Below are 56564 nucleotides of genomic sequence, written 5' to 3'. Positions count from 1 at the left end.
ATCGAGCTGACCGTTCAACATTGGTTTGAAAAAAACGATGTGGCCAATCATCCGAATGGCAAACATTGTTTCACACCACGTGCAGGGTTGGCCCGTTTCCTATCTGTTGAAGAAGGAGACGATAGTAAGAAGTCATATAAACGGCTTCACCGCTGGCGTTATTCACCAACTGCCGCCTACGGAAACAATGAGGTTCATTTGCACCCTTATGAAGCTCGAAGAATATCCGTCGCAGAGGCGCTTGCCATTCAGTCCTTGCCGGCGTCATTCGAGTTGCCATCGAACATGACGTTATCCAATATGTTCAAGACTGTTGGTAATGGCGTACCCTACCTTGCTGGCCGAGGGTTAGCTCAATCAATTTTGACACATCTAGGATTTGAATATGAGAGTAACCGCTGCGAACTTGATCCACGCGATCGGCAAGTTGCCGCGTGAAATTCATTATCAGTATGCGGACACCAGCACTCCAACAAGGCTGATTATTGAACGAATTGATTATCCCGAAGGCCCAGTGATCGTAAGACGTTATGGCACAAAGAAGAATCCGGATGCTGCCAACGCCCAATCAGTAAGCCTTTCATCCTCTATGATTTGGAGGCTGGCCAATGCGATAGTCCCTGGAAAACCCATAAATTTAGAACGCGTTTTTGGAAGTAGTTATAACAGTCGCTCAGCCTTGGAAGCACTTCTTCTACATACACCGGAGTTTTACACTACTAAATTAGATCGGCTGGAGCAGAAAGGTACAACAAAAAAGGTAAGATCAGGGCACAAACACCTTCTCTATTTACCTGACGAACCGCACGAAAATGGCGTAATGGGCCGCAAAGAATTAGACATGCAGGTGTCTGAGGTTTCCTTTGACGTGATCTATGAAGGCGTTACGCTTGAGACGACTCGAGCGATTACAGGGGTGAATATCGAGCAAGAGCGGCGACACGCCCAAATCCAAATAGCTTTAGTTCTCATTGGTCAGCAACTTGGGTTTCGAACATGGGTTGCCGCAAACGATAGGTCGATTGAATATGCTGGACGGCGCATAGCCGAGATGGAAAGTGTAATTGATCAACTTGACGCTGAAAAAGTGTTGAGTGCGTATCCTGAAGCGTCGAATGCCGCTCGCTTAATTGATTGTATTTGGTTCAGGAATGGCAGACTTATGCCCGCAGTAATGGAAATTGAACACAGCACTGGTGTGACTTCTGGGTTGACACGTATGAAAGGTTTCTATGACTTGGGACCCGCCTTACGCGATATCCGTTGGACCATCGTTGCACCAGACGAATTGCGGAAGAAAGTCTTCGATCAAGCCAATTTGGAACAGTTTAAACCAATGGATGTTCGTTTTTTTCCTTATTCGGCGGTAGATGAACTCTACTCTCTTTGCCAAAGGCGTAAACCAGTCGGTATAACTGACGAGTTTTTAGATTGCTTTATGGAACGTTGTCTCGCCGCATAACTAGCCTTCACCGATAGACACTCGATCAAAAAAATCTAACGACGTCGAACCCCATAGTTAATCCGGGATTTTACTCCCCGCCGCTCTATCTCTGCTTTGGAATTGGCGCGATCTGATCTGAGCCCCTAATACCCTTGATCCAGAGTTTATAACACCTAAGAAATGCGGCTATTAATCAAGCTAAAGGCAAATTCTGTTATGGCCGCCCGGCAGACCTCGGAACCGTCAAAATGTTGTGGTGCACTGACACATCAACTAGTCGGCTTCTTTCCCCAAACTCAAAACAACCCAGCCACGGCCTTCCAATTCGAGATAATCAACTCCGCCGCTTTCCCGTCCGTCCCTTTCTGCGAGATGGTATATTTCAGCCGCACCTCATCGATATAGAACCCATCAAACCAATCGCGGATTTCCGGCTTGTCGTTTATCGACAGCAGGAACTTGCCTTTAATCTTGCCCAAAGTCTCGGCCATGGTTTTGTACTGCTGCCGATCGAACATATCTCTCCCGTAGTCTTTCTCACCGCCAAAATACGGCGGATCAAGATAGAACAATGTACTAGGCGTGTCATAACGCTCGACCACGTCTTTCCAATCCAGGCTTTCAAAGACAACACCGGCCAGACGCTCATGGGCTTCTTCTAAGATCGGCCCGAGACGAGTGAGATCGAAGCGCGAACTGCGCGCAGCGGCCACACCAAACACCCCCCTCACCTGCCCGCCAAAGGCTTGCCGTTGCAAATAGAGGAACCGCGCCGCGCGCTCGAGGTCGGTTAGGGTTGCTGGATCGATCGAGCGCAGCCGTTCAAATTCACGACGGGAGGATATCTGGAATTTCAAACAATCCATGAACTGTGGATAATGCCGCTGAAGGATCCGGAACAGGTTGATGATTTCGCCGTTGAAGTCGTTGATGACTTCGCTTTCCGGGCGATAGGCACGGCGCAGAAATACACCGCCCATGCCCACAAAGGGCTCGACATAGGATTTGTGTTCTACACCTTCGATGCGCTCGATCAGGGTTTTGGCTAGAGCTTTCTTGCCGCCAAGCCACGGGGCGACGGGCGCAGCTGCGCCAACATAAGTGGTTGTCATTGATTATGGACTCACAATAGAGAGGCCCGGCTCACGTGGGCTCGGGCGACGATTCTAAGTCTTGCTTAGTCGGTGCAGCTGTTGTGAAAAGTGGCTGCATGGTAGGTGGCGTTGGTGCGCCACCTGCCCCCGGTATAAAACCGCGGGCAAGGTCGTTTGTTTTGTATTTTTTTTGTGGAACTGATAGGATCCGGCGTCAGGGTCCGCTCAGCAGGATAAAGTTGACGTTGGATGAACCAACCGACTAACCTTGCAGATACATCTTCTCACTGGAACCTAGTGCCAGTGAGGTTTGGTAAGGAGGAACGTCCTATGTCATTTCAACTTTCTGGAAGCGCACCAGAAATCTATGAAAATACAATGGTGCCGCTATGGTTCGGACGTTGGGCCGAAGCCCTTCTGACCCTCGTTTCTTTGGAAATCGGTGAATCGGTTCTGGATGTCGCTTGCGGTACTGGTGTCACCACCAGGATAGCTAAGCAGGATGTCGGCAGCGACGGACGTGTGACTGGATTGGATATTAATGCAGGCATGCTAACGAAGGCACGTGAATTGGCCGCCGACATAGACATCATCTGGATGGAAAGCGATGTCCTTGGGACAGGATTGCCAGAAAACAGTTTCAATGCCGTCATATCCCAGCATGGCTATCACTATTTTCCCGACCAACCCGCTGCTTTGAAAGAGTTCTATCGTGTTCTTGCCCCGTCAGGACGCATCGCGATGTCTATATGGGATGGCCACAGTGCCTACACAAAAGCCATCTGCTCTGCGGTCGAAAAGTTCATCTCTCCTGATGTTGCGAAGAAGCAACGGAGCCAGAGGGAAACACCATCAGCAAATAGTTTGATCGCGAGTGCTTCTGAAGCTGGATTTCGTAATGTTGCAATAACCCGCCAAGAATTGTCGATTAATGTCCCTTTGGCCGCAGAGTTCGTCCCACTGCACCTCGGATCAATGCCTATTGCCAACGCTTTTCACAGCCTTCCCGACGCAGAAAAAGAAGCACTTGTCGCTGACGTTGCACACGCAATGAGGGACTATGTCGTCGATGGTCAGATTATTTATCCGGATGCAGTTAATGTCGTGACAGGAAAAAAATAGACAGAATTTGGACTTTCCGGGCGAGCGTTTTCGGTCGATTTAGGCTCACAGCCGACATTAACACCGCCCCAACCTCACCTCCTACCGGCCAGCGCCGCAATCACCTGCTTATGGTTTTCGCGCATTTCCTCGCGCAGATCTCTGACGTTGCCGTCGAGCCGCTGGATATGCCCATCCAGATCATCCCGCCGGACGTAGTTGTCTTTGACGTTATCAATCCGCTTGTGCAGATCGCGATCGCCATTTGAGACCCGCCCTGCCAGATTGCGGAACGACGCAATCAAAGCCGTCGCAAAGGTCACGCCCAGACTGATCGCCAGACCAATCACCCATTTCAGATCGGATTCCATCGGATACTCCTTAGTCCACGCAGCCAAAGCGCGCGCATTTCTTCGCTGTTTCTGCGATCCACTCTGCAAGCGGCCGCGCGTTTTTCACCAGATAGGTGGCTGTGGCTTCACTCACGACTGGGGGCTTGCGCTGGATGTCGGCAAAACTAGCACTCTGCCCCGCGCAGGCAGGTAATAAGAGCATTGTCAGTAGCGCTGCGTGTTTCATATTCAATGGTCCTTGCATCTTGGATCTGCTCAAGCCGATCGACGGTTTGTCCGGCTTGATAATCGCGCACCGCGTCCCACCGCAGCCAGAGCCCGAAGGCCAGAACTGCGACGGCGGCCGCGCCGTAGAGGTAACGTTTTGGAAGGCTGCGGATCACTTGAACAGCCCCGCCAGCGCCTTGCGCGAGGTGCTCCAAAGGTACCAGGCCAATGCGCCCCCTGCGATCAGCAGAGAGGCCACCAGATCCACAACTGCGGGATCATGAGCCATGGCTTTGGCAAGGTCTGGCGGGATCACCCCGCCTTGCTGCACCATCCCCGCCAGGAACAGGAGCAGATAGCGCACAAAAGGGGTCAGTTCGGCTGCGGTTTTCATAGGAATAGTCCTTTCAGGAATGTTGTGAGGTGGGACCAGAGGCCTTTGGGTGGGCCGTCCAGGTCGTTTGGGGCGCGGGTGCTGTCGATATGGACGAAGGGGGCCTCTGCGCCCCAGTCGCCCGCTGTGAGGGCTTGCTCAAATGTCCGGGCGTAGCCGGCGATCAAAGCGCCAACACTTGTGCGCGATCCTTTGTCGAACTTGGCTTTGTCGCCGTTTACAATGTCCCGCGCGCGGGTGTGATCAAAACCGTCGGGCCGGTCATAGTCCGAGAGCTTGCGTGTCGTGAACAGGCCCTGCCGCATGCCCTCAACAGCAATCCGGGCGCTGATGGCAGGGATCAGCGCTTTGGACGGATCCGCCACCAGATCAACGCCCAGAACCGATGACAGCTTGGCGTAATTCTCAACATGGGTGATCTGGATCTGGCCGCGCCCGAACAGGCCGCCCCGCCAATAGGGCGTGCTCACCCAGCGCAACCGCCCTTTGGCAAAAGCTGCATTGAGCCGCGCAATCACCGCGGCGTCCGAGGGATCCTGATCCTTGTGACTGCGATAGACGGTCTCTTTCACAGGATACATGCCGCCACCGGTTTCTCGAAAGACTTGGGCGAGCACATTGGCCATATGGGGCAGCGGCAGGCCCTGCCCTGCATCGAGCAAGGCTTCGATCCCAACCACCTGGTGCAGGGACAGTGCCCCGCCAAACAGCCCGCTGTTGCTGTTGCGCAGGCTGCCAAAGAACAGTTCTTTCTTCATGTGATTTCCTCAAAAAAAAGACCCGCACAAAGGCAGGTCGTTAAACGGTCAGGGATTGGGTAAAGCTGTGAACCGCCTAAGGCGGGGCAAAGCCCTGGAGGGTTGTTTCAAAACCGGCGAGGATGCCATCGATCGCCGCGCGAGTGTCCGCAGCGGCAATGGCCACATTTGCCCCCACCCGTGCAGCCTCGATCAGCGGGCCGATCTCGCGCCAGAGATCTGACTGGAACAGGATGATTTGCGCCAGCTCCTGCGCGGAATAGCCCGTGGCCACCGCCTCGGCCTTCATGAAGGGAAAGGCATCAAGATTGGCAGGTTCAGGATCCGCCGCAAGATAGGCTTTCGCCTCGCTCTCTTTTTCCAGATAGATCATCTCCTGCCCGGGCAGCGCCGTGATGAACTCTTCCCGTTTGGCCCCGATCGCAGCATTCACAAGGCGGGTCGCAGCCGCCTTTGCCTGGTCCAGCTCTCTTTTCTTACTGGCGGCCGTTCTGTTTAAAACCAAGGTCATGGCAGGATCACCCTCAATTCAGAGTCAATAAATGGAAACGGCTGGGCCGCCTCGATGACGTAGACGCCGGCATCGGGCAGATCCACCACCAGAGCGACCTCCCCCTCTTCGACCGCGTGGTCCAACAGAACCTCCCCCCCGGTTTGATCTGAGATCGTGATCACCGTGCCGGCAGGATAAGACGGGAAGGTCAGCACCGTGCCGAGGAGCGCGGGCTTGGGCGTAACAGGCCGCGGCACCAAAACACCCTCAAAAAGATAAGAGGTCGCCAGCGCTGGCACAGACAAAGGAACCCCAGCCAGAACTTCCCCTTCAGTGGGTGTCCCAGCCCCAATAACCTGCAAATACCCCTCTGTGGCGATACGGTTGACCGCGGTGCTGTCCACCGCCCCCGTGCTCGAGAGTTTGACAAAATACCCCATCCCTATCTCCTCACAGAATAGGCCGAGATGCCAATTCTTCTAAAGTTGTTCTGGAAGCTGTAAGCCCCGCTTGGGCTGTTGATGTCCGGATGGGCCGTCAGGCGGAACTCCACATAATCCGCCTTAAAGGAGAAGGACTCGATGTAGTAATAATCGGCCCAGGTGTCATTCAACGCGGGCGCAGAGGTGTGAACATCCACCCAAGCCCCCGTCGCGCCACCCACCGTCAAACGATATTGAACCCTGCCTCGAACCGGGATCTTAGTTCCATTGCTGTTGTTGGAACCGTAGCAGCGCATCTGCCAATAGGCGGCGATGTCAAACACCCTGTTGGGCTGGACAGACTTATCCCCCTCCTGCCCCTCAAAGGTGACATCCACCACGGTGGCATCATAGTTATACTGCCCCGCGCCCCCCACATAATCTTCGCTTCCATCGGAGACAGCATCCACTGTCAAAGAGCTTCTGACGATCAGATCATTAAACTCGGCATCCCCGTTTTTCTTAATCCGCCAACCCGCAGATCCTGTGGCAAAATCATCCGACTGCAGTGGACCCGAGAAGACCCCCATACCGCTTGTGATTGCGCCCGTTGCGATATGGCCCGCCACAATGGCATCCGCCGTGATATGCTGGGCCGCCACAGAACCTGTCGCCAGCTCGGACGCCGTCACCGCCCCCGCCTTTATCTCCGCCGCCGTGATCGTATTGGCCGCAATATCATCCGCAACAATGGACCCTGCCGCGATCTTGCCCGCCGTAATCGCCCCCGCCGTAATATGCTGGGCAAAAACCGCGTTTACGGCCAGTTCGGAAGCGGTAACCGCGCCCGCCTTTATCTCCGCCGCTGTAATCGTGTTGGCCGCAATATCATCCGCAACAATGGACCCCGAAGCGATTTTACCCGCCGTAATCGCTTCGGCTTGGATTTTTGCAGCCGTGATCGCATTGGAAGCGATCTTATCCGCAACAACAGCGCCCGCCGCCAGCTTGGCCGTTGTGACTGCCGAGGACGCAATGGCATCAGCCTGAATCGCGCCTGTCAGTATTTCGGAGCCGGTGATGAAGGTTGCACCACTTACGGCATAAGGCGTCGGCTCTGTCGCTGCAGCATGGGTTTTGGCAATCATCGGCTTGTGCATAAAGAGATAACTCGTCGTGCCCGATGTTGTGCCTGACTTGTAAACGATGATCGACACCATAGCCGTGTTCGCAGGCGCTTGCCCCTTAACCCAAAGCCGCGCCCAGCCGTCAGGGTTATCAGAGCCGCCAGAGTTGACCACATTGCCGGATTGCACAAAACCAAGCCACCCGCCGCTCGCGTTGCGGAACGTAACCGCAATAGTGGCATCACACCGCAGAGCATAAAGATACATGCTCGCCTCATACCACTCCCCCGCAACAGCAGGAAACCCATCCGAAATGCCCCCATTAAGCGCATGAAAGTAAATGGACTGCGTGCCCGCCGACACACCATTTTGAAACGCATGGGCCGTTTTATAGCTTGTTCCCGCGTAGTTCGAACCGGCAGAACGGATACTTAACGAGTGCTCGCCTTTGATATCCGAAGACCCGAGCACAAAACTGGAAACACCGGCAATCCAATTGGAATTTTCCAAAAGATTGCCCCCGCCGCCGATAGCGAGTTTCGTTGTCGCAACCGAACCCGCCGCAATCTTATCTGCAACCACCGCGCCCGCAGCCAGCTTTGCGGTTTCAATTGCGCCCGCCTGGACCTTAACTGCCGTGACTGCGTTGGAAGCGATCTTATCCGCAATGACTGCGCCCGCTGCCAACTTGGCTGTGTCAACCGCACCCGACGCAATTTTTTCAGCGATGATAGACCCGTCTACGATCAATTCGCCCCGCGACTTGCGCCGCACTTGAATGTCACCAATGAAACAGTCTGTCGTCCCGTCGTTCCCCTTAATCATGCGAATACGACCGTAACGATACCCTGATGGTATAACGACCTTATCAGCTAAACGGGTCAAAGTTGTGGCGGTTACAGAACCGATACCCGCAAACGTGAAGTCCACACCATTCGTCCCTGTGAAGTCTGGGTTCTTCGATAGTTGCAGATCAACGTAGACCCTACCCGTTCCAGAAATCACCCGTGCTCGATAGGAAAGCCATAATTCCTCACCCTCAATATCGAGCGTGAAGATGTTTTTAGATGTTATAACAGTGTAAGCGTCGAAGTATCCGGACAACCTTGCGATATTGGGAGAACCCCAGTTCCCGCCGCCTATCTGCCAAACCAAATTTGAATTGGCACCCCAAGCCGCGTGATCCGTGAAGTCAGGGTCAAGGTTGAGGTTTTCAAGATACCCGACTGTCAGCTTACTTGCTGTCACTGCACCCGCTGCGATCTTGTCGGCCACCACAGCGTCAGCAGCGATTTTATCCGCGACAACAGCGCCGGCCGCAAGTTTTGCAGTTTCGATTGCACCCGCTTGCACCTTGGCAGCTGTGACAGCATTGGCACCGATCTTGTCAGCAATGACTGCACCTGCCGCCAGCTTTGCTGTGTCAATCGCACCCGCCGCAACCTTTGCAGTGCTGATTGCCCCGTCTGTGATCTGGGTTCCTGTGATTGCGCCCGTGATCTTGGCCGCAGCCAGATCGGCGATCTGGGCATTGCTCATCTGCCCTGTGACCTTGGCGGCCGCAACAGAGGCAATCCGCGCCTCATTGACCGTTCCCGTCAGCTTGGAGGCATTCAGGCTTGCCAAACGTGCTTCAACCACAGTCCCGGACAGCTTTGCCGCATCCAGTCCGCCAATCTGAGCGTTGCTCATTTGCCCTGTGATCTTGGAGGCCGCCAGAGAAGCCACGCGGGCCTCTGGCAGTGTTCCCGTCAGCTTTGCAGCGTCCAGGCCCGCGATCTGTGCACTTGTCATTTGGCCCGTGACTTTTGCAGCTGCAATATCTGCTATCTGCGCATTGGTGAGCTGCCCGGCGATCTTGGCCGCAGACAGGTCTGCAATTTGTGCATCTGTAAGCTGCCCCGTGACCTTGCCGGCAGAGACCTCGGAAAGGCGCGCATCAACTACAGTCCCCGTTAGTTTTGCCGCATCGATCTCAGCCAGCTGGGCGTTTGTGAGCTGCCCCGTCACATCCACAGCCGCAACCTCCGCCGTCCACACCCCGGCGTGGAAGCGGTAGAGTTTGCCATCCACTGTATACACCACCAGCCGGCCCTCATAGTTTCCCACAGTTGGCAAGGCCGAGACAATCTCGGGCGGGCGGATACTGCTGGCAAAATCTTCAGACACCAGCCGGATGTCTTGGGTGGAGACCGCCACCCAAGCCGTCCAGGACACAGGCCGCGCGGTACCGGTGATATATTTCGCGCGGCATTCATAGGCCGTGGCGGCCACCAGTCCGGCTTCAACCAGCAACTCGCCTTCCTCAAAATCACGGCTCTGCGCGCGGCTCACAATGGATGTCTGTCCTGCAATGCGGATCTGGAACTTGATCCCGATGATATCTTCCACCGTGCCATTCCAGGTCATCACCAGTGCCGCGCGCCGCTGCTGCCCCGCACTATCCTGCACCGCAGCCGCCTGCGCCTGGAAGCCCACCACGCCCTGCGCGCTCGGGCGCACCGGAAGCAGAGGCACCGGCACAACCGGCACATAATCCGAGGCATGGTCCCAAGAGCCGTGATCCGCCGGATCCACCTCGGTGAGATCCACAATCACATCACAATTGGGCAGATCGATCAGACCATCGACGCGGAACTGTTTGGCATCATAGCCATTGCGCACACTGCTCCAGGTCACCACATCGCCGGGCTCAATCAGCCGGAACCGCGCCGGCAAAGAATGGGTGTGCCGGCGCGCGCGGCGCGCAGCCGCCAATTCCCCTGTGAGCAACCGCTGGGCCTGGGCTGGAAACGGTACAAAAGACAGCTGCACATCGGTCAGCAACCGACGGCCGCCATCCTCGAGTTCATAATTCGGGTTATAAAGCGGCGGGGTCGAGCGCATCACATAGCCCTCTTCGGGCGAAGGATAAGTCGCAACCACGCCGTTGACCGTATCCGACAGACCAAAGAATGGCGTGAAGCTTTGCGGCGCAAGGCTCAAAATATCCGCATCGGTAAAATGCGCGATCGGCGCATCCGGTGCCCCCACATAGATCTTAAAGATCCCGCCCACTTCGCTCATCCGTCCCGCACAAGCGGTCAGGATCGCTTCAAAAGCCGAACCGATCTCGGAGTTCACCGTGACTTCCCCGGCACAGCGGTAGATCGGCTCAGGCCCGTCTTCTCCTGCGATCGGTGTACGGCATTTCTCAATCTGGGCAATCCAATGGGCCGCCGGCAGGCGCGCTGTGCTCAGCCCCTGCAACCCATAAAACCACTGTGGGACAATCGTATCAAAGGCTTGATCCGCCGTATAAACCACATAGCCAGCCCCCGCATCCGTGGCCCCCGCACCGATGACAATTTCCAGCTGCGGATCAGTGAGGCTGGTCAGATCATAGTCCGTGATCTCCACAAAACCACCCGCACCGCCGCCTTTGATTTCCGGCTGGACCTCGCCGCCGCCCTCGCCGGCCGCAAAGATCCTCTCCTGACCCTCCGCGCCATTGCCATGGGGCGCAAAGCCCGAGGCAACACCGACGTGATCATCGGACGCCCGCGCAATCCCGCCCGCCGCCGTCCAGGTTGCGATCACCGTTGCCCCGTCTTTCAGGGTCACCGTGGTGGCAGCCCCATCGGCATTGGTCAGACCGCCGCCTCCACCGCCCACCAGCTTCAGGGACATGTTCGATTTATCCGCCCCCAGCGCAACGGTGGTGTTTTCGTCAGTGCCCCCCGCAGCGCCCGGATCGCGGTAATAAAACCCGCGCGCCAGATTATAGGCCTGTACCGCAGGCAAAGCATCGCCGTCCCCGCCCCAGCTCTGCGGAGCGTCCCAGCGCTGGGGACCTGATCCGCCCTGGCTGCTGTCCTTGCTGATGTCGTAAAGTTTCACCCCATTGAGGACGAACTTCGATGTGGGAAAGCCGGTGAAGATTTCTGCATTCACCCGGAAGGTTACCACCGCATAAGCAATGCCGCGCCCCACCCGTGTGGCCTCATAGATCCGGGGCGCACCCGAGTTCACCGTGCCCGTCAAAAATTCATCGGCAAAGAGCTGGGTGCCATCATGAAAGCGGATCCAGGCATGATCTTTCTCGCCCTCACGGTACTCCACAGCCGCCAGACCCCGCTCATCGCCGGTGTCTTCCAATGTGACCGCGCGCCCCTCGATAAACCAGCGGTTCAGACCCGCCACCGGCAGATCCGAGAGCGCAATCACCTGGGTGTAATAAGCATTGGGCGTGCCGCCCGCTTCACCCCATTCCGAATGCCAGACCAGCGAGCCCGCCGAGAGACCGGGCCCCAAGACAAAAGAGCGCGGCACACTGCCCCCGGTGCGCACCGAGCCCTGGATCGAAAAGGGTGTCGATCCGCTTTTCTTGGAGAAGGCCATGGCCAGAGCGGATACGCCGAGTTGCACCGCGGCCCGCAGTAAAAAATTGCCGATCGCAAAGGTGCCCAAAGCGCCAAGACTGACCGTCCAAGCGGAGATCGCCGAGATGGTCGCGGCAATAGCGGTAAAAACAGCCATGATCTTAATCCAGTCTTTTGAGAGATTTCTGCTCACAGAGCGCAAAACCGGCGCCCGCGAAGAACCGCGCCACACGCGGGTCGTTCAAATTGGACAGCCCGGCGGCCGCGCAGCCCTCTGCCCGCGCCCAAGCCTCATAAGCACTGAGCAGGCCCCGTGATCCGCGCCCCCGATGCTGCGGATCCACCCAGAACACCAGTTCCTGGGCAATGCGCATTGGCGCCAGCGGCGAGATCGAGGTCGCGGCCGCCAGAACACCGCGCAGCGCGCCGTCGACCTCAAGCACCAGGCACAGCTTGCGCGGATCCTCGATGTAATCCTGCACGCTGCGCGCCGCATGGGCCGCATCAAAAGCAAAGGGAATGCCGGAGGCTGCATGGAAAGCGCGGCAGAGACCCAGAACCGCAAAACGCTCATCGCCCCGCGCGGCGCGGATTACACCCTGCCCCATCAACTGTCCGCCGCATCGCGCACCGTGCCGCGCCGTCCCCAAAAGATCACCAGATCGCCGCAGCTGGTCACATCGCGGTAAAACTCATCGCCCGCAGCCCGCGCGATCTGGCTTTCATGGCTGCGCAGATCCGGATTGCCCCGCGTCAGCTCCTGCGCGCTCGACACACATTTGATCGCGATACTGCCCTCGCCGCCTTCAGCAGGCGTTTCCACCGGCGCGCCGTCAATAAAGCCCACAAAGCGCGAGGTCGCCGGCTCCACCATCTGCATGGTCTCGGGATCAAATTCCCCGCGGTAGATTTCCACCTTGGCCTGGCGGATGTCATAGACCCGCAGCAATTCGTTGATCCGATCGTCCAACTGGGAGAAGGTCACCTCGATCTCTTGCACTGTCAGGTTCGAGACCATCGGAATCGGATCCACCGCAATCAAAGAGCCCACCCCTTTGAAGTCATAAGAGACCACCAGACCCGTATCCGCATCGATCACTTGGGCCGAGACATCGCCCAGATCAGACCAGAACCCTTCGGTGATCGGTGCACCCGTGGCGCGCACCCGCCCCGTGATCCGCATAAAATCGCGCACCACAAGGGTTTGCGCCTCAAGCAAAGCCTGAGTGCTGACAGGAATACTCCGCATGGAAGTCCCTCCTAATGTTAGAGTTTTACAAGATTTGGATGGCCGTGAAGCTGAGCGACGAGGTGCGCCCCTCCGCCAGGGACGGCGCGCCCTGACCAGGCTCGAGGATCATCTCACAGGCGGCGCGATTAACGGTGACCGCAGCGCCAATTTCCGCGCCCGGGCGCAACGCAGGGCGCAGTTTGAACTTTTTAGAGGCCCCGGGCGTCACGATCTTGCCCGCCTCCACTATCATATGCAGCGCGCGGCTTGGGCGCGGCCCATACTCAAACCCGATGTAATCCCCCGGGCGCAGATCCAACCCGCCATCAGCTGCGGTCAGCTGGATGCTGAAGGCATCTTCAGAATAGAGATTTGAGATCGACAGAGCACCGCCATAGCCCCCCGGATGGGCGATCGGAAACGGCCGGCGCAGATCATGGGCCAAGAATGAACGTGCCGATCCGTTGAGCGAGATCAACGCCGCCTCGATCGCAGCTGCATCCGCAATGCGCGCCGGTGCCGTGGTATAGCTGGCCCGCCACAGGGCCGAGCCCAGATCTTTGGCTTGCGTCACCCCGCCCGCCGTGCGGCTCAATTCCTGACGGAACAACGGCCAGAAGGTGGTGGTCTTAATGGTGCAGAGATCAAACAGATCAGACCGCGGATCCGCCATTACAACTTCCTTCCCGATTGTGCCTTCAGGACCGCCTGTTGCACCTTGCCGTTAAACTGCGCCGCATCCGCCCGCATCCGTTGATCCAACTCTTGCACCGCCTGCACCGAAGCCCCCCGCGCATCAATATTGGGCGCATAGCTAAAGCGCATACCGCCCCCGCCCATGCTGCCGATCTTATTGTTGGGAATGACCTGCGCCCCCATCGGCAGGTTGACTAATTCGGGGCCCCGCTCCCCCACCCAAGACAGACCACCGCGCCAATTGTCTGTGCCAAGGGCGTTGTTCCCGATCAGACTGCCGGAGAACCAGTCATCCCCCCCTAAGATCTTGGAAATCCCACGCACGGCGAGGATTTTGACAATCTCCAGACCAAAGCCCACCAAGGCGTCCCGCCCGGTCTCGATCTGGCTGATCAGGTTGCCAAAGGCCCCATTGAGATCCTCCGCCATGGTACTGCCGGCTTTGCCCGCATCGTCCAGCGTGTCTTTGACGGATTTCACGCCAGCGGCGGCCGCACCCGCCAGCTTGGGCGTTTCCCCAAAGGCCTCATTGATCTGTTTGGCGCGCAGAATGTACTCCTCATCCGTAATCACGCCTTCCTGCTTGGCTTTGGTCAACAACTGCATCGCCGCTGCCAGCTGCTTGGCTTTGGAGGCCGCCGGATCAATGGTAGCAATCAACTTTTGCAAATCCGTGTTTAATTTGGAAACGCCAAGCGGATCATCCCCGCCACCGCCACTGCCACCGCCATTATCAGCCCCCGCCGGGCGCGTGCCGCGTGCGGGATATTGGCTCATTTCAAAACCCTGCATCACCTTTTGCAGCCGTTCAAGATCAGCTTGCCGATCCGCAATCATCTGACTGTACACCTCAGCAGCAAGCGCCGCATCATCCTCCGCCTGCGCAACCTCATCATCCGCAAAGAGGTTGCCGGGCATCGCCTCGCGCCGCATTTTGGCTTGCTGCACCGCGCGATCCGTCTCAGCGCGCGCAAGTTCATATTCAGCCTGAGCCGCCGTGATCGCCGCGCGCGCTTGTGAGATATGAGTTGCGATCAATTCGCGCCCGGATGCCACAGCATCGCCGTTGGCAGTGTCGACAGTTTCCAATGCTGCAAGCAATTCCTTTTCAGCCGTTGTTGCCTCATCCGCCGCCGTGGCATTCTCCCCCAGCCGCGTGGACAAAAGAAATACGCCGCCCGCGACGGCCGCCACCGCCAACCCAATAGGCCCGTTGAAGAACGCCATGGCTGCCCCGAGCGCAATCATTGCCGCCCCCGCAATCTCCGCATGATCAATCAACGCCACCAGCCCCCGAGACAGGGCCGCAACACCCCGCGCAATGGTTGTGCCAAACACCGCCGCCGCCTCGATAAAGGCCGGGTCCAGAATAGCCCTGGCCAATTCCCCAAAAGCCTCCACCAGCATGGACACCGCCGCTTGCAACGGACCGCCCGCCACACTGGCGGCCTGGAAGTTCACCGCCAACTCCCGCAACACCGGCGCCAGCCCCACCGCCAGCTGGTTGCGCATCCCTTCAAAGACAAAACTCACCCGAGACAGCGCATCATTGGCCGCCTCAACCCCCGCCGCCATGTCGCCGGACATGCTAAGCCCGTATTTCTGCACCTCTGTGCGCGCCGCGCGAATGGCCCCCGAGCCTTGCAGCAAGGCCAGCGAGACCTCATTGGAGCGCACGCCAAATTCCCGCATCACCCCCGCCGCATCTTGGGCACTCATGCCCATGTCATTGATCCGATCGGCAATCGCCCCAAAGCGCGCATCCACATCCATATCCATCAAGGTGCGCGCATCGAGCCCGAGCATTTTCAAAGCCTTGGCCGCAGGCCCCGTGCCTTTGGTCGCGGCTTCCGCCAGGCGTTTGCCCATCATCTGCACCGCCCCGTTCATTTCCCCCACAGCGACACCCGCATCCGAGCCTGCAATCTGCAAGGCCCGCAGCCCGTCAATGGTGCCATCCACCGAGCGCGCCATTTTGGCCTGCGCATCCACCGCAGACAGCCCGCCTTTGGTCATCGCCACCATACCCGCCGACGCCGCCGCAAAAGCCGCCCCCGCCGCAACGCCGCTCACTTTGGCCGCCCGCGACAGGCTGCCCATCAAAGCCTTGGCCCGCCCGATCCCGCGCGCCAGATCCGACGTATCCGCCCCGATCGAGACGCCAAGTTTTCCGATGTTCTGATTTGCCATCAGGTCTCTTCCCTTAATTTACGCACATCCGCGAGTTGCGCGGGATCCCCGCCCCAGGCCAGAAACAACTGGTCCAGACCGATCTCTTGGTCTTGCAAGGATTGGGTTGGCTTTTTGCTGTGGGCTTGCAGCAGGCTCGCCAGATCCGGCAGCTTGCTTTGACGCGACAATGCCGCCACATGCCAGGCCAGCCAGACCCGCCCGTCCTGTTCGCTCAACAAGCGACGGCGCGCCCCTTCAAGGCGCACCACCAACTCGCGCGGGGTGAGGCGCCAGAACCCTTCGGGATCGAGCCCGAAGGCCACATAGACCCGCTGCAACTCCAGCCAGTCCCAGCCTTTGGACGCGCCCTCTACTTTCCCGGCGCGTCTGCCCCCGCATCACCGTCTGTCCTGTCGCCACCGTCCCCGTCCTCTTCCGGAAAGGCCGCCACAATGGCATCCGTCATGATCCGCTGGTGATCCCCGCGCAGCCCGTCAATCAGTCTGCCCGCGTCCTTAAGTGTGGCTTTGGGGCGCTCTTCCAGCATCAAAGCCCAGAAGATCAGGCGCAGATCTTTCATCCGCACCGTGTCCACCTCCTCAAAGCGCTCGAGAAACACATGGATTTGTTGATCCACAACCGCCTCCAACTCGCAGATGGCATTTGTGGACAGGGTCAGATTGATCTTTTCACCGTCAAATTCGGTCGTGATCTGACCGCGCAATTTGTTTCCCATGAGAGGGCCTTTCGAAGCTGTTTTGGGGATAAGTCGGAAGCGCTGCGCCCGATTAAGAGGCCGCCGTCAGGGTTGGAATGCCGGAGGGTTTCACCGTGAACTCGCCCGCCATTGTGGTGGTCGAGGGATCGCCGGGTTTCCAGCTTTGCGCAATACCGGAAAAATCCATCTTTACCCCATTCGGGAAAGTAATTCGGAAGTCGCCTTTGCCCGCAAGCATCGCCGCATACAGCGCATCCGTGGCCGACGCGTTATAGTTAAACGCAATGGTCGCAGGATCCGTATCGAGAAGGCCCGCGATGTACTCGCGCGCATCATCTTCGCTGTCCAGATGGGTCACATCGATGGTCTCCCGGGTCATCCCCGGCGAGGTAATCGTGGTGATTTCAAAACCGACTTTGGTGTAAGTGGTGGATCCCCCATCCACACCGTCGCCGATGGAAAAGGTCGCTTTCATGCCAATTGTGGCGCTTGTTACGGGCATAGCCGAACTCCAGTTTTAAAGGTTAAAGAGAAGGATCATTCGGCGTCACGCCGTAAGTGATCTCGTATTTCATCAAGCGGGTGCCAATCATCAACGCCCCCTGATTTTGGGCGATCTCTACCGACACCAGCCGCAGACTGCGGGCAAGACCAAACCCGCCCGCAGCACTCAGTATCTGCTCCACAGCCAGCTGCAGATCATCCAGCCCGTCCATCGGATCGCCGCCGCCCCGCGCCATCAGCACCACATCCAGGAAAAGCTGACGTGTGACCTCGCTGAGCGCGTCATGAGACAGAGCCTCGCCCGAGGCGAAGACATAAAGTGCGGGCAGTTTGTCCTCGGGAACCACCCAGCCAGTTGGGGCTGTCTCCAGCACCGTGACCGGCACAGACTCCACCGCGATGTCGGCCGCGCTCAACGCCACTTTGAAGCGATGCCGGATCTCTTTGGCTACCAAAGTGTCACTCATACAAGGACACCTCTTCCAGCTGGGCTGTCACCAGTGCATCCGAAGCCGGGCTGGCGCTCTCCTCACAAAACAAAAAGCGATAGATCTGCCCGTCTTGAGGATCGATCAGATCGCCCTCATTGAGATCCGCCAGCACCGAGCGTGGCGCGCGCAACACCGGCACAAGGGTTTCAATCTCAACCCCGTTGTGCCCATCGACGCGGCGCGGCACCTGGCGGAAGACCGCCACCACATCGCGCGCCTCTGCTGTGTCCGGATGCAAAGTCACGGTGCCGCCAAATGCGCGGGCCAGCGCAGCGGCGACACCAAGGAAAGGGCCTTGCATGGCTTAGCGCGCCGCCCCGTCCAGCAGGACAATGCCGGTGGCAGAGGGATCGGCCGCCGATTGCACCGCCACGCCGATCAGCTTGTTGGTGGAGACCACAGTCGTGCAAGCGCTGCCGTCAAAATAGATCTTGGCACCCACCGTCCAGGCTTGCGCCGACGTTTTGGGCAGCTCGAACACGCCCGTGCGCACCAGGGTAACGGTCTCGCCAATAGCCGCGTCACTTGTGGCAACGCCAAAGAGCGAACCCATCAGCACAGGATCACCTGCATCAGCGGCGGCCGCCGCAATGACGGAGATATTCGCGCCGGTTTGAATGAAGTTTTTCATAAGAGAAGTCCTTGTGTTCAGGTTGAAGGAAGGGAAGAACGCAAAAAGGCGCCCGATTGGGACGCCTCTTTGCAGGTTTAGGGTTTCGGCCTCAGCTGGCCGTCAGGCTTAACCGCGGCGATACGCGCCGCGGAACTCAACAGGCGTGGCCGCAAAGATATGGCGCGCCACCATGTTCACACCGTCGGGGTTCATCCCCTCTTTGGTCATCACAGTCGGGGCTTCATAGCCATCGAGGAAGGCATGCTCGAGCACCGGCATATCCGAGGCAAAGAGATACCAGCGGCTGTCCGACCCCCCCGCCGCCGCAGACAAGGACGCTTCCACAACCGGGCGCATGGTGCCGTTAAACGGATTGGTATCCGCCATTTTGGTGGGCGTGGATTGCGCCACAAACTGCCCTGCAACAGTTTCCAGCGCAGGGGGCACAAACAACAGATCCGGTGTCACAGAGATGAAGTCATCGGCATCTTTCGAGCCCGCAGGCCGCTGGTGATACATGGCCGCGCGCCCGTCCCCGACGGTGGTCACCGCAATGGCACCCGCGGCCCCGAGGTTTTTATGATCCGCATGGAACAACGCGATGCCATCCCCGACTTTGGCGTTGTCACGGATCGCGCCCCAGGCGATTTTGCTCTCCAGCACCCCCGCCGCGCGGGCAAAATCCCCCGGCAGACGTTCAAACACGCCCATGTCATCATTGATGATCGCCTCAAAGGTCAGGTTGATGTTGCGCCCGTATTTGGCCAGCCGCAGGCCCTGCCCCTCATCGGTGATGCTGGATTGCAGATATTCGCCGTTTTCACCCACAGGCTTCAGTTGGAAATCCCCGCCCGCCGCAATGGAATGCAATTCGCGGAAGTCCGTCGCCGTGCGCATGCGCGAGATCATCTGCCAGGTGGCCGCGCGGTGCTCATAAGCTGCGCGCAGGGTCCGGTTCATCACTTCCGTGGTGATATAGGCAAAATCCGACACGCCCAGGGCCCCCGACATCAGGGACGTGCCCCGCAGACCGGCGCGGACTGTCTCAATGTCATTAAAGCCGCGTCCCCCCGCCGCCAGATGCATGGCAAGGGATTTCACCCGCAGGCCTTTGAAGGCTTCCGCCGGACCTTCCAGAGCATGCATGCGCGGATTGGCGCGGTGCATCAGCGCCCCGATCATCCCTTCCACTTTTGTGTCAGTCTCATCGCGCAGGATATCCACCCGCGTGGTGCGCGGCTGTGCGGCCGCCGCTGCATTCATGATCACCTGATTGGCCTCGGCCACACTGGTGCCCTCGTCACACATACGATCGATCTCGGCTTCGCTGATGTGCGCGCTGAAGGGCTTGGCGTTCATCCGGATGGTTTTGATCCGCAGACGATCGGCCGCAACCGCATCGGCCTGCATGACAGGCTCGGCGACTGGTGCGGGCACAGCCGCAGGTGCAGGGGTTTGAACAGGCGCGGCCGCAACAACTGGGGTCGCAACAACAGGCGGGGTTACATTTTTATTTGGCATGGGATCTCCATTGGTTTCATTGGCCTCTTGGCCGGTTGTTTGGCTTTCACCAGCTTCGAGGCGTGGGTCATCTGCCGCCTCAAATTTCATCTGCGCTTCTCGAGCGCGGCTCATGGCAACGGTGATCGCCGCCAAAGCAGCCGTCCGATCGCCGGGAGATTGGGCTTTTTGCATTTCAGGCAAGCGGGTCACCGCATCGGCAAAGCCAGCTTCAACCGCCGCCTCCGCGCCCAGCATGGTTTCCGCCTTCATGATCGCGCGGGCCTCTTCCAAGCTGATGCCAGCACGGGCCGCGTAAACCGTGGCATAGGCATCGGCCATCACATCCAGTTCAGCGGCCGCCGCCGTCAACTCGGCTGCGTTGCCGCTGGCATAGACCGAAGGATCATGGATCAGCATCAAAGAGCCCGCAGACATTTCAATATGATCCGCTGACATGATCATCAGCGAGGCCGCCGAATGGGCATTGCCGGTGACTTTCACAGTGACTCTGCCAGGATGCGCCTCAAGGGCCGCGCGGATCGCTTCCCCTTCCGAGGGCATCCCGCCATCCGAGTTCACATAAAGCGTCACATCGCCGGGCGTCTCTGCCAGCGCGTCCAGCACCATTTGCGCAGAAAAAAAGCCCGTATCCTCGGGCCAAATATACTCGTCTTTTACAATTGTGCCGAACAGCCGAAGCTCTCCGGCTTTAAGTCTTAGGCTCATCAGGAACCTCCTTTGGAGTGGGTTTCGGTGGGGTTTCTTCGGGCGCAGGATCCCCCGCAACCGGTTCTTCCGGTTCAGGATAGCGCAGCTCATCTTCCGCCCGCTCGCGGGCAATCACATCCGGATCCAGCCCAAGGCGACGTTGTTCCCGCTGCAGACTGGTCAGCTTGCCGTCAATCCGTTTGATGATGCTTGGGATTTCTTTGTTGGGATCCACCAGCGCACGAGCTTGCGCCGTCCAATCGATCCCAACGGCTGCAACTGCCCGACTGTTTGTGAGCCGAAAGGCATCCAAAACCCAGCGCCCCACCCCTCTGCAGAACTGCGAGATCAGGACCTGCTGCTGCCAGGTCTCGATGTTCTTATCCATTTCCAACCGCCCCGCGCGGAACGAGGTAAAGTTGGTCCCCCGCAAATCCCCGGACAGGCTTTCATAGGTGATCCCGATGCCCATGGCGACCGCACTCAGCCCCAGGCGCATCACCCCGTCATAATCATTGACCGCAGGCGGATCCGTGAAGGTGACCTTCTGCCCCGCCTCTGTGTAAACAAACGCCCCGGGTGCGAGCTGATCGAGGCCCGATTGATCTTTGGGCACCCCATCGTCTCCCGCCTCAACCACGCCAGCTAACAAGGCTGATATCTTTTGCTTGAGGATCTGCGCCTCTTGATAGTCGCGCATTTCCCCAAGGGTCAGCATCACCGGGGCCAACCAGGGCACGCCGCGCATTTGGCCGGGGCGATCAATCCGCCGGATATGCAGCACATCGGCCGCCGGCACACGGGTGGTTTTGCGGGTGATCCGCCGCGTGGCCGCGCCCGGGTGCTGCGCATAAATGTGATAGGCCACCGCAATGCCCTGCTCATTCACTTCAATCCCGTCGCGCACCTCATTGGAGCCACAAGTTAGAACCGTGGTGTTGAGATGATCGATCTCCAGCAATTCGATCGCCAGTGGCACGGCACGCCCATCGCCCGGGGACAAGGTGCGGCGCAACACCAGCACTTCCCCGCTTTCAAACACACTGTTGCAGACCACCGTTTGCATCGCCGCCAGATCGAGCGCCCGCTGCGCATCAAAATCCGTTGATTGTAGATAGGGCAGGATCACCGCTTCCGCCGCGGCTTTGGCCTTTTTGCTTTTGGCCGTGATCGAAGGAGCAATGCCCGAGCCCACCACATTGTTGGTGACCACCGATTGGGCCCGTTTGGCAAACGGCGCATTGCGGATCATATCCCGCGCCCGTTGGCGGATGGTCCCCCGCAGACCGCTCGCCGCGTCCGCATCCGTGCCAGGCTTCAGCCAGCTTTTCAGCCGGCGGCCATTGCCGCCCGCGTCATAGTTCATCAGGATATTGGCTTTGGCCCGCGCTTCAATCCGGTTGAGACCCCGAAGCGGCGAGACCGCCAGAACCGCGCGGTCAAACATCGTGGCATTGGTGAAGTGTTTCATAAGTTACAGCCCCCGATCCGTGGCCGCATAGCGCACCGGAAAGGCAGGCTTTTTCGCTGTGGCCAAATCCGCCTCGATCAACCGCTGGATTTTCTGCAGTTCCGCCAGAGTGCGGTATTGCACCATCTCGCCCGCAATCATCGCTTGGGTTAAGCCGCCCGCAATCATTGCTTTGATCGCCCTAAGATCCGCATCCGTGTAAGTCGCCATAAGTCTCAATCCAAATAGGTTATCCGCCGCGGCGGTTTGCGCGGTCGCTCGGTTGCGTGAACGGGTGCTGCGGGTGGGATCTCGGAGCCAGACGGATCCGTGAGCGCCACCGCATAGGTGTTTTCCAGACCGCCGAGAGCCCAGGGTTTGGGATTGGTGGGGTCCAGTTTCAAAAGGCCTTTGTGCTCGGCCAGGGCTTGAGCATATCCGCTCAAATCGATGCTTTCATTGCGCGGCATATTGGGCCGTTTCACCCAACCTTTGTCGCTGCGCATCTCGGAGGTGAACTCTTTCAACTGATCATCCGACATCCACTGCCCGAGGATCAGCGCCCCCGCCCCGCCATCGGGACGCGACAGGCTGGCAAAGGTCGTATCCTTGTGTTTGTCGGTGGCAATATTCAGCAGCTTGATATCCCGCGCCGGCTTGCCATCACTGGCCCGCACCGGCGCGCGGTACCATTGCCGCCCTTCCACTTTGAAGCCGCCGTGCCCCCGTACAAAGAACCACTTCGAGGTCTCGCCCAGCTTGCGCCGTTTCTGCCAGAAGGCCGTGGCGCGATCAGATACCCCGGGCTTGCCGTGGAAGTCGCAGGCCAATGCCATCACCCGCAGCCCGTAGTCTTGGCCCTGAACCGGATGGACCGCGTCCAGGATTGGCAAGAGCGCATCCCAATCCTCAATATAGGTATGGGGCTCCAGCAACCGCCCCGCGGCCCCCGGTGCGCTTTCCGGGGCATCTTTGATCGGATAACGATCGATAATCGCGCGCCGGCCATCCAGACCAAAGGCCGTGATCTGCACCTCAAAATAATGCGCCTGCACATCCACCGAAGCGATCAGGAACCTTGCCCAGTCCGGTGCAATCTTCTGGGCAAGCGGCTGGCACAAAGCCCGCAGCCCCTCCACTGTCAGCGCCCCTTCATCGCTCATGGCGCGGGGCAAATAGGGCATCCCCTGATCTGTGTTGATCGTCACCTGCAGCGGGCTTTCATCGCCGCCGTTTTTGTAAGACTGGAGCGCGGTTTCATATTTGCTGACCAGACGGGCCCAGGAGGCGAAGCTCGCCGCCGCGCCATTGAGGTGATAACTCACCCGATCGGATTTGAGCACAGCGCCGCTGTCTAAACGGGCCAGCCCGCCCTCGGGGGTTTCGTGGAGCCAATAGCCTGAACGATTGAGCGCAATCTTCTGACTGTGCTCGATCACACAGCCATGATGCGGACAGAGCATATAAGCCGCCGCCCCCGCCTCAGCCGGAGACAGCGTCTTGTCATAGCGCAGCCGTTCAAATCGCGGCTCGAAGGCCGCGCCGCATTCCGGGCAATCCCAATACCAGCGGCCCCGCGTGCCGCCATTGTAGAGATCCAGGATCCCCGCACAGGGTGGTGCCTCATGAGGCGTCTTTGCCCGCCAGCCCGGATCGGTAATCACATGGCCGGGCGAGGCCTCCGCCACCGTCATGCCCCGCGATCCCAAAGTCTCTGTGCGCTTGGCCCCCATGGCAAAAGGCGAGCCCTCTTTGCCGATGTTCAGCGCCATCCGATCGATATCGGTAAACAGCACCACCCGCGTGGTATTGCCCGACAGGAAGTTCTTTGTGGGTGCGCCAATCAAGACTTTGGCCCCGCCGATGAACTTCTTGCTCAGGATATTGCGATCGGAGCGGCCGCGCCCTTGCCGCCTGGACAGTTCGGGACTGTTCTCGATCATCGGCATCAGCTCTTCATCAACCCATTGCGCGCCGCTGTTTTCTGTCATGTGCACAATCCGACAGATCCCCGGATCGCAGATGACAAGGTGGCTGACGGTTGCGAGCAACATCACGGTCTTGCCCGCCCGCGCAGGCCCCGCAAAGATCACCTCACGGTAAAGCCGCGAGTTGGTCATATCACTCGGCTCATTCATATACGGCGTGGTGTTGCGATCAAAATCCGCCCAGCGTCCGTTGGCGTTCACCTTCATATTGGCCTCGGCCGCGTCCACCACACCCATCCGCGTGGCGGGTGACAGGGACGGCAGCGCCTGGACCAGAACACTGGCGGCACTGGCATGAGGGGGCATCGGCGGCAGCTCGGGGATTTCCCCCGCCTGGCGATCGGGAAGCGTCACCATCACAAAAACCCGTCTTCCAGCGGATCATCCCCTTCAATCACAGAGGAAAGTGCCGCCTCTTTGATGGCATGCTGCACCGCGCGCAGGATCCCGTCGTTGTATTTGATCACCGCCGCAACCCCTTCCCCGCTCAGCGAGAACTCCCGCTCCAACCAATCGGGCAGACCATCGAGCCCCGCGCGCATTTCCGAGAAGACAGTGTCCAGCAGCTCGACCATTTCATCTGTGGGAACCAAAGCGCCCCGCTGTTTTGCCGCCTGCATCCAGACCAGCTCGGCCTGCGCCAGCTCGCGCATTTGCGCCGGCGTAAACCCCGCCCGCGCATCGTCTTTTTCAACGCCAAGGAATTCCATGCGGCGCTGTGCCACAAACTCATTGGCCGCCGCTTTCTCAGCCGCCGCTGCCTTCTGGGCCTCTTTGAACCATTGCTCGCACTCGGAGAACCGGAACTCATAGGCGACCCCATTGCCGCCTTCAGTCTCCACCGGCATGCCCTTGCCGACCCATTTGTTGATGGTGTTTTCCGAGACGTTAAAACACTGGGCAATCTGCCCGCGGTTCAGCAGAGGTTCAGGAGGTGCAGGTGTCATGATCGCCCTTTCCGTCAGGGCGTCTGCACAACAACAACACCAACCCTAATCTTCCCCTCAAAATTTTCCAAAACACACAAAAAGCACGGGGCGCGAATTACCCCCGTGACACCCGGGCCCCGGAAGGACCCAATGGCTTTAGCCCAATCTCACCGCGCGGTTTGAACAGCCAGCCGCAACCGACGCGCGATCGCAGGACCAATCTCTCTATCCGCCAGCCGATGGGCGCGCGGCACAAACTTCAGGCGCGGCCTGTAAGATACGCTGGCTTTATAGGCCACCAAGAGCTTCAGCCCTTTGGTGTTTGCCGCTGCACCGACACCCCCCCGCCCCCGCCGGGCGCCGCCTTTTGGCCGTTGATAAATCCCCGCCACACCCCGCACCTTGCCCGAGAAAGTATCGGGCCGGGCAAGCGCGCGTTTGACCGCATTCTTCGGCAGGTTGCCGTATTTGTTCACCCGCAACCCCACGGGCACCAGCACCGCCCGCTTCTTTGCGCGTCTCTTGCCGCCTGTCGCTTGGGTCGCCAGATAGTCTGCTTGGATGGGTTTAAACCGCACGATGCCTGTCAGTTTGCGCTTTGAAGCGCGCTCAATGCTGAGGCCGCGCTGAGTGAACGGCGTCGGGCGATCGAGATCCCGCCCCATGGTGGTCCGCTCGGCCGCCGCAATCTGCCCCGTCACATCATTGATCCCCAGCGCCACCGCAAAGGGCAGCTGGGTTTTGGCAAGGCTGTTCAGCCGGCGCTCTATGGCACGGGTATCAATGGACATCTGTAGCATGTGAGTTTTGATCCCCAGACACCGATACGCACGCAGCTAAGCTTAAAGGCCCAGCCGAGGGCGGTCGCGGTGTCGTTGGTGAATTGGAAGGCCAAAAAGAGAAAGCGCCCGTCTGGATCACTCCAGCGGGCGCAATTCGGTCACGTGCTTTATGGCAAGCTTCCTAGTGTGTGGTCAAGATGTTTTTTTCCACGGCATCAGTGTCGGCATGGCATCCGTCACCTCATAGGCAATCAAATCCCGCCCCGCCTGGAACGTATACCGCAACTCATCCAGCGCCGCCCACCAGTCCAGATAATTCCGCCGCGCGGAAGCCACTTCGCCCGCAGTGTTCACATAGCGGATCGGGCACCAGTAGACATCCACCGCCCGCGTTCTGTTTGCGACCGTGTAGGTTTCTCGACGAAGTTTCACAGTCTTGGCAAAATCCCCCCGCCAATGGCTGCGCCATTCCACAGGTTCCACATGAGGGTGCGCCCGCGGCATGTAATCGGGCACCGCCCCAACCCGCGCCAGTTCTGCAATCTGCACCGCCATGCCCCGACCACCCCGCGCCACAGGCAGCACCGACAGCGCCGCCGAGACCAGTTCCGCGTCATGGTGCGGTTCCGAGCGGCCACCGCCATCGATGCTGCAGCCGACCCGTGCGCGCTCCAACAGCAGATATTCCATTCCAAACGACGGCGCAGGCTCCGCCCCAAAGCGCCGCTCGCTGTCAAAGTCAATTTGGGCAAACTCCCGTTGGAAGGCCCATTCCACCAGTTGGCGGATGCTGACCTGCTTTTTGCCATTGGGCTGCGCAACACCGCCACCTTTGATCTGCACGCGCATGTTCATGCCTCGGCCCTTTTGGCAATACCTTCCTCAACGAGGCCTTTGGCGATCGACTGGGCATTCCGGTAGGACTTCAGCCAATTCAGCTCTTCGGGCCGCGCCCGCCCGCAGGCGCGGTTTTCTTCAATGCGCACCACGCGGCTTTGATTTGCCTCGGCCTCAACGCCGAGGCGGTGCAGAAAGTTCGGCAATGGCGGTCTGCGGTATTTACTCAGATATTTGCGCAACTCAGCCGCATAGCCACCGCGCAGGGCCTCTTCGCCCGCCCGACTGCGCAGAAACGACAACACCAACTCGGGCTCGGTTGCAGGCTCCGGCTCGATGGAACGGGCCCAGGCATAAACCGTCGCAGGATCCATCCAGCGGTTTTTGTTTTTGCCCAGCAGATTGCCCTCGATCGACAGGCGCAAACTCAGCAACCCCTCTTCGGACATATACCCCAGATTATTGGCAAACCCGCTTTGGGCTTTCTCGAACAATGCCGCCGACATCCCCGCAGGTCGTGCCAATCCCAATTCCGCCAAAGGCTCCAGCACCACCCGCTTCACCCGCGCCGCACCCGTCTCTGTCTGCTCTGCCGTTTCCATTGCCACTGTCCTTTTTCTCAGCAAGTCCAAACTCTCCACCGCCGCTGCCGTTTCTGGCGGGTTCCGGCTGTGTCTTTTCTTTTCATTTCGTTTCTTCTCTTTTCAACGGTCACCAAAACCGGACAAAAAAAAGGAAACCGCCTATCCAACCCCGTAAAACCCCGTGTTTTTCCGTGATTGTTCCGTGACATTCCGTGACTGTTCCGTGACCGTCACGGAAAATCACAGAACAGGTCATGCGGAGAACTCCGCCATAAACTGGTCTAGCGTCTCGCGGATCATCGGCTCGCGGCGCTGGACACCGTCATGGTGCTGCTCGAGCCAATCATTAAACCGCTCGATAAAATTCGGGTTCTTCAGCAGATGTTTGGCGCCAACCGCCGTGACCTTGTCCCGCAGATCCGACAGGCGTTTGTTCAGCTTGCGCAACTCGGCCCGCTCGGAATTGCGCACTTTGGATTTCAGCGCCTCTTGCGCCACCTCTGTCACAACCGGATGGGCATATCTAATTTCGCCATTGTCACAACGCACTCGCGTCCAATTATGAAGCGGCGTGACATCCCGTTTCATAAGGGACTGCCATCGCTCCAGAGGCAGGTTCAAATCAAAGGCCAGCATCCGGTCATCACACGGCAATGTCCCGATCGGCGCGCCGTCTTGGGCCACAAAGAACAGCTGCATGCCAAACCAGCCAACCTCCGGGTCGGCCTTCTTGCGGAAATCACTGCCCCGCCAGCGTTTCAGGTTCCATTGCAGGAAATAATGAGAATCCAGTCGATCACTGGCAGAGATCGGATAGTCTTCAAGGCCGCCCGCATCGAAAAGTTTCACCGCTGGTACTGCCATTATCCCTGCCCCTTAACCCGTTGGAAAAACTTTTCCGATCGCTCTTTAAACAAGCCGTGCAGCCGCAAACTGCGCTGCGACCGCTTGTGATAGAACCGCCCGGCTATCCGCCAGAACACTTTGCCCCCAAAGATCATGCTGCCTCCGCGTCGATCAAATTGAATACCGCCTCAGCCCCCGCCATCACCAAAATGGAGCGGATATAGCGAAAATGCGGTGTATTATCCCCGCGCACCCAGTTCTTCACTGTGCGCGGTGTGACGGTGTGATCGGCCGTGCTCAGCACCTGGGCAGCCAACTCGCACAATTCGTTTTCCGACTGCGCTTCAGGCAAGGCCCGCCACAATGCTTTGCCGACCCATGCAAGGTCTGCATCAACTGTGTGCCGATCCAAATTATTGTTTTTATGTGATTTTTTTCTGAAAGACTTTTCCAACTGTTTACTCCTATGCTGTCCTTGTGAGTGGGACAGAGTATTGGAATGGACAGTCGAAAGGGCAGAAGGGGCCGCAGTCATTGCGCGGCCCCTTTTGTTTTATCAGCCTGATCCGGTTCTCCGGACGGCGGGATGAAATCTTCTGGGCGAAGATCAACATCAAGCCCCCGAGCCATTTCCATAATCTTTCTAATGTGCTTGTAAGGGATCATTCCGTTAGTCCCGCCTCGTTCTCGTGGTGCTTGCCACATCGAAACGCGGGTTCGATGAACACCGACCACTTCAGCAATTGCTTTTGGGCCTCCGAGGGCCAGAATGATTTTTGTAGCTGGTTCCATAAAACTCGTGTAGCGATTATAGCTACATCAAGCAAGGTAATTTGTAGCGAATTTCATTACAGATGAATTTTCTCACAAACGCTACTCTCCTTAGCATGATAGATACGAAGAACCTTCCCTATTCCGAGCTAAACGTTTGGCTGGCCAACGCACTGAATTCGTCCGGCCTGAGCCAATCAGCTCTAGCGGCAAAATTGGATAGATTGGTACAGAAACAGGTGGACCGATCCGTCATCAACAAAATGGTTCTCGGAAGCCGAAAAATATCAGCCGAGGAAATGCTGTCGATTTCCGAGATCACCGGCTTTCCGCTACCCAATGAGACTGAACGGCCCACCGTTGCCGTCGCTGGACAAGTAGGTGCAGGTGCAATGGTTCCTGTTTTTGACGCCTATGAAAAAGGCGATGGCCCACAGGTTGAATGTCCGCCACAACTGTCCTCGCACGGCATTGTAGCCGTCGAGATCGTTGGTGACAGCATGGAACCTGTCTATTCGGATGGGGACCTGCTCTTCTACACCCGCGACACCCCTGACGGAGTGCCGATAGATGTGATTGGGCACAGATGTGTCTGCGAAGACAGCAACGGAATGGGCTGGGTCAAACAGGTACGCATGGGATCGGAACCTGGGCTTTTCAACCTCATTTCTTTGAACCCCAGCGCTGACAATCAGCATAATATAAAACTAAAATGGGCCGCTCGGGTCAGGCTTCACCTTCCGGCTGAACTCGCAAAACGAATTTGACTGGCTCGCGTATTTTGGAACGACAGCTAAGCGCAGACAGCGACCTTTGTAAAGTCACGCGAACGGCCCTTAGCTGCCTTTCACAACAATGTCGGGCGCTGCGGCGCAGCTTCCTTAAACCGGACATTCGTGCATCATGTAGAATTTTAGCATGCCTGAGGTCTGCTTTGTGGACAAAGCGACCCCATCCGAAACAAAGACCAAGGTCCGCTTTCGGATGCGGGTCGAGTGGTAAACATATAAGGGCTACTGCGCCCAAAGGAACGCAGCAGCGCTGGCACCTACGCCATGAAGAACTGATCAGCCGTCACCCCATCTAGTTCAATACTGTGCACGTAATCAGTGGCAGTGCCTTGGAAACTAATAACTAAATCACCATCCCCATTGTGGGTGTGTTGGAAGCCAGTGGGCAGGGCATCAATTTGAAACAGGTTCAATTCCTGGCCGCCAACTGTCAAGCTGTCCACACCGACTTCGAAGTCGGTAATAACGCTGCTTGTCGCTTTATGCTTGATGTTGTTGAACACAAAGCTGTCAGCCCCTTCGTCACCTGTCATGGTATGTCCTGAGCCGTGGCTTAGGGCACCCACGATCAAATCGTCACCTGCGCCGCCATAAGCCTCGTTTTCACGTACATTCAGGAACAAGCGGTCATCGCCTTCGCCACCGTAGTAGGTTGCTCCACTGCTGTATTTGACATTGATCGTATCATTCCCATCCCCACCATAGAACTCGCTGTCCACACTACGCAGGAAGTTGATATTATCGTTACCGTCACCGCCATAAACAAAAAACTCTGAGTATTCATCAGTGATGATGTCGCTATCAGCATCCGTGTAGCCAATGCCCATAGTGTCGTCGCCTGACGTACCATCCCAAGTGCGCTGCTCAATGCGTTCTGCGAGGAAGAAGTCCGCAGCTGTGACACCATCAAGCTCGATGGTGTGAACAAAGCCGTCTGCCGTGCCTTGGAAGTTGATCACCAGATTACCATCGCTGTTGTGGGCGTATTGGAATTCGGCAGGGATCTGGTTGATGTGCATTGCGTTCAGGATGCGACCATCAACCGTTAGGCTATCTACACCCACTTCAAAGTCGGTAATCAAGCTGATGGTGGCTGCCGTTCCTGCATTGGTGAACACAAAGCTGTCCGTTCCTTCACCACCTGTCATCGTGTGGCCAGATCCGTGGCTCAGAGCCCCCGATATCAAATCATCGCCAGCACCACCAAAGGCTTCGTTTTCACGCACACCTAAGAACAAACGGTCATTGCCTTCACCACCGTAGAACGTTGCACCACTGCTGTAATGAACATTGATCGTATCGTTCCCATCGCCCCCGTAGAACTCGCTATCTACACTTCGTGTCAATGTAATATTGTCGTCGCCTTCGCCCGCTTCAATTACAAATTCTGCATATTCATCGGTGATTGTATCACCGCCTGCATCCATGAAACCAACTCCGATCGTGTCGTCTCCAGATGATCCAGCCACAGTTCCAGAGTCATCACCGCCTTCGAGATTTGGTATCTCTGGCACGGTTGTTTCTATTTCACCAATCGTTGGGAGTGTGACATTAAATTCACCAGTCGTAACCAATGAGGTTCCGGTTAAAGAGCCGCCAAGGATGAACCAGTTTCCGATATCCTCAACATCAGAAAACGCTGGGATTTCACTAAAGTTCTCGACACCTATCTGATACGGGTCGTCACTGCCCGGCCACATATCAATTCGTTCACCATCTTGATCCACCAAATAGGTTAACCAGCTGAGTTCCCGAAATCTGTGACCGCCGTTTCCCGGATCAACCCAAGCACTCATAAAGTTGGCAGTAGAAAGGTTCAGCGTGTCTGCAAAATTGTAATCTTCCGCATTCACGTAATGAACGCCGCTGTCATCGATATATTCTCTGACTGTAAAGACTCCATAACTGGCGGCGGCTGCGAAGACGCTAAAGTTAGTCGAGCCCAGAAAGCTTGCAGTGTATTGAGCAACCAATTGTTCAAAGTTGTTTGAGTAATTTAGATCAAGTTGAGTAAGGTGATCAAAGTTCCCATATTCTTCGCCAGAGGAAATTTCTGTAACTGTCTGTTGAACCGTTGTTGTGCCTAGAACACGTTCGAAGTGGCCATAGTCCATGACAATCTGATCAGTACTATCAGCATTCAAAATAATGGCATCAATTTCTGACCAATCAAAGTCTGAAGGCAGGCCTAAATCATTGTAGTCAAACAGATGGAAGTTTTCTTCTGTCAGGTTTGAAACATTGACGGTCATTATGGCGGCGTTTTCGCCACCCGCTGTGTTGAAGCGGTATGTATCTGCCCCACCGCCACCCCAAACAATCGCCGGCCCCAAACCGTTAGTGTTAATTTCGAAAACATCGTTTCCGCTGCCGCCAGCATAAATAAATCCGCCAGCATTAATATTGAATGTATCAACGTTATTTGTGCCAAGCACTGCTTCAATATTGATATAAAGATCACCTTCTGCATCTCCGCCAGACGCAGTTGGCCCACCAAAGGGGTCAACACCAGGAGGGGTTGGCAATGACGGAAGAAGTTCTATTGTCACCCCTGCGCTATTTGGGTCAAACCGAATGACATCAATCCCGCCACCGCCATCAATTTTATCGGCACCCGCACCGCCGATCAAAACATTGTTGCCGTCGTTGCCAATGATCACATCGTTGTAGTCGGAGCCAATAGCGTTTTCGAAATCGTTAAGAGTTACAGTGTTAGCGAAATCAACATTTTCCAGTGCAACATTTTTTGACACATAGCCATTGGTCGAACCAGGGCCAAGATTGATCAAGACACCACCAGTTTCAGTCATGCCATTCGCATCAATTGTATCTCCAACAGATGTATTACCAAAAGCGGACAGAGTAATTTGCACGTTCCCAGTTTCGTTAACAAATTCTGAAAATTTCCCGCTGAGAGAATAAGTGTCATCAAAATTGGTCCCACGATATTGCTCTATTTTTTGAACAATATCTGTGCCCCCAAAGCCGTCTGATACTGCTGCATTCAAACCAGTAATATTTGCCGAAATCCCTGTCTGGCGTGCCCCCAAGGGACTGTTGATTAGAGACAGATAACTTAGAATATCTACACCATCGCCGCCATTAACGTAATCGCTCCCAAGTGAAGCGTAGATCACATCGTAGCCACTGCCAGTGTGCAAAATGTCGTTGGCTGAATTGCCGGTGATGGTGTTGTCAGCAGTGCCAAGGACGATAAGATATTCAACAGTTGATGAGAAACTTCCTAGATCGAGATTGGCGAACGCGTCGTTAATATTGTTGGTCGAATCTACGAACACGATATCAAATGTTTGCTCGTTTAAAGGAGTATAGTCGTAGCCAATTTCTAATTCTGTTGAAGCATTGCCATTCGGAGTGTCAACGCCAGAGTTCGTTGAAGCTCCGCGATAGCTTACTCGAATTGACCCCTCGTCAAGTGCCAATTGAACGCTGTTCTCTAATAATACTTGAGAACCTTTATGTACAGGAAAACCACTCGCGTCCATCAATGTTAACGCGTCTCTTATTTCGTTTGGTGATTGTCCGTCAGGATCGTCATCATTCGCAACTGTATCGGTTCCAAAATGTAGATGTGCTAACTCATGTGCTAAAACAGATTCAGAACTGATGTTTTTTGCAACGCCATTTTGATCAATGAACAGGAATTCCTGCTCCACCCACTCAAAGTCGATAGAAACAACATGGGTATCTAAACCATTTTCATTGTTAACTCCGATGTCAGCACGAGCATTGTTATCTGTAAACTGTATAAGATAATTTCTACTGCTAGAAGCAATTCCATCTAGCATTTGGCGAGCTTCTGCTCCACCATTCTCATACAGGTTTGTTAAAACTGCCGTCGCCTTTATTTGAAACGAGTTGTCCGATCCTGGCGGTCCGTTTGATGAAATCTGAATTTTGTTTAGTACATCTTGAAGTGCCATGAAAATTGCTTTCTTAAATATGAAACTTGATGGTTCTAATTATTCTGAACAGGACCCAAAATAATTCTTTGTTTCTTGGCAATATTCCCGAGCTGAATTTACCGCGAATAGTTTGCTATAAAGCGAGAACATAGATTTGGCCTGCCCTGAAATCGGATCAATATTAGTACATATTGCTGCGTTGACTTCTTTTTGTTTGGCGAAAATCACTTTAGATTTTTCTAATGAAAAGCATGCGTATCGGCCATGAATGAGATGCGTTCGTAACTTGGTTGGTTCGGTGATCAGACCCCAAAGCCGAATTTCACCGTGGTTTTTAAAAACTACATTTCCAAAGCTAGTAACTTTGACGACTTCATCGACAAAATCAGGTTTTAGAATATTTACTTCTGAACTCACTTTCTCAGCAAGTACAAGGCAAGCACCCATTAGCAAAAATTTTAGAAGAAAGATTTTTCTTGCGAACAAAAATATCCCACGTCGACGCAATTTTTTTCCTAACATACAAGTTTCATGGCAAATGAATATCTAAAGTTGAGGATTGTCAAACGTGATTTTTAGCGCCCTTACCCTCCAGACTCACGTATCTACCTCAAAGATCGTATGTACGGCGTTAAAAACCCCACCCCAGAGCGTTTCAACGATCCAGCCGGATGACTGCTCGAGGTCGCATATTACTTGGATGCAACTGAACTTCTGAAAACCGACTCAAACAATATTCTTCCTTTTGTGGATGATTTAGAGAACAAGCCAACACCCAAAAACTGAAGTTCTCTGACGTCCTGAAAAGCTTCAACATCATCACCTCCATTCAACCCTTAGTTGGTTAACATATGTCCCGCACCGCGATGTTCACATTTTGTTATGGAGCCTGATTTCAAGCACGGGTTGTATGAAACTGACATTCGCGGCAACGCAGTAAAACGCAAATTGGGCTCTTTACTGCCATTCGCTGCAATTGGAAACATCGCGTGCTGCCGAACGTCCGCTTCTTCATAAGCGAAAACCAAGTTTCGCGAACGCAGCGAAGGGCCGCTTCCCGCCCTATGTGTCAAACAAGCAGGTCCACTTCGGGCTGATAGCGGTCAGTTTTCGTTATGGAGCGAACCGCAGCCCCCATTGCGTACCTAGAAGGTACCTGCGGATATTGCCATTATATTCACAAGGCAGATACTTCAGGCCGAAGGATCAAGCTCACTACTGACCTGTTCCCCATTAAGGACGCACCACTTCGCTCTTGAAAGGATTTTCTTCCGTCTGCAGCTGGCAGAAGCCAAGCACGTCAATCAGTTTCAAAATCTATGTAGCGATAAACGAAACAATTCCACTTGCATAAAGTAGCGATAATCGCTACTAACCTCTTATCCATACAAGAGGCACTGGCATGACCGCGATCATCATAGAACACCCAAATGCAGCAGTAAGCCGAGACCGCGTCCGCAAACAGCAACGCGCGATTTTCCGCGCCCTATCAAACGCCCGGATAGTTATGGCAAATCCTTGCGAGCATCCGATCCAGATCATTCAAGATGCCGTGCAGGTGCTTAACTATCTCGGGACACCGACAGATCACCTCATGACGCAACAGCGTTGGGATCAATTCCAGCTCCAGTACGCCGCCAGCCATTCACAGGTGGCGCTATGATGGCCCTGATCTTCTCCACCTGCTCCCTGCCCTTTCTGGCAGCCATTGCTGACAGCGGAGTCTTTGACAAACTACTAGCGGCCTTCGACCGGCAAGGCGGTGACCTATGACTAATCGCATGCTGGAACTGGCCAAGGCCGAAGGGCACAAACCGCGTCACAAAATGCCGTCGGCACCTATCAACACGTTCAAGTTTAAAAGCTACAATCAAGAGCGGGCAGAGCAATTCATCGCGCAGTGGCGCGGTGGTCCGTTCACCAGCAAAGACATCGCCACCACGGTCGGCCCTGCAAACGCATCCCGCTGCACCACGGCCAACTACATGGTCACTCAGAACCTCGCGAGACGGGTCGGCAAGCGGGCAGCAACGGCTGTTCTATTCGAACTTTCAGGTGAACCGACATGACCCAGCTCCCCCTCTTCACTATCGTCCGAGACCTTCTCGATCGCATTGACCAGAAAGATACGCCCACCGAGCGTTGGGACTTCCTGGCCAACGCCGCGATTGAAACTGGCGGGCAGATCATAGATCCGATCCAGCAAGGCAGTTGGACAGCTGACGCAACGCTGGCCATCACTGTCTACAATGTCTTCGCACAAGGCGAAAACAAGCAAGCCGTGGTCCGTAATTGGTGCAAGGCAGCCCATTGCATGCTGGAAATCGCAGGGGAGCCTTTGCCAACAATCGATAGCGGCCCCCAGCAGCCACAGCGGCGGGTTTTGCAATGATCACATCGAAACACAAGAGCACCGAGCCACGGCGCCGCTTCAACGATCTACCTTGCGCCCAGCAGGCAGGGATGTTGAGCAACGACGATCGGTTCCAGCGGTTTGCAGCCACCCGCTGCGGTCTGCCAGGTCAGCAATTCAGTCCAAGCGCGACAGCACAATTTCTGCGCGACTGTTGTGGCATCACCAGTCGCAGTCAGTTGAATAATGAACGATCAGCACAAAACAAATTCCAAGCCCTCCGCTCAGACTTTGACGCCTGGCGCAGACGGATCGCAAACTTAAGAAACTGAGCGCCCTCCAATTTATTTGCATGTCAAAAGTTGCTCTCAATCCCCCCCAAAATCAGGGGGCAGCGACAGATACCCGAAGGAAGAACAATGACAAAGGTACTAGAAAAACGCGCGAAGGACGCGGAAGACCTGATCCAATACTATGAAAACCGAGGCCGTGTAGTTACCGGAGTGTCCTTCGCGGGTGCTAAGATACATCTTGATTTTGCCGCGCCCAACGAAAAAGACTTATCCCCTGCGGATCTGGTGAGAATGGATCAATGAAAAAAGACCTGCCTGCATATGTCGTTCGATTGAAAGGCGTTTTGTATTTCAAGCGCCGCAGATGGCCGACACTCAGGTTCGTGTCGCAAGAAGTAGGGCCAGCCTTTTACGCGGAGTACGCCCGAATAACCAACGGCACAGCCCCTAAGAGCAAGTTGTTTTCGGTAAAGAACCTGATTTCAGAATACACGCGTTCAAAACGATTCACCGACCTAAAACCACGTACGCGAGCAGACTATCTTAAATTTCTAAGCCGGTTTGAACGCAATGCTGGCAATTTGTTGGTTGAAGATATTGAGCGCAAACACGTGCTTGCCTGGCAGGATCAGCTTTCGCAATCTGACGGCGCACATTACGCAAACTACTTTGTTAGAGTGATACGTGTCTCTTTTGAATACGCCATCGATCGTGGTCAAATAGCTAGCAACCCCGCAAAAGGGGTTAAATCCATAAAATATAAGACCAGAAAACCACAACCTTGGCCGCAAGAAGCCATCAAATCCGTGCGAGAAACACTGCCCTATGACCATCGGACACGGCTATTATTTGAACTGTTGTACTGCACTGGGCAACGAATTGGTGATGTTCTTTCCGCCAAATGGATAGACATCCACGGGCCCGCTATCTCCGTCAATCAGAACAAGAGCGGCGCTGATCTTGAGCTGATAATAACCGAGGATTTGGCCGAATGCTTGCGCCGCGCACAACGACATCATTCGGTTGAAACTATCCTAGCAAATCATCGCGGAAACGGCCCTTGGTCTTACCGGGGCGCTGCGGATGCAATGATGAAGCTTCGAAAACAGGTCGGCGCAGTGGAACACAACATCCACGACATACGCCACACTGTTGCCTCCGAAATTGCCAGCGCGGGGTTAGATGACGAACATATCCAATCCGTGACTGGCCATACAACAAAAAAGATGGCAGCCCATTATTCGGCCTCGACAAGGCAAAAAACCCGCGCTAAGACAGCCCAATCAGCACGGAACAGAACAAAAACGGACCGTGAATGAGTAGACAAGCGGGTAGAAAAAACACCACCTACCCGCTAAGTCCTTGAAAAGGCGAGTTGGCGGAGTGGTGACGCAGCGGATTGCAAATCCGTGTACACCGGTTCGATTCCGGTACTCGCCTCCATTTAATTTCAATGGCTTAGCGGACGCCCCGCAGACGCGCATTTGAAAATCTAAACAAATGTCTAAACATTCCGTTTTTGTTCTGTTCGTTTTTGCTGTGCTTGAATCGCTCTGATCTTTTGGCGAACCTTCTTTGTATAGTGTTGCACCATGGCCGGACTTTGGCCCGTAACAGACGCAACCAAGTCGTCGCCGCAGCCTGCTTCGACAAGCTCACAAGCCGCGTTATAGCGCCAACTATGAATATCATACTTAAGGGCACCAATAGCCTCTCTGACCTTTCTGACGGCCTGAGAAGCCCCACGATAAGACCAACGGTTCGTTCCACGTTCGTTGGTCAGGATAAAGACAGAATGACGGCTAGCCGCGTTGAGTGCCGCCTGAAGCTCTGGAAGGATAGGAACCCAAAGTTCCTTGCTCGTTTTATTTTGTTTTACGACAAAGCCGCCTTCCTGAATATCAGACCAGCGCATTTCCAAAACGTCACCGATCCTTTGGCCAGTGCCCACGCAAAGCTCCATCACGAGGCGTTCTCTAGTCCCTAGGGCGCAGGTAGACCGATAGACCTCAAGAAGCTCATAGGGCCAAGGTTCACGCTCTGCTTTCTCAGTCTTAAATTCCTGAACGCCCTTTGCTGGATTTGTCTCACGCCAACCAAGGTCGACGCAGTGTTCCATAAGAACGCGCAGGACACGCAAAGAGTAATTAGCAAAGTATATCTTTTCTGCGTTAGTATCCCGTAAACGGATAACATCCTTACGCTTCATATTGGCCGGATTTGCGTCACTCATGATCGAAAGGAAGAATTCGAGGTACTTGTCATAGTCAAGCGCTGTACGAGGCTTAAGCCTTCGGTAACGGGGCGACTTTCGATAATCAGCAACCAGTGCTGCAAAGTTGCGAGACGTCACCCGTTTCGGCATTTCCTTGCCTGCAAGAATGTCGGCATATTCCATCCAGAATTCCGGCGTACCAAACTCATTCGCAAGCTTCAGAGACGGCCAGCCACGTCTTTGGAAGTAAAGGCCGTTTTTCTGTCTATAAATGTGTTTCGGAAGTTCACGTTTTGCCATGGCGCATATCAATCCCCTCGAACTCGTCAAATTCTTGCTCTTTGGAAAGGACGAGCTCAATCTTTCTGCCTTCTATAGTGACACGACTGACCGTTTTTCCAGCTTTCTCAAATATGTTAAGCAAGCTTAGCGCACGTTGTTCGATATTTGAAACTGACATTTCAGCACCCAAACATTTTCCGCGACTGTAAATTCCAATGAATAAGACATTCACAGACCGGAAAGGAGGAGGCGATGCGCCGCAAAGGAGGCATAGCGTTGCTAATCACCTTGAGGTCTGGCTTCATGATAAACCGGTAAGCTTTTACCGGAATGAAACCATTTAATTGTTCTGAAAGAAACCGCGTGATTTTAGCGGCTTGCTCTAGCAAAGCGTTTAATCTGTCCAATACCATAACAAGCCCCTTTTAACTTAAGTTCGCGCGTCCAGTGAGACGAATGGGAAAACCCATGCAAACAGTTCTAGGGGCGAAGTTAGGACAGGAGGAGCTTTGGTTGCAAATCCGCGGATCACAGGAGGTGTCACTAATGCATATGCAGAACTGTAACAAATGAAATAATTCGTTACTATTTTCTCCGTTTGGTGCTCTGTTGTCTGACTAACCGGAGGTCGGTGTCACTAAATGCATATACTGACAAGGAGTAGTGTGTGTGGTGAGGTCGCCTCCTGCCCCCTCCGATCCTGACGTCTACGGGGGTAGGAGGCTTGTGGTTCAGATAAGCGTTTCTAGCGTGTAAGTGGTTAAGTAGCAAATTGCTTTGCCAATATTTCTTATTCAGCAAGCTAGATATACAATCAATTTTTAGCTTTTTTGAGCCTGTCTTGAAATTGATTTTAGTCGAGATTTATCCAAATCACCTCTAACAAAATACTAGGCTTTTAATAGCCGTCGATAGCTACTATACTTCAAGATATTCTATCGTTATCTTATACTTACAGTGCCTTTCTGCTGATTAAGCACGCGGTATTATTCAATAAAATCTAAGGTGTTGTTTTGACGGCTATTAATAGAAGTGATATTTACGATAAAAACTTAAATTTCCTCATAGGATCCGGAGCGTCGGTGGGGCTGCTCCCAACGCTTGAATTAAAAATTAAGCAAGCTGGAAGCCAGCGCTCCCACACGCTTGAGACGCTCGCGACAATGTTTGAAGATGACGAAGATATAATGCCCCTTCTCTTTTCATACTATGTCAAAAATGTCATAGCTCCTGCCGCCAAATTTGATTATTCTGAAACAAATATTTCGCAGAAAGCTGTTCTAAGAAGCTACACGCATTTTTTGACATCTATATTAACTTTGCTCAACAAGAAGGGGCAAGTTCGACGGGCCAACATTTTCACGACAAATTATGATGGTCTAATTGCTCATTGCGCCGAACAAATGGTTCAGCAAGGTCAGTTCGACTTTATTCTAAACGATGGAAGTATTGGATTTAAAAAAAAGACCCTCCAAACGAGAACCTTCAATAGGTCAGTTAAAGACCAAGGAACCTTTGACCAGCACGAAATCAGTATCCCTCAAATAAATCTAATACAACCTCATGGTTCAATTTATTGGTACAAAGACGGGGAAAACATTGAAGTTTCTTACGACCTACAAAGATCGTCAAATAGAGCAGATACTGTGCCAGAATTTTCGAACTCAGATTTCGAAGACTTATTGCTTGATGAAACAAAAGACGACAACGATATTATCCCTGATGACATCCACGAGAACGCAGAAGTTATAGAGGAATTTTGGGAACATTACCGAAAATTACCGATAGTAAATCCCACCAAATGGAAGTTTCACGAAACTGTATTCGAAGAGCACTACTATCAATCACTTCGGACTTTAAGCTACGAACTTGAAAAACCCAATTCTGTATTCATAGTTTTCGGATTTTCCTTTGCTGACGAGCACATTTTGAGTTTGGTCAAGCGGTCGCTATCAAACCCCACTTTAAAAGTTTTTATCTGTTGCTACTCAGAACAAATAAAGTCCGAATTGGAGATAAAGTTTGGTGTCTTTGACAATGTGGAACTCATTCGAACAGATGGAAAATTAGACTTTAAAACCTTTAATAAGGAAGTATTCTCTACCGCTCCGCCCCTAGTCTCTGGGGAATAGAGATGATCGAAATAGGGCAAGTAATCGCTGTACTAGGTGTTGAAATAACGATCAAGACCAACGAAAATTCAAATTTGGAAACTCATTTCTATCACGGCCAATCTTTCAAAGGCGTTTCAATTCGTGAGTTTATCGCAATTGATCACGGATTTCGAGAAGTGATTTGCGTTGTTGAAGGGGAGTTTTTGGACGAAAGGCTAAAAGAAGGGGATGGCCCCAACGTACGGTATGTTCGAAAACTCAAAGCACGACCTTTTGGATACTTTGAAGACGGAGTGTTCCATGATGGCATAAAATTTCTTCCCAAAATTGGCGAACCGGCCAAACTGTTGCCTGAGCAGCAAGTCGAGAAGATGTTCGAAAGCAAATCATCAGAAAACTTTGTTATTGGGAGCCTCTTAAAAGAAGACTTACCCATTTCACTACCATGGATGAATATTTTCAACACTCATATTGGAATATTTGGGAACACTGGTAGTGGGAAATCCAATACTTTAGCTAAACTTTTTACAACACTATTTGACACAAAAATTGAGGAGATTGCCGGTAAAAGTAAATTCGTTTTTCTGGATTTTAACGGCGAATATACTGGAGCACAACTCGCTCCAGAAAGGTTTAAAGAAGTCACAAAATTAAGCACACGGCATTCCGAAGCTGATCATTTCACAATACGAGATCAAGAATTTTGGGAAGCTGAGACGCTCGGTATTTTATTCCAAGCGACCGCCAATACACAAAAACCTTTTCTTAGAAGAGTAGTATCTGGTCGTAACAAGTTTCTTGAAATCCAAGATTCTCTTGGTCGTTACCTAAGGACAACCTTCGAACTTGTTCTAAAATCCAAATCTCCAAGCCTCGAAGCGTTAGAGCAGCTTAAACACTTGGCTAGGCTTCTAGATAATGATGGTGGATTGATAGATGCTCTTGATGGAGTTGGCCTCAGACGGGGAGTTGATGTTGATAGTTTCCATGTCATAGAAAATGGGAGTTGGAAGTACCTTAGCCAAGATACCTTTGCGGATTTTTGTGAGGACACTTTCCTGACAGAAGTGGATGCTCTGGACGTCAGCGTTCTCCAAGGGTTCGATGAACTTCAAGTTCGGTCAAATCTACAACTTATTCGCGATGTTCTCAGTGGATCGGCGCAATATGATCACATTCAACCTCTTCTTCGCAGGCTGGAAGCAGTAAAAGAAGACTTAAAAAAAGTGATCTTAGTAGACGACGCGCATGAAGAAACCACCAAACCTCTGAAAGTAATCTCTCTTAGAGAAGTGAAGCAGGAGGTGAAAAAAATAATCCCTATATTAGTCGCGAAACGATATTTCGAGCACCATAAAGAAACAAGCACCTCGCCTCCATCTTCAACCGTTCACTTAGTAATTGATGAAGCGCACAATATTCTTTCCACTCAGTCATCAAGAGAAGCGGAGAGTTGGAAAGACTATCGGTTGGAACTATTCGAGGAGATCATCAAAGAAGGTAGAAAATTTGGTGTTTTTCTTACACTTGCGAGTCAAAGACCATCTGACATATCCTCAACGATCGTTTCTCAGATACACAATTATTTCATTCATAGACTCGTTAATGATCGTGATCTAGCGCTATTGGACAACTCCATATCAACGCTTGATTCCGTCTCGAAATCTCAAATTCCTTCCTTACCCAAAGGTGCATGTGTGGTCACGGGAACTACGTTTGACATCCCCATGCTGCTACAGATCGATAGACTTGATCTAGAAAGAGAGCCTGACAGTAAAGACGTTGATTTGAACAAGCTTTGGGACGATGGAGACATTTTAGCATAGGGTAATCGGGCTTGCCACCTTGCCTCGCAAACGATTGAAACGTTACATTGAGCTAGACATTAAGGAACTCATCTCTTGCGAAACAGAGTAGCTCTGGCAAATTGTGCTTAGTTACAAACATCTAAACATTCTCGAATTGTTCCGACATATTTCGACTTGAATCTAAACAATTAAACTCACCAAATCAGCTACATACCTAGTCTTGCAAATCCGTGTACACCGGTTCGATTCCGGTACTCGCCTCCAATATAATCAATGGGTTACGCATTTCTCTGCTCATTGGGTATCACCTCTAGTATCAGTTTCACGTTCTGTGCCTGTTCTGTTCGGGGTCATTTGCGCTTTGCTACCGCCTGCCGCGCCCGCATGATTTGCCGCGCCTCCCCGGCATATTTGATGATCATCTCTTTAGATGTGTGGCCGCTGTAGCTGGCGATTTCATCGTCCGTGCAGCTCGCCCACGCCAATTCCATGACGCCGCGATACCGCAAGGCGTGTTGGTCATGGGCCATCAGGCCCAACCGCTTACGCTCGCGCACCATCACACGCGCCATCGCGTGATAGTCCATTTTGGAACCGTTAGCGCGCGTCAGGATGTGGCGCGATGGGTGGGGCGCTACGCCTAGATCATCTTTCGCGCCGTCCAGTGCCGCCTTGAGTGCAATCGTGCATGGCAGTGACAGGACCGTATCTGTCTTATTCTGGCGCAGTTTAAGAGTATCGCCGTCATAGTCGCCCCATTGAAAATCAACCCAGTCGCCGGGGCGTTGTACACTCCCAACACCAATCTCAAAAATCAGGCGGGGCAATGGCTCACCCTCTTCCCGCATCTTTTCAACTGCCCAATCGGTCCACGGCAAGTGTGGCTTCTTACGACTTTCTGGAACTTTGAGCTGTTCTATTTCGGTTGCGGGATTGTCATCACGCCAACGCTTTCGGATCGCCAACTTGCACAACATGCTGATCGCTGTGGGAAGGTAAATGGCAAACCTGACCCGATGGCGATTTTGGTCCATCGCCTCGTAAATATCGGCTTGGGTTAGCCGCGACACATCCATGTGACCGATTTTTTCAGTCAGATATTCGAAGGCATTTTCAAGGTCACCTCGGTAGCGCGGGGAAAACCCGGCCCACTTGTCTGTTTCTTGCATTGCGTCGATAAGCGCAGCCCACGACGTCTTCACGTTCGCTTTTTTGCCACTCAAAATTTCCCAGTATTGGCGGTCAAATTCAGCCGTACCCTCTTCGGCAGTAATACGTCCCAGATAAATCATCTTGCCATTGACGATCTTGCGCACATAGCAACGGCCAGACGGATGCCGCCAAAGGTATTTCTTGCGTCGACCTACCACTGAATTTGATCCCATAGCTCTGTCACATCCCCCGCTGAAATTCGTTTGAGGACCTCAGTATCCCAACGAACTACGCCAGGCGCAATTTCATGCCCCGGCGGTAGGTGACCTTCATCAACCAAAGCCTTAAACTCGTTCGTGCGCAAATCGAGCAATCGCGCGGCTGTTGTCTCGCTGGCCATGATGGGTGTGTGCCGCGTCATTTGTCAGCCCCCATTTCTTGGCCTGCTCTGCATCGCGCTGGCTTTTGCGCTTTGACCGTGAATTGAGAGACATACTTCTCCCAAGCACCGCTCGGAATCTTTGGGTTCCGTTGCCCCGGCGCGGTGAAGATATGGTCCAGCATGTCTTCGCGGATCAGATATCGGATGTTGGTCACGGGCAGACCTACGCGCTCAGCCAGTTCCTTTGGTGTTTCGAGAGGTTTGGTCACGGCTCACCTTTCCATTGGATTTCAGTTAAAAACACTGCAAGAGTGAACAGGATCGCCCAAACCACTCCAAAAGTGCACATATGGGTGAATAATTAACTCATAGGTGCATCGTGTCAACAGACTTGAGCGGCATTGGCCTTCGTTTGCGAGAAATTCGCAAAATAAACGATATTACTCAGCCCGTTATGGCTGCGGCCATCGATGTGTCTGACCGCGCGTATAAGAACTATGAACAGGAAAAACGGGATCTGCCCGCTCTTACAGCTCTGAACATCAGCGAGGCATTCAGAGTGAATCTTGACTGGCTGTTGGCGGGGCGCGGCAAGATCCACAAAAGTGACGACCCCGAGCTGGCTGAGGCAAGTGCGATCGCTGTCTTGTCCGAGGCTGACAGGCGCGGAACAGACCTGCCTACCGCCAAGCTCGGCAAAATCATCGGGTTTGTCGCCGCGCAGGCCGCACAGACAGGCGAAAGCCCCGCGCAGGTCGCCAGCCACTACTTCGAAACCCTTTAATCAGGAGACGAACATGACCGACACATATCAGCCGCTGGAATCCTCAAAGTCAGACTTGGACCCCTGCGACCAAGAAATACTCACCTTTGCGCGGCAAGTCGGCATATCAGGCGCATTCTTGTTTTTTGGCGGTTTGATAGCTCTGATCGCAACATCAGGCCAAACAACTTGGGACATCGCACGCTCCCTTTACGTTGTCATGGTTGTTCTTGGCCCTATCGGCATTGTCGTAGCGCAAAGACTCCTGCGCATATTGATGAAGCATCGGCGCAAAGAGCTTTCCATTTTTGATAGTCATTAAGGCACAATGGCGGATCGCGGACCTTTGCCGTAGACCTCAAGCACAACCGGACCGACTGACACTCGCCCAAGTCTAACTCGGCAAAAATCCAAGCTCGAACACCCTTGGACGCAGCTTTGTGGTTAAATCCGCGTAGGCTGCCTTGAATGGATCGAAGTCGGTCAATTCGGTATCGCTATAGGCTTCAAGCGCGCGGCGGACCTGATACCAGCCCGCATCCGGGCGGCCCAGTTTGAATTCCAGTCTGATTTTTTTGGGGAAGCTGATGGCGTGGAAGCGCTGGAACAGCTTGCGGCCTTCATCGAGGACGGCCTGCGCTTCGGGCGAGAAGGTCATGCCGGCCATGTAGCGCACCATGAAATCGCTTTCAAACCGCGCCCTTACCCCCAGTTCACCTTCGGTAAACGGGATAAAGTGATTAGTGAGCGACCAGTCCCGATCATCCCAACGCAGCCCGTCGGCCCCGGCGGTAAGGTTCTTTCCGGCGAACAGCATCCAAATTAAGCAGTCTGATTTGAAAATGTCGGAAAGTGGCTGCAAGGGTTGCAGGAACTGGTCACTGTGGTTTTGCCAAGTGTGGCGAACGAGAAGTCGGACGGAAAAGACGACCGCAGCATCGGCTATATTCTCGGGCAAGAGAAACAGACCGCCTCCATTCCTCCCAGTGAAAATTGATGAGGTTATCAACGTTCCCTGACCCGCGTTCTGCATGTCATTGTTGCTGGCGAACAAGTGACCAATCGCGCCATTAGATGTCCGCTTGACACGCGGATTGCGAGATGGCGTCAGAGCATTGGACAGCGGTATAGTGACCTCGCCTTTAGCAGGAGGCGCAACTATCCATGCGTTCAGTAACGTCGACTTAGGACGAACTGAGTAGGTTTTTTCGCTGATCAAGGCACCGTGACGATCAAGCGCGTTCACTGTGATTTCGCTCACGGGCGCTTTGGAGCTATGATCCCAAATCAAAAATCCGATAGGGAAATTGCCTTCTAGGCTGTCAAACGCCCGACTATGAACCACAAAGCCATCGAGATACTTCGGCTGCCAAATCTTCCGGAATGCTTCGAAGTTTGGCGCGTTTACATACTTTAGGGTGCTGAACATCGCCAAAGTCGAATGTGGCAATTCATTTCGAATGCGGACTAGGAATTGCACGAACAATTCCTTGCTGGCATAACCAAGGTTCATCTCGCGCATCCATCCGTTAATGCGCGTTTTTTCGATACCGATCTTGTTTTCGTCGCCTTTGGTGATCCCTGATCCGCTTTCCCCATAAGGCGGATTGATCAGCACCAAGATCGGCTTGGCGCCCTTCTTGCGCTCACGCGCATCGGCAATCGCCTGTCTTAGCCCCTGCGGTAGCTTGCCGGACAGGTCGTAATCAATCTGCCCAAAATCATCTACGTCGTCATTCAAATAATCATACTGGAAAATCTCTGCCCCTGCGAAGGCGGGGTTGCTGCGCATGATCGTCACGTCCTCGGTGTCCAGCGTGGACATGTAGACATTGCGCAGGTTGGAGTGCTTGGCCTCAAGATTGCCAACACCCGCGCACATATCCCAGACGATATATTTTTTCTGCCAGTTCGCGCCTAGCGTGGCTTTCAATTGATCATAGGCTTTGTCGACGATGTGCAGCGGGGTGTAGAACGCGCCCTTGAACTTCTGTTCGTCCATCGGCAGCAGGCTCTCGCGCCGCGCCAGCAGATAGTTCCGATATTCCTTTTCAGGCGGGCGGTGGTAGATGTTCCAGAAGTTGCGATAGCCGCGTTCGCTGGCAAGTTCGTATTGCTCGGCCCCAATGATGAACACAGGCTTATTGCCGCTAAACAAAAGGCGGGCGGGTAGGTTGCGCATCGCTTCATCGCGCCCGTCATGCATGATGTCAGCAAAGAACAAGACTGCATAATCCGCCTCGTTCTCTACACCAAGCTCAACGCCAACCATCGCGACCCATTTGTCGAACACCTGCCGCAGGTTGTCAGGCGTGATCGGTGTGCGGATGATCCGGCCCTCGCTGACCGCGTCCTTCGTCGCTTTAATGAACTCAGCCTCGTAATCCTTGATTTCGTAGAGAACGAAGTGGGTTTCAATCGTGGGCGCAATTTTGGCTGCTAACACTTTGTCTGCCGCAGAACCGGATTTAGGCCAGACGATTGTCTTGTCGGCCAGCAGCGGCAGCGCATGCTCGGTTGCCATCAATGCCGCCTTTTCGCGGTCCATCACGCACAGAAAGCCGGGGATGGGTTCGCCCCGTTTTCGTGCGGCGCGAACGTAGACGAGCAATTGTGCGAACATCAGCAGGGGTGGGGTTGGGGCCTCTTTGGCCTCAAACCAGATTTCTAGGGTCTGGATATCGACAAGGCCCTTGTTCACCCCTTTAAGGCCAAGCGCTGCGATGTAGGCGTCCTTGACGTCTTCCTCGGTTTTTGCGCGGGTAAGGGCTGTGTGCAGGCTCATATAATTAGTTCCACTTAACGGGCTGTTTCTTCAAAGTTTTTAATGCGCTTAAAGCTATCAGGCTAGCTGTAAGTCCCAATGGCTGGCCTCCATGACCTTATTCATTTTTGTGGGGTGGTTGCATAGTAAAAACCAAGGTCCGCAAATGGGCTTGGCCAGAAAAATTCTGGTTGAGCGGGATTCTACGCCCGAAATTCTGTGTCTGGGACCATTGAAAGCGCCATCCCCTCGCGCTGTTTCAACCGTGACACCATCGCCAGCAGATTATCTGCGCGCGGGTTTCCCTTAGCGCTGAGCATCCGCATCAGGCTCTTGGGGTCTTTATCCATGTCTTGCGCCAAGGCCTCGAACCCCACCGTGGCGTTCACGTAGTCGCGCAGCAGCACCTTGCCGGTGTCCAGATCATCGCTGAGCATCGCTTCGATTGCTTCGCGGAACAAGCCCGCACGAAACTCAGGGTCGCACTCGGCGCGCGCTTTGATCGTTTCTTTGAAGTCTTTCGTCAGTGGCATGTCAGTCGCCTTTCTCTTTGCGGGCCTTGTAGTCGTCCCAATATGCTTTGGCCTGCTCGATGTCTTTCGACTGGCGTTTCTTCGTGCCACCGCAGAGCAAGATCACAAGTGTGTCGCCATCTTTGCCAAAATAGACGCGATAACCAGGGCCGAAAGTGATGCGCCGCTCTGACACGCCTTGGCCAACTGGTTTTACATCGCCCAGATTGCCCGTCTCGATCCGCGCTAGCGCCGTGCGCACCTTCAATGCCGCCGCCGTATCCAGACCATTGAACCAATCTTCAAACGGCGTTTTACCCGCCTCGGTGACATAAACAACGAGCTTATTCATCGTAATGGTTGGTGACGCATATGTTACCAAATGTCAATCGAATTCCTTTCTTCAGCTCTGCTAAGTGTCGTTCTCACGCGCACTGTATGGCTCTGACGGTCCTGGGAACTAACCGGGCTAAATTGAGGCATTCAATGCCACTTAGTATACACCGCCGCCTGTAGGGGAGAAGTCCTGGGCTGATGCTTTGGGGTTTCCGTAGTGCGGAAAAATGCCAGAGCGCACATTATCAGTTTCCTGCCCCGCAACTAATGTCAGCTGTCTAGAAAGGGGTAAACTAGCCAAAACTTCTCGCACGCCGATGCGGCCCTTTGAGCCAAGTCTAATCGATGTTCCTTAGCGATTGGAACTTGTGGAAACTAGTGGCACGCAACAGGCAATTTCATTCGACATTTGCTTCACCCAAACCAATCAACGGGAGCTTTCGACCCAAATTGCTTCTTGTAAAAACCCTCAGCTTCGAAGGCTAGGTTGAGGGACTTCACCTGAACTCTATCGTCCATTATCAAATGAAGCTGGTTTTCATAACTTCGTGACCTCGAAAAAGTTGCAATGTTTACTGGCTCCCCATCGAATTGGACCAGGGAGCCGTCGCCTTTTACTACTACCACAGCTTCGTCAAACTCGATAATGACCCCAAACAGTGCCGATCTGACAGATACAATTTCACTCGTGCAGCCTGGCAGCTCGATGTCTCCTAGTAGGGGTCTTTTCCCCGAATTTAGAAAACGAAATGCACTTAGTGTGTTCCCAGACACCTTATATATTTTATCGTGCGAGCCCCAAGAAAGCGTCTGAACCGATTCAGAGCTATCATCTTCGATCCCATCGGTCAGAACTGTACTGCCAGAAAACTCAATCTTCTCGATTTCAGCGCCCTCTACGTCATTGAACGCGTTTTCCGCCTTTTCTAGTTCAAACGTTTCACCAGTTCGTTTGAAATTCGCTAAATAACTCCCCCCTCGGTAGGAGGTGGCCGAGATATTTTGATACATCCAGTCACATGCGTCACAACTCGCACCGCTAAGCTCGTAACCTTCACTTTCAGCAGGCTTAAAACCTTGCTCGAGATGAAGATCTAACTGGCGCAGGCCGGCGTCACCAGCTGCGCATGCTATTTTGCCATACGCAGCTGCAATTTGTCGTGTCGCAATCGAAGAAATTCTCTTCAATGAGTGTTCGCCAGGTTGTTCGGAGTTCACATACTCAACGTGAACGCCATTCTGAGATGACATTATCATTCTATCATAGTGCATATTCATTGATGTGCTTGGAAACGCATCTGAAATATCAGACTCCACAAGCAAATACTTCGCCAACTGCTTAGGAGAAACAACGAAATCCAGAGTGGCTATGTCTTCGAAGCTTTTGGTGACAACTTGCCGGGACAAAGCTCCGTTCTTGATTGCGTTACTTGCTCGAAAAGAAAATCGCAGCGAGGGTCGTGCTGCTTCTTCGACTGCTGTTTCTAAATCGGATATAAGGGCATCCCAGTCATACACGGCCCAATCGCCCTCTGGAGTTAGGGCGTGGAGCTTACCCTTGTACAGAAGGGTGTCCCACCAGGACCCCTCCAAGGAGATGTTTAGATCGCGCATCTTTGCCCCTTGGTTATCTTTCTCATCTTGGCCAGTTTCAGGAAGCCCTCTTTCACCCAAGACTGCAAAATATCTCCAGTAGGTCTTTGATTGTCGATCCTGTAGTCACATGGATATCCATGCCACTGTTCCATGGCGTGGTTGTCAAATTTGGCCAAGAAGACATCACCTGCATCCCGATCACGCCCAAGGTAGGCAATTTCTTCCGCTACAAGGTGTATACCCCAAGCGCACTTTCCATTTGTCCAATTCGCTGCACAAGAATTCTCGAAGGACAAAGCCTCGTCTGTCTTTGAAATAGTCCACTGGGACTTACCAAGATTTCCGTCGCGGTGTTTTTCAGAATGCTGGTAAAGGACTTGCTTCTCGCCGCCAGATACGGGGCATTGGAAGGTCACTACTGTCTCAAACAATTTCGAACCCCTGATCTTAGATGGCCTCGATGACGTCGGTCAATACCGAACTCAATTCACGGATTCATTCAGAAAACTTAATCAACGTCGAAATCGGGCTAACCTTGTCCTCTGTAAACCATTGGTTGCGCCAAGGTTCAAGGCAACATCCACCACGGTAAGCAACCGGTGCAAGCCAAGTTGATAAACGCGCGTAACCAACGGGCAAAATAAGATAAAATTGCATACATCAGAATTTCAATTGCGGTACTTGCCAGTCCTTCAATGCGTCATCCCCTGGTCCATATCGACCTCGCGCGCTTTTAGCTCTGTCTCAGCCTCTCTTCGGCGTCCTTCGCTAAGCTCAAGCTCGTGCTCAGTTGTTCGTCGAGCATCCTGTAACTCGCTTCCTCGTTCAACAATCCACGCAATGCTTTCAGTGACACGGCTTGCGAACGCACCAGCAGCGTCACGCATTGCGCTATACCATCCAACTGGTTCTGCATCCTGCTCGTCGAGCGTGCCTCTAACCCGCTCAATTCCTTTGCTGAGACCTCGCAGGCCGTTACCAACCGCTCGACGCAGGCGAGCAAGTCGCGTTCCAAGGCTGTCAGGGGTGTCGTCATCTAGTTCTCCTCGATCTTGATGCAGGTCACTGATCTGCCGCCCAGCGTGCAGGTCCTGAAGCGCGTTTTCGTCGGGTCCAACACCAGCCATGTCGCGTCCTCCCTGTCGATCCGCGTCAGGCCCAAGTCCTTCATCTCTGAGCTCTCCAGCATCAGCGTCCAGAGCAAGCTCGCGCCCATCATCGAGACGATCCCCACCAAGAGTGTCCCCGTGATCAGCCAGGGCGAGATCGTCAGCCAGCTCTTGTTCTGTCGCAGAAAGGTGCGGGTATCGCTCTCGATTGTACGATGCGCGATGGTCGCAATTTTGCTCAAATCGGTCCTGAAGTTCTCGAGCTGGGATGCCATCGAGGCGGCGTAATCCTGCCGGATCGTGTCCAGTTCCGCGTTCAGCTTCTCGCTCAGCCGGGTCGGTTTGCCAGTTTTCATGGAATATCTCTCCTTTCAAACGCCAGCGCTCGCCGGTGTCGGGGTCTTGGGCGGTTAGGTAGGCTTTGCCCGCACGCGGGATGTCAAAGCCAGCATTGGTCAGGCCGTCGAGCATGCTGGCGCGGTCAGTGATCAGACCGACGCTAACCTGATCCAAAATCCACGCATGCAGCTCGTCACGGCCTTGGGCGCGGGTTGGGGTCTCGATGGTGTCGCGGACCTCTTGGGTGCGCTCCAACTCCATCGGATCGGCCCAGCCGTGGCGCTGGTTCATCACGTCGCGCAGGCTGTCGAAGGCCTTCTCATAGCCGGGCGGCGCGATGTTCAGGCTGCGGCCCGAGGTCAGCTCCAAGCGCGGCGTGCAGAAATGAAGCTCGACGCGGTCTTCGTGGGTATGTCGGACCCAGAGCACCTCATATAGCGTCGGGTCCAGCCCCGCGAAGGCCAGACGCTCGAACCCGTCCATGACCTCCACTTGCTGTTCCTCGGTCGGAGCGTCGGTGTCGGCAAAGCTGATCACGCCCGCGCGGTAGGTCCATTGGTGGCGGCTGGCGTCGATCAGGGCTTCAGTGCGGTCGGGATTGCCGCGCATGACCTCGGGCAAAGGTTCGCGGGTCACAGTGATCGGCTGGCCGTCAGCATCGCGGATCAGGTCGCGGTTGTCGTCGTAGGCGAGCACCTTGTCCGCGACGAGGTAGCCGATCGGACCCGCACCCGCGCTTTTGCCGTTGCGGAAGAACTTGATCAGCATCGGCGGGCGGCCTCGACGATCTGGGCAAGCTGGCGTTCGATGGTCAGCAGGCGGCGGGCAACGGTGAGCGCGTCGAGGTCGGCACGGCCTGTCAGCATCGCGCGGTTCAGCCAGCGGGCGATCTGGTTGAGGTTACCGCCAATGCGGCCGACGGCCAGCACAAGCGCCGGATCAACGCGGGGGATGGGCTTGCGGCGGCGGGCCTCGGTCAGGCCAAGCGCCTCGCGCAGCAAGGTCGCAGCGGGCAAGCCAGCGGCCTCGGCTTTGGCGCGCAACTGGGCTTTCTCTGCGGCGGTACAACGGAAGACGAACGTCTCGGTCAGCGGCTCTTTGGTGCGGGCTTTTCCCGCGCCGGTGGGGTTCGAAGGGGAGGCTTGCCGCCCCTCGCAAGGTCCCGTGTCAGCAGCGCCAGCGTATGACATGGGTCGCCTTGCTGTTTGCTCTTCGGTGGGATCGGTAGCGGTCTTGATCTAAGGCCTGCGGCTTGGATTTGGGCCTGCGTCACCAGCTTCGACGCCAGCAATGCCGTCACTTGCGGGGTCGTGATGTGTTTGCACATCGGGCTGCGATCACTGATCCAGCAGGCCAGTCGCGCATGGTGATCGGCCTTCAGCGTTGCCACCTTTTCCCGGTCTTCCGCCTGCTTCTCAACATAGGCCTGCCAGCGCCGAGACTGAAACCAATTGTCGGAAAAGCAAACTTTGGAGCGGGTGAATCCTGCGCTGTCGTTGGCGTAGGCTTGGACAGCTTGGAGCAAGTCCTCCGGCCTGATCCCTTCCTTTTTGGCCTCTTCGATCTGGGCAATGCAGGCCGCTTTGCCACGTAGCCGGTCGAGCGGATAGGCCGCTAAAATCTTCTCAGCTTCTTCATCCACCGCCGCCTCGCGCTTGCGCGTAGGTGGTTCTTTCTTAGGTTCAATGGTGAGGTTCGTGTCCCGATTTGAGACTACCCCCGTCTCACCCTTGAGACTTTTCCCCCGCGTTTTTGAGACGTTTCCCCCCGTCTCATTTTGAGACGAAACCCCACTGGGGCCGCTGTCCCCAATCTTTGGACGCGAGCTGGGGCCAAGGGTGATATCAAGGTGCAATTCATATTGATTAGAACCGCGCCCGCCATCACCGTCACCACGGGCATGGCGAGTGACAAGGCCGCATTCCTCCAACGTCGTCATGTGCCGAAACAGCGTTGCGCGTCCCATCTCGCATTCGTCCGCTAACCGCTGGGCGCTTGGGTTGCATTGGTCCGTTTCTTTGTTGTGAAAATCCGCCAGTTGGATCAGCACAATCTTGGCAGCGGGCTTCAACCCTTTGACGTTCGCGGCCCAGATCAATGCCATGCCGCTCATGGCTTTGAGCCTGCCGAAACACGGGTATCAGGTTCACAACTTGTTCGACAAATGTCCTGATACTTTCTTGGCTCTAAGGGTGTGTTTTCGGGGCGAAATACACTGGATTGTAAATCCGTGTACACCGGTTCGATTCCGGTACTCGCCTCCACACTTCGACATCACGAGATCCGACTTCCGGCGCGAACAGCACTCCTATTCGGATACCGTGATACGTCAGCTGTTATCCCTCACGCACAGCATCAATCATGCGCTGTACGTTGTTAGGATCAGCGTCCGGTGTGATGCCGTGGCCAAGGTTAAAGATATGCGGGCCGCCGGAAAAGGCGCTGACGATGCGTTTGGTTTCAGAGATCAGTTTTGGGCCGCCTTCAACCAGCAGCGCCTGATCCAGATTGCCTTGGATGCAGACCTCGGGTTGCAGGTTTTTGACTGCCCAATCCGTGTCCATTTCCCCGCCGATTGCCAAGCCGTCCACGCCTGTGTGTTTGGCGTAGGCCGCATAGCCGTCTGGGGTTGCGCCACGGGGGAAGCCGATAATCGGCAGGTCGGGCCAGCGTTCGCGCAGGCGGGATACGATCTTGGCGGTCGGGCGGGTACAGTATTTCGCATAGGCCAGTCCTTCCAGCGATCCGGCCCAACTGTCGAACAGTTTCACCACCTCAGCCCCTGCTTCGACTTGACGGGACAGATAGTGGATCGTGGCTTCGGTGATCCGATCCATCAGCTTTTCAAACAGGGCAGGATTTTCCGCCATTAAGGCCAGCGCAGGCCCCTGATCCGGCGTGCCGCGACCGGCAATCATATAGGTGGCCACCGTCCAGGGCGCGCCTGCAAAGCCGATTAGTGGCACCTCGGGCGGTAGGGATTCGCGCAGGTTTTTCACCGTTTGATAAATCGGAGACAGGGTTTCGTGAATATCTTCGGCAGGGCCTAGCTTGCCAAAATCCTTGGCGGTTTGGATGGTGGACAGCCGAGGCCCCTCGCCCGTGACAAACCACAGATCCGCGCCCAGCGCTTGGGGGACCAGCAGAATATCGGCAAACAGGATCGCGGCGTCAAACCCGTAGCGGCGGATCGGTTGCAGCGTGACTTCTGTTGCAAGATCAGGGTTGTAGCACAGCGACAGGAAATCCCCTGCCTCGGCCCGCGTCGCCTTATATTCGGGCAGATAGCGCCCCGCTTGCCGCATCATCCAGATCGGTGGCACTGGCAGGGTTTCCCCGCGCAGCGCACGCAGCAGCAATTTCTCTTCGGTTTTCATCGCGAGGCCTTTCGTGCAAACTTGGCCCGCTATATCCCGCGACACCCTTTAGGGGAAGCCATCCGCGACATTTTCCCGATTGCCCAAGGCGGATCGCGGCCTTACACCGCAACCTATGACCTATTCTGCTGACACCCCGATGAACATTGGCACCCGCGGTTCCCCGCTGGCGCTGGCTCAGGCCTATGAAACCCGCAACCGGCTGATGGCGGTGCTTGATCTGCCCGAGGCGGCGTTCAAAATCCATGCGATCAAAACCACAGGCGACCGCGTCCAAGACCGCGCCCTGTCTGAAATCGGCGGCAAGGGCCTGTTCACCAAAGAAATCGAAGAGGCCATGTTAGACGGCACCATCGACATCGCAGTGCATTCCATGAAGGACATGCCCGTCGATCTGCCCGATGGCCTGATCATCGACTGCATCCTTGAACGCGAGGACGTGCGCGACGGGTTCTTATCCCCCAGCGTGACGGGAATCGCCGACCTGCCCCACGGCGCCATTGTCGGATCGTCATCCCTGCGCCGCCGCGCCCAGTTGCAGCACCGCCGCCCTGACCTGAAAGTGGTTGAATTTCGCGGCAATGTGCAAACCCGCTTACGTAAACTGTCTGAGGGCGTTGCACAGGCCACGTTTCTGGCCATGGCTGGCCTGAAACGGCTGAATATGCCAGCCGACACCGCCACGCCAATTTCAACCGACGACATGCTGCCTGCCATCGCTCAAGGGGCCATCGGCATTGAACGGCGAGCAGAGGACGAAGCCGCCGCACAGGCACTGGCCCTGATCAACCACAGCGACACGCAAATCCGCCTGTTCGCAGAACGCGCTTTGTTGCGCGGGTTGGACGGATCGTGCCAAACGCCAATTGCGGGGCTTGCCACATTGCACGGTGACCAGATCACTCTGCTAGGTGAAGTTCTGCGCCCTGATGGCAGCGAAAGCCTTACAGATCAGTTAACAGGCCCTCGTTCTGATGCCGCCGCCATCGGCGCAGAAATGGCCACACGCCTGCGCCCGCGCATGGGCCGCGATTTTTTCTGAAAACAGAGGCCGCGGGCGCTTTACAATCCCGCTCCAAACCGCAATTGTGCGCCACCAATCAAGCAGTTGCGGGCGTGATGGAATGGTAGACATAACAGACTTAAAATCTGTGGGCCTTTGTGCCGTGGGGGTTCGAGTCCCCCCGCCCGCACCACTGATATCAACCACTTGAAATAGCGAAAATATGTTAGGCTAGGGATGCATCTGCGGTGAGTGTCCAAAGTCGCGTGAATTTTGGAGTGTTTATTCTCGCGCGAGTCTTCAAATGTAGAATTTAAATTCTGTTTGTATCAAATTCGTAAATCCATATTCTGCTCTGGTAATCCCCCCTAAAATTAGTGGTGTTCAAAAGTAGAATTTTCTCGGCAAGGTATCTGAGGAGATTTACGATGAAGAACGGACGATTTAGCTTCGCACAGATCATGGCGGTGTTGAAGCAGGCTGAAGGCGGTACACCCGTCTCCGAGCTTTGCCGCGAGCATGGTATGAGCAGCGCCAGCTTTTACAAATGGCGGGCCAAGTTTGGTGGGATGGATGCGTCTTTGATCGCTGAGATGAAGGACATGGCTGAACAGAACCGTCGGTTGAAGAAGATGTATGCCGAGATGAGCATGCAGAATGACTTGCTGAAGGAAGCCCTTGGAAAAAAGCGCTGAAGCCATCTCGAAGGCGGGAGATGGCCATGAATGCGGTCGCGCAGAACGGGGTCAGCATTGCGTTGGCTTGCCGTGCGTTTGAGATCAGCGAGACGTGCTACCGGTACAGCCCAATCCTGAGCGACGAGAACGAGGAGATCGCCGATTGGCTGGAACGGTTGACCGAGAATAAGCGAA

General features: G+C 54.6%; 59 protein-coding genes, 3 tRNA genes and 1 pseudogene (1 of these 63 running past the window's edge). 18 read left to right on the top strand and 45 right to left on the bottom strand.

Features of this window, described 5'->3' with window-relative positions:
- Together GGE09_RS09415 and GGE09_RS09410 are read left to right on the top strand one after the other, a co-directional pair.
- Positions 1-438, top strand: partial view of a DNA cytosine methyltransferase gene (locus GGE09_RS09415; protein WP_309745860.1) — the end only. Its footprint begins 690 nt before the window's first position; the window shows 438 of its 1128 coding nt (coding positions 691-1128); its start codon lies off the left edge, out of view; the stop codon is at positions 436-438.
- Positions 386-1462 (top strand): hypothetical protein, encoded by a 1077-nt coding sequence (locus tag GGE09_RS09410; protein ID WP_309745859.1) that lies wholly within the window; start codon positions 386-388, stop codon positions 1460-1462. The genes GGE09_RS09415 and GGE09_RS09410 overlap by 53 nt, the downstream gene beginning before the upstream one ends.
- Positions 1463-1740: 278 nt before the next feature.
- Here the strand turns inward: GGE09_RS09410 and GGE09_RS09405 are convergent, their stop codons facing one another.
- Positions 1741-2556, bottom strand: a complete 816-nt coding sequence (locus tag GGE09_RS09405) for a DNA adenine methylase (protein WP_309745858.1) — start codon at positions 2554-2556, stop codon at positions 1741-1743.
- Between the two features lie 312 nt (positions 2557-2868).
- On the opposite strand from GGE09_RS09405, the gene GGE09_RS09400 reads away from it, so the two are divergent.
- The gene (locus tag GGE09_RS09400; protein WP_309745857.1) at positions 2869-3660 is read left to right on the top strand and encodes a methyltransferase domain-containing protein; all 792 of its coding nucleotides are present in this window, start codon (positions 2869-2871) and stop codon (positions 3658-3660) included.
- A 74-nt stretch (positions 3661-3734) separates the two neighbouring features.
- Here the strand turns inward: GGE09_RS09400 and GGE09_RS09395 are convergent, their stop codons facing one another.
- From GGE09_RS09395 to GGE09_RS09260, 28 genes are all read right to left on the bottom strand, one after another.
- Positions 3735-4010, bottom strand: coding sequence for a hypothetical protein (locus tag GGE09_RS09395; RefSeq protein ID WP_309745856.1), 276 nt, complete (start codon positions 4008-4010; stop codon positions 3735-3737).
- 10 nt (positions 4011-4020) lie between these two features.
- Positions 4021-4218 carry a hypothetical protein gene (locus GGE09_RS09390; protein ID WP_309745855.1) on the bottom strand — a complete coding sequence of 66 codons (198 nt, stop codon included), beginning with the start codon at positions 4216-4218 and terminating at the stop codon, positions 4021-4023.
- A 153-nt stretch (positions 4219-4371) separates the two neighbouring features.
- Positions 4372-4593, bottom strand: a complete 222-nt coding sequence (locus GGE09_RS09385; RefSeq protein WP_309745854.1) for a hypothetical protein — start codon at positions 4591-4593, stop codon at positions 4372-4374.
- Positions 4590-5351: a hypothetical protein gene (locus GGE09_RS09380; protein WP_309745853.1), complete on the bottom strand. Its 762-nt coding sequence runs from the start codon at positions 5349-5351 to the stop codon at positions 4590-4592. The genes GGE09_RS09385 and GGE09_RS09380 overlap by 4 nt, the downstream gene beginning before the upstream one ends.
- Positions 5352-5427: 76 nt before the next feature.
- Positions 5428-5862: a hypothetical protein gene (locus GGE09_RS09375; RefSeq protein WP_309745852.1), complete on the bottom strand. Its 435-nt coding sequence runs from the start codon at positions 5860-5862 to the stop codon at positions 5428-5430.
- Entirely contained in the window at positions 5859-6284 is a 426-nt protein-coding gene (locus GGE09_RS09370) for a hypothetical protein (RefSeq protein WP_309745851.1), read from the bottom strand. Before GGE09_RS09370 ends, GGE09_RS09375 begins: the two co-directional genes overlap by 4 nt.
- A 2-nt stretch (positions 6285-6286) precedes the next feature.
- The gene (locus tag GGE09_RS09365; RefSeq protein ID WP_309745850.1) at positions 6287-11911 is read right to left on the bottom strand and encodes a phage tail protein; all 5625 of its coding nucleotides are present in this window, start codon (positions 11909-11911) and stop codon (positions 6287-6289) included.
- Between the two features lie 4 nt (positions 11912-11915).
- Positions 11916-12362, bottom strand: a complete 447-nt coding sequence (locus GGE09_RS09360) for a GNAT family N-acetyltransferase (RefSeq protein WP_309745849.1) — start codon at positions 12360-12362, stop codon at positions 11916-11918.
- A complete protein-coding gene (locus GGE09_RS09355; protein ID WP_309745848.1) occupies positions 12362-13003 on the bottom strand; it encodes a hypothetical protein in 642 nt (213 codons plus the stop codon). The genes GGE09_RS09360 and GGE09_RS09355 overlap by 1 nt, the downstream gene beginning before the upstream one ends.
- Before the next feature lie 25 nt (positions 13004-13028).
- Entirely contained in the window at positions 13029-13658 is a 630-nt protein-coding gene (locus tag GGE09_RS09350; protein ID WP_309745847.1) for a hypothetical protein, read from the bottom strand.
- Entirely contained in the window at positions 13658-15871 is a 2214-nt protein-coding gene (locus GGE09_RS09345; RefSeq protein ID WP_309745846.1) for a hypothetical protein, read from the bottom strand. The genes GGE09_RS09350 and GGE09_RS09345 overlap by 1 nt, the downstream gene beginning before the upstream one ends.
- A complete protein-coding gene (locus tag GGE09_RS09340) occupies positions 15871-16191 on the bottom strand; it encodes a phage tail assembly chaperone (protein ID WP_309745845.1) in 321 nt (106 codons plus the stop codon). Before GGE09_RS09340 ends, GGE09_RS09345 begins: the two co-directional genes overlap by 1 nt.
- Positions 16192-16223: 32 nt before the next feature.
- Positions 16224-16589, bottom strand: coding sequence for a GTA-gp10 family protein (locus tag GGE09_RS09335; protein WP_309745844.1), 366 nt, complete (start codon positions 16587-16589; stop codon positions 16224-16226).
- A 52-nt stretch (positions 16590-16641) separates the two neighbouring features.
- Positions 16642-17073, bottom strand: coding sequence for a phage tail tube protein (locus GGE09_RS09330; protein ID WP_309745843.1), 432 nt, complete (start codon positions 17071-17073; stop codon positions 16642-16644).
- 22 nt (positions 17074-17095) lie between these two features.
- Complete coding sequence (locus GGE09_RS09325; RefSeq protein ID WP_309745842.1) at positions 17096-17542, bottom strand: hypothetical protein; 447 nt, start codon at positions 17540-17542, stop codon at positions 17096-17098.
- Positions 17535-17867 (bottom strand): hypothetical protein, encoded by a 333-nt coding sequence (locus GGE09_RS09320; protein ID WP_309745841.1) that lies wholly within the window; start codon positions 17865-17867, stop codon positions 17535-17537. The genes GGE09_RS09325 and GGE09_RS09320 overlap by 8 nt, the downstream gene beginning before the upstream one ends.
- A gap of 3 nt (positions 17868-17870) precedes the next feature.
- Positions 17871-18197 (bottom strand): DUF2190 family protein, encoded by a 327-nt coding sequence (locus GGE09_RS09315; protein ID WP_309745840.1) that lies wholly within the window; start codon positions 18195-18197, stop codon positions 17871-17873.
- Between the two features lie 108 nt (positions 18198-18305).
- Positions 18306-20408 carry a head maturation protease, ClpP-related gene (locus tag GGE09_RS09310; protein WP_309745839.1) on the bottom strand — a complete coding sequence of 701 codons (2103 nt, stop codon included), beginning with the start codon at positions 20406-20408 and terminating at the stop codon, positions 18306-18308.
- On the bottom strand, positions 20392-21861 hold the full coding sequence (locus tag GGE09_RS09305; protein ID WP_309745838.1) for a phage portal protein: 1470 nt from the start codon (positions 21859-21861) through the stop codon (positions 20392-20394). Before GGE09_RS09305 ends, GGE09_RS09310 begins: the two co-directional genes overlap by 17 nt.
- 3 nt (positions 21862-21864) lie before the next feature.
- Positions 21865-22071 (bottom strand): phage head-tail joining protein, encoded by a 207-nt coding sequence (locus GGE09_RS09300; protein WP_309745837.1) that lies wholly within the window; start codon positions 22069-22071, stop codon positions 21865-21867.
- Between the two features lie 5 nt (positions 22072-22076).
- A complete protein-coding gene (locus GGE09_RS09295) occupies positions 22077-24185 on the bottom strand; it encodes a terminase gpA endonuclease subunit (RefSeq protein WP_309745836.1) in 2109 nt (702 codons plus the stop codon).
- Positions 24185-24775 carry a terminase small subunit gene (locus GGE09_RS09290; RefSeq protein ID WP_309745835.1) on the bottom strand — a complete coding sequence of 197 codons (591 nt, stop codon included), beginning with the start codon at positions 24773-24775 and terminating at the stop codon, positions 24185-24187. Before GGE09_RS09290 ends, GGE09_RS09295 begins: the two co-directional genes overlap by 1 nt.
- Positions 24776-24924: 149 nt before the next feature.
- Entirely contained in the window at positions 24925-25557 is a 633-nt protein-coding gene (locus GGE09_RS09285) for a hypothetical protein (RefSeq protein WP_309745834.1), read from the bottom strand.
- Between the two features lie 174 nt (positions 25558-25731).
- The gene (locus GGE09_RS09280; protein WP_309745833.1) at positions 25732-26394 is read right to left on the bottom strand and encodes a hypothetical protein; all 663 of its coding nucleotides are present in this window, start codon (positions 26392-26394) and stop codon (positions 25732-25734) included.
- Complete coding sequence (locus GGE09_RS09275) at positions 26391-26978, bottom strand: hypothetical protein (RefSeq protein WP_309745832.1); 588 nt, start codon at positions 26976-26978, stop codon at positions 26391-26393. The genes GGE09_RS09280 and GGE09_RS09275 overlap by 4 nt, the downstream gene beginning before the upstream one ends.
- 234 nt (positions 26979-27212) lie before the next feature.
- Positions 27213-27824: a hypothetical protein gene (locus GGE09_RS09270; RefSeq protein ID WP_309745831.1), complete on the bottom strand. Its 612-nt coding sequence runs from the start codon at positions 27822-27824 to the stop codon at positions 27213-27215.
- Positions 27825-27957: 133 nt separating this feature from the next.
- Entirely contained in the window at positions 27958-28260 is a 303-nt protein-coding gene (locus GGE09_RS09265) for a hypothetical protein (protein WP_309745830.1), read from the bottom strand.
- Positions 28261-28337: 77 nt separating this feature from the next.
- Complete coding sequence (locus GGE09_RS09260) at positions 28338-28598, bottom strand: hypothetical protein (RefSeq protein WP_309745829.1); 261 nt, start codon at positions 28596-28598, stop codon at positions 28338-28340.
- A 62-nt stretch (positions 28599-28660) separates the two neighbouring features.
- Here GGE09_RS09260 and GGE09_RS09255 point away from each other — a divergent pair, with 62 nt between their 5' ends.
- A complete protein-coding gene (locus tag GGE09_RS09255; protein ID WP_309745828.1) occupies positions 28661-29344 on the top strand; it encodes a S24 family peptidase in 684 nt (227 codons plus the stop codon).
- Positions 29345-29625: 281 nt separating this feature from the next.
- Here the strand turns inward: GGE09_RS09255 and GGE09_RS09250 are convergent, their stop codons facing one another.
- Together GGE09_RS09250 and GGE09_RS09245 are read right to left on the bottom strand one after the other, a co-directional pair.
- Positions 29626-33312, bottom strand: a complete 3687-nt coding sequence (locus tag GGE09_RS09250; protein ID WP_157888371.1) for a calcium-binding protein — start codon at positions 33310-33312, stop codon at positions 29626-29628.
- A 39-nt stretch (positions 33313-33351) separates the two neighbouring features.
- Entirely contained in the window at positions 33352-33816 is a 465-nt protein-coding gene (locus GGE09_RS09245; RefSeq protein ID WP_157888370.1) for a hypothetical protein, read from the bottom strand.
- Positions 33817-34696: 880 nt separating this feature from the next.
- Between GGE09_RS09245 and GGE09_RS09240 the strand changes: the two genes are divergently transcribed.
- From GGE09_RS09240 to GGE09_RS09215, 6 genes are all read left to right on the top strand, one after another.
- On the top strand, positions 34697-34957 hold the full coding sequence (locus tag GGE09_RS09240) for a hypothetical protein (protein WP_309745827.1): 261 nt from the start codon (positions 34697-34699) through the stop codon (positions 34955-34957).
- Positions 34958-35063: 106 nt separating this feature from the next.
- Positions 35064-35363 carry a hypothetical protein gene (locus GGE09_RS09235; RefSeq protein WP_309745826.1) on the top strand — a complete coding sequence of 100 codons (300 nt, stop codon included), beginning with the start codon at positions 35064-35066 and terminating at the stop codon, positions 35361-35363.
- Positions 35360-35686, top strand: coding sequence for a hypothetical protein (locus tag GGE09_RS09230; RefSeq protein WP_309745825.1), 327 nt, complete (start codon positions 35360-35362; stop codon positions 35684-35686). Before GGE09_RS09235 ends, GGE09_RS09230 begins: the two co-directional genes overlap by 4 nt.
- Before the next feature lie 380 nt (positions 35687-36066).
- Positions 36067-36243 carry a hypothetical protein gene (locus tag GGE09_RS09225; protein ID WP_309745824.1) on the top strand — a complete coding sequence of 59 codons (177 nt, stop codon included), beginning with the start codon at positions 36067-36069 and terminating at the stop codon, positions 36241-36243.
- Positions 36240-37259: a tyrosine-type recombinase/integrase gene (locus GGE09_RS09220; protein ID WP_309745823.1), complete on the top strand. Its 1020-nt coding sequence runs from the start codon at positions 36240-36242 to the stop codon at positions 37257-37259. Before GGE09_RS09225 ends, GGE09_RS09220 begins: the two co-directional genes overlap by 4 nt.
- Before the next feature lie 50 nt (positions 37260-37309).
- Positions 37310-37383 (top strand) — tRNA-Cys (locus GGE09_RS09215).
- A 61-nt stretch (positions 37384-37444) separates the two neighbouring features.
- On the opposite strand, the gene GGE09_RS09210 is transcribed toward GGE09_RS09215, so the two are convergent.
- Both GGE09_RS09210 and GGE09_RS09205 read right to left on the bottom strand, forming a co-directional pair.
- On the bottom strand, positions 37445-38455 hold the full coding sequence (locus GGE09_RS09210) for a site-specific integrase (protein WP_309745822.1): 1011 nt from the start codon (positions 38453-38455) through the stop codon (positions 37445-37447).
- Positions 38442-38627, bottom strand: a complete 186-nt coding sequence (locus GGE09_RS09205; protein WP_309745821.1) for a hypothetical protein — start codon at positions 38625-38627, stop codon at positions 38442-38444. The genes GGE09_RS09210 and GGE09_RS09205 overlap by 14 nt, the downstream gene beginning before the upstream one ends.
- An 823-nt stretch (positions 38628-39450) precedes the next feature.
- Here GGE09_RS09205 and GGE09_RS09200 point away from each other — a divergent pair.
- Positions 39451-40569, top strand: a complete 1119-nt coding sequence (locus GGE09_RS09200; RefSeq protein ID WP_309745820.1) for an SIR2 family protein — start codon at positions 39451-39453, stop codon at positions 40567-40569.
- Positions 40570-40571: 2 nt separating this feature from the next.
- Positions 40572-42377, top strand: a complete 1806-nt coding sequence (locus GGE09_RS09195) for an ATP-binding protein (protein ID WP_309745819.1) — start codon at positions 40572-40574, stop codon at positions 42375-42377.
- Between the two features lie 332 nt (positions 42378-42709).
- On the opposite strand, the gene GGE09_RS09190 is transcribed toward GGE09_RS09195, so the two are convergent.
- Genes GGE09_RS09190 through GGE09_RS09180 form a run of 3 tightly spaced genes read right to left on the bottom strand, consistent with a single transcriptional unit; the run spans position 42710 to position 44162 of the window.
- Positions 42710-43675 carry a tyrosine-type recombinase/integrase gene (locus GGE09_RS09190; protein WP_309745818.1) on the bottom strand — a complete coding sequence of 322 codons (966 nt, stop codon included), beginning with the start codon at positions 43673-43675 and terminating at the stop codon, positions 42710-42712.
- A gap of 47 nt (positions 43676-43722) precedes the next feature.
- Positions 43723-43932 carry a hypothetical protein gene (locus GGE09_RS09185; RefSeq protein ID WP_085632936.1) on the bottom strand — a complete coding sequence of 70 codons (210 nt, stop codon included), beginning with the start codon at positions 43930-43932 and terminating at the stop codon, positions 43723-43725.
- A complete protein-coding gene (locus GGE09_RS09180; RefSeq protein ID WP_215959607.1) occupies positions 43929-44162 on the bottom strand; it encodes a hypothetical protein in 234 nt (77 codons plus the stop codon). The genes GGE09_RS09185 and GGE09_RS09180 overlap by 4 nt, the downstream gene beginning before the upstream one ends.
- Before the next feature lie 110 nt (positions 44163-44272).
- Between GGE09_RS09180 and GGE09_RS09175 the strand changes: the two genes are divergently transcribed.
- Both GGE09_RS09175 and GGE09_RS09170 read left to right on the top strand, forming a co-directional pair.
- Positions 44273-44677: a helix-turn-helix transcriptional regulator gene (locus tag GGE09_RS09175; protein ID WP_309745817.1), complete on the top strand. Its 405-nt coding sequence runs from the start codon at positions 44273-44275 to the stop codon at positions 44675-44677.
- A 13-nt stretch (positions 44678-44690) separates the two neighbouring features.
- Positions 44691-44978 carry a hypothetical protein gene (locus GGE09_RS09170; RefSeq protein WP_309745816.1) on the top strand — a complete coding sequence of 96 codons (288 nt, stop codon included), beginning with the start codon at positions 44691-44693 and terminating at the stop codon, positions 44976-44978.
- 72 nt (positions 44979-45050) lie between these two features.
- On the opposite strand, the gene GGE09_RS09165 is transcribed toward GGE09_RS09170, so the two are convergent.
- From GGE09_RS09165 to GGE09_RS09130, 8 genes are all read right to left on the bottom strand, one after another.
- Positions 45051-47441, bottom strand: coding sequence for a hypothetical protein (locus GGE09_RS09165; protein ID WP_309745815.1), 2391 nt, complete (start codon positions 47439-47441; stop codon positions 45051-45053).
- Positions 47442-47623: 182 nt separating this feature from the next.
- A complete protein-coding gene (locus GGE09_RS09160; RefSeq protein ID WP_309745814.1) occupies positions 47624-47953 on the bottom strand; it encodes a transcriptional regulator in 330 nt (109 codons plus the stop codon).
- 1 nt (position 47954) lies between these two features.
- On the bottom strand, positions 47955-48284 hold the full coding sequence (locus GGE09_RS09155; RefSeq protein ID WP_187431748.1) for a type II toxin-antitoxin system RelE/ParE family toxin: 330 nt from the start codon (positions 48282-48284) through the stop codon (positions 47955-47957).
- A gap of 398 nt (positions 48285-48682) precedes the next feature.
- Positions 48683-49882 (bottom strand): hypothetical protein, encoded by a 1200-nt coding sequence (locus GGE09_RS09150; RefSeq protein WP_309745813.1) that lies wholly within the window; start codon positions 49880-49882, stop codon positions 48683-48685.
- Positions 49870-50295 carry a hypothetical protein gene (locus GGE09_RS09145; RefSeq protein ID WP_309745812.1) on the bottom strand — a complete coding sequence of 142 codons (426 nt, stop codon included), beginning with the start codon at positions 50293-50295 and terminating at the stop codon, positions 49870-49872. Before GGE09_RS09145 ends, GGE09_RS09150 begins: the two co-directional genes overlap by 13 nt.
- 261 nt (positions 50296-50556) lie before the next feature.
- The gene (locus GGE09_RS09140) at positions 50557-52080 is read right to left on the bottom strand and encodes a relaxase/mobilization nuclease domain-containing protein (RefSeq protein ID WP_309745811.1); all 1524 of its coding nucleotides are present in this window, start codon (positions 52078-52080) and stop codon (positions 50557-50559) included.
- Positions 52074-52502 carry a plasmid mobilization protein gene (locus GGE09_RS09135; RefSeq protein WP_405048541.1) on the bottom strand — a complete coding sequence of 143 codons (429 nt, stop codon included), beginning with the start codon at positions 52500-52502 and terminating at the stop codon, positions 52074-52076. The genes GGE09_RS09140 and GGE09_RS09135 overlap by 7 nt, the downstream gene beginning before the upstream one ends.
- On the bottom strand, positions 52400-53425 hold the full coding sequence (locus GGE09_RS09130) for a helix-turn-helix domain-containing protein (protein WP_309745809.1): 1026 nt from the start codon (positions 53423-53425) through the stop codon (positions 52400-52402). Before GGE09_RS09130 ends, GGE09_RS09135 begins: the two co-directional genes overlap by 103 nt.
- 78 nt (positions 53426-53503) lie before the next feature.
- Between GGE09_RS09130 and GGE09_RS09125 the strand changes: the two genes are divergently transcribed.
- Positions 53504-53576: transfer RNA gene (locus GGE09_RS09125), tRNA-Tyr, on the top strand.
- Positions 53577-53648: 72 nt separating this feature from the next.
- On the opposite strand, the gene hemE is transcribed toward GGE09_RS09125, so the two are convergent.
- On the bottom strand, positions 53649-54689 hold the full coding sequence (gene hemE, locus GGE09_RS09120; protein ID WP_309745808.1) for a uroporphyrinogen decarboxylase: 1041 nt from the start codon (positions 54687-54689) through the stop codon (positions 53649-53651).
- Between the two features lie 115 nt (positions 54690-54804).
- Here hemE and hemC point away from each other — a divergent pair, with 115 nt between their 5' ends.
- From hemC to GGE09_RS09105, 3 genes and pseudogenes are all read left to right on the top strand, one after another.
- The gene (hemC, locus tag GGE09_RS09115; RefSeq protein ID WP_309745807.1) at positions 54805-55731 is read left to right on the top strand and encodes a hydroxymethylbilane synthase; all 927 of its coding nucleotides are present in this window, start codon (positions 54805-54807) and stop codon (positions 55729-55731) included.
- Between the two features lie 68 nt (positions 55732-55799).
- Positions 55800-55885: transfer RNA gene (locus GGE09_RS09110), tRNA-Leu, on the top strand.
- A 235-nt stretch (positions 55886-56120) separates the two neighbouring features.
- A pseudogene (locus tag GGE09_RS09105) lies at positions 56121-56564 on the top strand (transposase); the annotation flags it as partial.

It is taken from the genome of Roseobacter sp. N2S (assembly GCF_031454055.1).
Taxonomy (GTDB): domain Bacteria; phylum Pseudomonadota; class Alphaproteobacteria; order Rhodobacterales; family Rhodobacteraceae; genus Amylibacter.
Note: the sequence above shows the minus strand (reverse complement) of the source record. Positions and strands in the feature narration are given on the sequence as shown.

Bases quoted from the DNA above. Each gene is read 5' to 3' on its own strand.
- GGE09_RS09295 (WP_309745836.1), bottom strand. From the start codon at position 24,185: ATGGTGACGCTTCCCGATCGCCAGGCGGGGGAAATCCCCGAGCTGCCG.
- GGE09_RS09285 (WP_309745834.1), bottom strand. From the start codon at position 25,557: ATGCTACAGATGTCCATTGATACCCGTGCCATAGAGCGCCGGCTGAAC.
- GGE09_RS09255 (WP_309745828.1), top strand. From the start codon at position 28,661: ATGAATTTTCTCACAAACGCTACTCTCCTTAGCATGATAGATACGAAG.
- GGE09_RS09155 (WP_187431748.1), bottom strand. From the start codon at position 48,284: ATGAATAAGCTCGTTGTTTATGTCACCGAGGCGGGTAAAACGCCGTTT.
- GGE09_RS09245 (WP_157888370.1), bottom strand. From the start codon at position 33,816: ATGTTAGGAAAAAAATTGCGTCGACGTGGGATATTTTTGTTCGCAAGA.
- GGE09_RS09260 (WP_309745829.1), bottom strand. From the start codon at position 28,598: ATGGAACCAGCTACAAAAATCATTCTGGCCCTCGGAGGCCCAAAAGCA.
- GGE09_RS09315 (WP_309745840.1), bottom strand. From the start codon at position 18,197: ATGAAAAACTTCATTCAAACCGGCGCGAATATCTCCGTCATTGCGGCG.
- GGE09_RS09385 (WP_309745854.1), bottom strand. From the start codon at position 4,593: ATGAAAACCGCAGCCGAACTGACCCCTTTTGTGCGCTATCTGCTCCTG.
- GGE09_RS09140 (WP_309745811.1), bottom strand. From the start codon at position 52,080: ATGCTGATCAAGTTCTTCCGCAACGGCAAAAGCGCGGGTGCGGGTCCG.
- GGE09_RS09320 (WP_309745841.1), bottom strand. From the start codon at position 17,867: ATGCAAGGCCCTTTCCTTGGTGTCGCCGCTGCGCTGGCCCGCGCATTT.
- GGE09_RS09350 (WP_309745847.1), bottom strand. From the start codon at position 13,658: ATGGCGGATCCGCGGTCTGATCTGTTTGATCTCTGCACCATTAAGACC.
- GGE09_RS09300 (WP_309745837.1), bottom strand. From the start codon at position 22,071: ATGGCGACTTACACGGATGCGGATCTTAGGGCGATCAAAGCAATGATT.
- GGE09_RS09165 (WP_309745815.1), bottom strand. From the start codon at position 47,441: ATGAGCCTGCACACAGCCCTTACCCGCGCAAAAACCGAGGAAGACGTC.
- GGE09_RS09130 (WP_309745809.1), bottom strand. From the start codon at position 53,425: ATGAGCGGCATGGCATTGATCTGGGCCGCGAACGTCAAAGGGTTGAAG.
- GGE09_RS09150 (WP_309745813.1), bottom strand. From the start codon at position 49,882: ATGCGCGATCTAAACATCTCCTTGGAGGGGTCCTGGTGGGACACCCTT.
- GGE09_RS09230 (WP_309745825.1), top strand. From the start codon at position 35,360: ATGACCCAGCTCCCCCTCTTCACTATCGTCCGAGACCTTCTCGATCGC.
- GGE09_RS09225 (WP_309745824.1), top strand. From the start codon at position 36,067: ATGACAAAGGTACTAGAAAAACGCGCGAAGGACGCGGAAGACCTGATC.
- GGE09_RS09185 (WP_085632936.1), bottom strand. From the start codon at position 43,932: ATGACGCGGCACACACCCATCATGGCCAGCGAGACAACAGCCGCGCGA.
- GGE09_RS09270 (WP_309745831.1), bottom strand. From the start codon at position 27,824: ATGGCAGTACCAGCGGTGAAACTTTTCGATGCGGGCGGCCTTGAAGAC.
- GGE09_RS09330 (WP_309745843.1), bottom strand. From the start codon at position 17,073: ATGCCCGTAACAAGCGCCACAATTGGCATGAAAGCGACCTTTTCCATC.
- GGE09_RS09405 (WP_309745858.1), bottom strand. From the start codon at position 2,556: ATGACAACCACTTATGTTGGCGCAGCTGCGCCCGTCGCCCCGTGGCTT.
- GGE09_RS09400 (WP_309745857.1), top strand. From the start codon at position 2,869: ATGTCATTTCAACTTTCTGGAAGCGCACCAGAAATCTATGAAAATACA.
- GGE09_RS09220 (WP_309745823.1), top strand. From the start codon at position 36,240: ATGAAAAAAGACCTGCCTGCATATGTCGTTCGATTGAAAGGCGTTTTG.
- GGE09_RS09235 (WP_309745826.1), top strand. From the start codon at position 35,064: ATGACTAATCGCATGCTGGAACTGGCCAAGGCCGAAGGGCACAAACCG.
- GGE09_RS09355 (WP_309745848.1), bottom strand. From the start codon at position 13,003: ATGCGGAGTATTCCTGTCAGCACTCAGGCTTTGCTTGAGGCGCAAACC.
- GGE09_RS09410 (WP_309745859.1), top strand. From the start codon at position 386: ATGAGAGTAACCGCTGCGAACTTGATCCACGCGATCGGCAAGTTGCCG.
- GGE09_RS09380 (WP_309745853.1), bottom strand. From the start codon at position 5,351: ATGAAGAAAGAACTGTTCTTTGGCAGCCTGCGCAACAGCAACAGCGGG.
- hemC (WP_309745807.1), top strand. From the start codon at position 54,805: ATGACCTATTCTGCTGACACCCCGATGAACATTGGCACCCGCGGTTCC.
- GGE09_RS09305 (WP_309745838.1), bottom strand. From the start codon at position 21,861: ATGAAACACTTCACCAATGCCACGATGTTTGACCGCGCGGTTCTGGCG.
- GGE09_RS09160 (WP_309745814.1), bottom strand. From the start codon at position 47,953: ATGCCACTGACGAAAGACTTCAAAGAAACGATCAAAGCGCGCGCCGAG.
- GGE09_RS09345 (WP_309745846.1), bottom strand. From the start codon at position 15,871: ATGGCAAATCAGAACATCGGAAAACTTGGCGTCTCGATCGGGGCGGAT.
- GGE09_RS09335 (WP_309745844.1), bottom strand. From the start codon at position 16,589: ATGGGAAACAAATTGCGCGGTCAGATCACGACCGAATTTGACGGTGAA.
- GGE09_RS09135 (WP_405048541.1), bottom strand. From the start codon at position 52,502: ATGTCATACGCTGGCGCTGCTGACACGGGACCTTGCGAGGGGCGGCAA.
- GGE09_RS09170 (WP_309745816.1), top strand. From the start codon at position 44,691: ATGACCGACACATATCAGCCGCTGGAATCCTCAAAGTCAGACTTGGAC.
- GGE09_RS09250 (WP_157888371.1), bottom strand. From the start codon at position 33,312: ATGGCACTTCAAGATGTACTAAACAAAATTCAGATTTCATCAAACGGA.
- hemE (WP_309745808.1), bottom strand. From the start codon at position 54,689: ATGAAAACCGAAGAGAAATTGCTGCTGCGTGCGCTGCGCGGGGAAACC.
- GGE09_RS09195 (WP_309745819.1), top strand. From the start codon at position 40,572: ATGATCGAAATAGGGCAAGTAATCGCTGTACTAGGTGTTGAAATAACG.
- GGE09_RS09275 (WP_309745832.1), bottom strand. From the start codon at position 26,978: ATGGAAACGGCAGAGCAGACAGAGACGGGTGCGGCGCGGGTGAAGCGG.
- GGE09_RS09365 (WP_309745850.1), bottom strand. From the start codon at position 11,911: ATGGCTGTTTTTACCGCTATTGCCGCGACCATCTCGGCGATCTCCGCT.
- GGE09_RS09210 (WP_309745822.1), bottom strand. From the start codon at position 38,455: ATGGCAAAACGTGAACTTCCGAAACACATTTATAGACAGAAAAACGGC.
- GGE09_RS09375 (WP_309745852.1), bottom strand. From the start codon at position 5,862: ATGACCTTGGTTTTAAACAGAACGGCCGCCAGTAAGAAAAGAGAGCTG.
- GGE09_RS09310 (WP_309745839.1), bottom strand. From the start codon at position 20,408: ATGAGCCTAAGACTTAAAGCCGGAGAGCTTCGGCTGTTCGGCACAATT.
- GGE09_RS09290 (WP_309745835.1), bottom strand. From the start codon at position 24,775: ATGACACCTGCACCTCCTGAACCTCTGCTGAACCGCGGGCAGATTGCC.
- GGE09_RS09360 (WP_309745849.1), bottom strand. From the start codon at position 12,362: ATGGGGCAGGGTGTAATCCGCGCCGCGCGGGGCGATGAGCGTTTTGCG.
- GGE09_RS09390 (WP_309745855.1), bottom strand. From the start codon at position 4,218: ATGAAACACGCAGCGCTACTGACAATGCTCTTATTACCTGCCTGCGCG.
- GGE09_RS09240 (WP_309745827.1), top strand. From the start codon at position 34,697: ATGACCGCGATCATCATAGAACACCCAAATGCAGCAGTAAGCCGAGAC.
- GGE09_RS09370 (WP_309745851.1), bottom strand. From the start codon at position 6,284: ATGGGGTATTTTGTCAAACTCTCGAGCACGGGGGCGGTGGACAGCACC.
- GGE09_RS09325 (WP_309745842.1), bottom strand. From the start codon at position 17,542: ATGAGTGACACTTTGGTAGCCAAAGAGATCCGGCATCGCTTCAAAGTG.
- GGE09_RS09280 (WP_309745833.1), bottom strand. From the start codon at position 26,394: ATGAACATGCGCGTGCAGATCAAAGGTGGCGGTGTTGCGCAGCCCAAT.
- GGE09_RS09395 (WP_309745856.1), bottom strand. From the start codon at position 4,010: ATGGAATCCGATCTGAAATGGGTGATTGGTCTGGCGATCAGTCTGGGC.